This window comes from Histophilus somni, assembly GCF_014202395.1.
GTDB lineage: Bacteria > Pseudomonadota > Gammaproteobacteria > Enterobacterales > Pasteurellaceae > Histophilus > Histophilus somni.
The window spans coordinates 57,672-115,342 of record NZ_JACHGQ010000004.1 but is presented as its reverse complement, the minus strand read 5'-3'; the positions used below and the strand labels follow the sequence as shown (position 1 = coordinate 115,342).

Annotated in this window: 41 protein-coding genes and 2 pseudogenes (2 of these 43 cut by a window edge); 18 read left to right on the top strand and 25 right to left on the bottom strand. The window is 38.2% G+C overall.

Going from position 1 to position 57,671, the window contains the following annotated elements; translation table 11 throughout:
* Window positions 1-876, top strand: partial view of a glutamate-5-semialdehyde dehydrogenase gene (proA, locus tag HNR69_RS03625; RefSeq protein ID WP_011608564.1) — the 3' portion only. The gene continues 381 nt to the left of window position 1, outside the view; the window shows 876 of its 1,257 coding nt (coding positions 382-1,257); its start codon lies beyond the left edge, outside the window; its stop codon occupies window positions 874-876.
* Between the two features lie 61 nt (window positions 877-937).
* Window positions 938-1,012: pseudogene (locus HNR69_RS03620) on the top strand (ACT domain-containing protein); the annotation flags it as partial.
* Window positions 1,013-1,031: 19 nt separating this feature from the next.
* On the opposite strand, the gene HNR69_RS03615 reads toward HNR69_RS03620, so the two are convergent.
* The 15 genes from HNR69_RS03615 to ccmA all read right to left on the bottom strand — a co-directional run bounded on the left by HNR69_RS03615 (window position 1,032) and on the right by ccmA (window position 15,161).
* Complete coding sequence (locus HNR69_RS03615; RefSeq protein WP_041604039.1) at window positions 1,032-2,477, bottom strand: NAD-dependent succinate-semialdehyde dehydrogenase; 1,446 nt, start codon at window positions 2,475-2,477, stop codon at window positions 1,032-1,034.
* Window positions 2,478-2,534: 57 nt separating this feature from the next.
* Window positions 2,535-3,146, bottom strand: a complete 612-nt coding sequence (locus HNR69_RS03610) for a YfgM family protein (RefSeq protein WP_011608562.1) — start codon at window positions 3,144-3,146, stop codon at window positions 2,535-2,537.
* Between the two features lie 10 nt (window positions 3,147-3,156).
* Window positions 3,157-4,434 (bottom strand): histidine--tRNA ligase, encoded by a 1,278-nt coding sequence (hisS, locus tag HNR69_RS03605; RefSeq protein ID WP_011608561.1) that lies wholly within the window; start codon window positions 4,432-4,434, stop codon window positions 3,157-3,159.
* A 12-nt stretch (window positions 4,435-4,446) separates the two neighbouring features.
* Window positions 4,447-5,553 carry a flavodoxin-dependent (E)-4-hydroxy-3-methylbut-2-enyl-diphosphate synthase gene (gene ispG, locus HNR69_RS03600; protein WP_011608560.1) on the bottom strand — a complete coding sequence of 369 codons (1,107 nt, stop codon included), beginning with the start codon at window positions 5,551-5,553 and terminating at the stop codon, window positions 4,447-4,449.
* A 6-nt stretch (window positions 5,554-5,559) separates the two neighbouring features.
* Complete coding sequence (locus HNR69_RS03595) at window positions 5,560-6,516, bottom strand: RodZ domain-containing protein (protein WP_011608559.1); 957 nt, start codon at window positions 6,514-6,516, stop codon at window positions 5,560-5,562.
* Window positions 6,517-6,602: 86 nt separating this feature from the next.
* Window positions 6,603-8,459, bottom strand: coding sequence for an ATP-binding protein (locus HNR69_RS03590; RefSeq protein ID WP_075294328.1), 1,857 nt, complete (start codon window positions 8,457-8,459; stop codon window positions 6,603-6,605).
* Window positions 8,460-8,471: 12 nt separating this feature from the next.
* Complete coding sequence (gene ccmI, locus HNR69_RS03585; protein ID WP_012341552.1) at window positions 8,472-9,356, bottom strand: c-type cytochrome biogenesis protein CcmI; 885 nt, start codon at window positions 9,354-9,356, stop codon at window positions 8,472-8,474.
* 3 nt (window positions 9,357-9,359) lie between these two features.
* Window positions 9,360-9,827: a cytochrome c-type biogenesis protein gene (locus tag HNR69_RS03580; RefSeq protein WP_183405643.1), complete on the bottom strand. Its 468-nt coding sequence runs from the start codon at window positions 9,825-9,827 to the stop codon at window positions 9,360-9,362.
* A complete protein-coding gene (locus HNR69_RS03575; protein WP_012341550.1) occupies window positions 9,827-10,372 on the bottom strand; it encodes a DsbE family thiol:disulfide interchange protein in 546 nt (181 codons plus the stop codon). The genes HNR69_RS03580 and HNR69_RS03575 overlap by 1 nt, the downstream gene beginning before the upstream one ends.
* A gap of 3 nt (window positions 10,373-10,375) precedes the next feature.
* On the bottom strand, window positions 10,376-12,325 hold the full coding sequence (locus HNR69_RS03570; protein WP_075294330.1) for a heme lyase CcmF/NrfE family subunit: 1,950 nt from the start codon (window positions 12,323-12,325) through the stop codon (window positions 10,376-10,378).
* Window positions 12,322-12,846, bottom strand: coding sequence for a cytochrome c maturation protein CcmE (gene ccmE / locus HNR69_RS03565; RefSeq protein ID WP_011608553.1), 525 nt, complete (start codon window positions 12,844-12,846; stop codon window positions 12,322-12,324). The genes HNR69_RS03570 and ccmE overlap by 4 nt, the downstream gene beginning before the upstream one ends.
* The gene (gene ccmD / locus HNR69_RS03560) at window positions 12,843-13,055 is read right to left on the bottom strand and encodes a heme exporter protein CcmD (protein ID WP_011608552.1); all 213 of its coding nucleotides are present in this window, start codon (window positions 13,053-13,055) and stop codon (window positions 12,843-12,845) included. Before ccmD ends, ccmE begins: the two co-directional genes overlap by 4 nt.
* Before the next feature lie 9 nt (window positions 13,056-13,064).
* On the bottom strand, window positions 13,065-13,796 hold the full coding sequence (locus tag HNR69_RS03555) for a heme ABC transporter permease (protein ID WP_041605032.1): 732 nt from the start codon (window positions 13,794-13,796) through the stop codon (window positions 13,065-13,067).
* Between the two features lie 49 nt (window positions 13,797-13,845).
* On the bottom strand, window positions 13,846-14,511 hold the full coding sequence (gene ccmB, locus HNR69_RS03550; protein ID WP_011608550.1) for a heme exporter protein CcmB: 666 nt from the start codon (window positions 14,509-14,511) through the stop codon (window positions 13,846-13,848).
* Complete coding sequence (ccmA, locus tag HNR69_RS03545; RefSeq protein WP_075294331.1) at window positions 14,508-15,161, bottom strand: cytochrome c biogenesis heme-transporting ATPase CcmA; 654 nt, start codon at window positions 15,159-15,161, stop codon at window positions 14,508-14,510. The genes ccmB and ccmA overlap by 4 nt, the downstream gene beginning before the upstream one ends.
* Window positions 15,162-15,756: 595 nt before the next feature.
* Here ccmA and leuA point away from each other — a divergent pair.
* From leuA to ndk, 6 genes are all read left to right on the top strand, one after another.
* A complete protein-coding gene (gene leuA, locus HNR69_RS03540; protein ID WP_136122250.1) occupies window positions 15,757-17,310 on the top strand; it encodes a 2-isopropylmalate synthase in 1,554 nt (517 codons plus the stop codon).
* Between the two features lie 31 nt (window positions 17,311-17,341).
* On the top strand, window positions 17,342-18,418 hold the full coding sequence (gene leuB, locus HNR69_RS03535; protein WP_075294332.1) for a 3-isopropylmalate dehydrogenase: 1,077 nt from the start codon (window positions 17,342-17,344) through the stop codon (window positions 18,416-18,418).
* Between the two features lie 100 nt (window positions 18,419-18,518).
* Complete coding sequence (gene leuC / locus HNR69_RS03530; protein ID WP_136122249.1) at window positions 18,519-19,928, top strand: 3-isopropylmalate dehydratase large subunit; 1,410 nt, start codon at window positions 18,519-18,521, stop codon at window positions 19,926-19,928.
* 9 nt (window positions 19,929-19,937) lie between these two features.
* The gene (leuD, locus tag HNR69_RS03525; protein ID WP_011608545.1) at window positions 19,938-20,540 is read left to right on the top strand and encodes a 3-isopropylmalate dehydratase small subunit; all 603 of its coding nucleotides are present in this window, start codon (window positions 19,938-19,940) and stop codon (window positions 20,538-20,540) included.
* Between the two features lie 109 nt (window positions 20,541-20,649).
* A complete protein-coding gene (gene pepB, locus HNR69_RS03520; RefSeq protein WP_075294333.1) occupies window positions 20,650-21,948 on the top strand; it encodes an aminopeptidase PepB in 1,299 nt (432 codons plus the stop codon).
* An 11-nt stretch (window positions 21,949-21,959) separates the two neighbouring features.
* On the top strand, window positions 21,960-22,385 hold the full coding sequence (gene ndk / locus HNR69_RS03515; protein WP_012341541.1) for a nucleoside-diphosphate kinase: 426 nt from the start codon (window positions 21,960-21,962) through the stop codon (window positions 22,383-22,385).
* Between the two features lie 86 nt (window positions 22,386-22,471).
* On the opposite strand, the gene lexA is transcribed toward ndk, so the two are convergent.
* The gene (gene lexA / locus HNR69_RS03510) at window positions 22,472-23,104 is read right to left on the bottom strand and encodes a transcriptional repressor LexA (RefSeq protein ID WP_075294334.1); all 633 of its coding nucleotides are present in this window, start codon (window positions 23,102-23,104) and stop codon (window positions 22,472-22,474) included.
* Between the two features lie 161 nt (window positions 23,105-23,265).
* Between lexA and plsB the strand changes: the two genes are divergently transcribed.
* The gene (plsB, locus tag HNR69_RS03505; RefSeq protein ID WP_075294335.1) at window positions 23,266-25,701 is read left to right on the top strand and encodes a glycerol-3-phosphate 1-O-acyltransferase PlsB; all 2,436 of its coding nucleotides are present in this window, start codon (window positions 23,266-23,268) and stop codon (window positions 25,699-25,701) included.
* A gap of 116 nt (window positions 25,702-25,817) precedes the next feature.
* Here plsB and prfC read toward each other — a convergent pair whose 3' ends face one another.
* Complete coding sequence (prfC, locus tag HNR69_RS03500; protein ID WP_075294336.1) at window positions 25,818-27,398, bottom strand: peptide chain release factor 3; 1,581 nt, start codon at window positions 27,396-27,398, stop codon at window positions 25,818-25,820.
* Between the two features lie 528 nt (window positions 27,399-27,926).
* Here prfC and HNR69_RS03495 point away from each other — a divergent pair.
* On the top strand, window positions 27,927-37,532 hold the full coding sequence (locus tag HNR69_RS03495; protein WP_075319823.1) for a YadA-like family protein: 9,606 nt from the start codon (window positions 27,927-27,929) through the stop codon (window positions 37,530-37,532).
* Between the two features lie 232 nt (window positions 37,533-37,764).
* Here the strand turns inward: HNR69_RS03495 and HNR69_RS03490 are convergent, their stop codons facing one another.
* From HNR69_RS03490 to HNR69_RS03475, 4 genes are all read right to left on the bottom strand, one after another.
* Window positions 37,765-39,741: a TRAP transporter permease gene (locus HNR69_RS03490; RefSeq protein ID WP_075294374.1), complete on the bottom strand. Its 1,977-nt coding sequence runs from the start codon at window positions 39,739-39,741 to the stop codon at window positions 37,765-37,767.
* A complete protein-coding gene (locus HNR69_RS03485) occupies window positions 39,734-40,207 on the bottom strand; it encodes a DUF1850 domain-containing protein (RefSeq protein ID WP_012341535.1) in 474 nt (157 codons plus the stop codon). Before HNR69_RS03485 ends, HNR69_RS03490 begins: the two co-directional genes overlap by 8 nt.
* A gap of 21 nt (window positions 40,208-40,228) precedes the next feature.
* Window positions 40,229-41,257, bottom strand: coding sequence for a TAXI family TRAP transporter solute-binding subunit (locus HNR69_RS03480; RefSeq protein WP_011608536.1), 1,029 nt, complete (start codon window positions 41,255-41,257; stop codon window positions 40,229-40,231).
* A gap of 489 nt (window positions 41,258-41,746) precedes the next feature.
* A complete protein-coding gene (locus HNR69_RS03475; RefSeq protein ID WP_075294375.1) occupies window positions 41,747-42,265 on the bottom strand; it encodes a gluconokinase in 519 nt (172 codons plus the stop codon).
* 318 nt (window positions 42,266-42,583) lie between these two features.
* On the opposite strand from HNR69_RS03475, the gene HNR69_RS03470 reads away from it, so the two are divergent.
* Entirely contained in the window at window positions 42,584-43,933 is a 1,350-nt protein-coding gene (locus tag HNR69_RS03470; protein ID WP_075294376.1) for a GntP family permease, read from the top strand.
* A gap of 127 nt (window positions 43,934-44,060) precedes the next feature.
* A complete protein-coding gene (gene ligA, locus HNR69_RS03465) occupies window positions 44,061-46,064 on the top strand; it encodes an NAD-dependent DNA ligase LigA (protein WP_075294377.1) in 2,004 nt (667 codons plus the stop codon).
* 117 nt (window positions 46,065-46,181) lie between these two features.
* On the opposite strand, the gene HNR69_RS03460 is transcribed toward ligA, so the two are convergent.
* Both HNR69_RS03460 and HNR69_RS03455 read right to left on the bottom strand, forming a co-directional pair.
* Window positions 46,182-47,501 carry a TrkH family potassium uptake protein gene (locus HNR69_RS03460; protein ID WP_075294378.1) on the bottom strand — a complete coding sequence of 440 codons (1,320 nt, stop codon included), beginning with the start codon at window positions 47,499-47,501 and terminating at the stop codon, window positions 46,182-46,184.
* The gene (locus HNR69_RS03455; RefSeq protein ID WP_075294379.1) at window positions 47,491-48,153 is read right to left on the bottom strand and encodes a potassium channel family protein; all 663 of its coding nucleotides are present in this window, start codon (window positions 48,151-48,153) and stop codon (window positions 47,491-47,493) included. The genes HNR69_RS03460 and HNR69_RS03455 overlap by 11 nt, the downstream gene beginning before the upstream one ends.
* 236 nt (window positions 48,154-48,389) lie before the next feature.
* Between HNR69_RS03455 and HNR69_RS03450 the strand changes: the two genes are divergently transcribed.
* The 6 genes and pseudogenes from HNR69_RS03450 to HNR69_RS03425 all read left to right on the top strand — a co-directional run bounded on the left by HNR69_RS03450 (window position 48,390) and on the right by HNR69_RS03425 (window position 55,820).
* Window positions 48,390-50,045: an ABC transporter substrate-binding protein gene (locus tag HNR69_RS03450; protein ID WP_075294380.1), complete on the top strand. Its 1,656-nt coding sequence runs from the start codon at window positions 48,390-48,392 to the stop codon at window positions 50,043-50,045.
* Between the two features lie 158 nt (window positions 50,046-50,203).
* Window positions 50,204-51,841, top strand: coding sequence for an ABC transporter substrate-binding protein (locus HNR69_RS03445; RefSeq protein WP_136122244.1), 1,638 nt, complete (start codon window positions 50,204-50,206; stop codon window positions 51,839-51,841).
* Between the two features lie 112 nt (window positions 51,842-51,953).
* The gene (oppB, locus tag HNR69_RS03440) at window positions 51,954-52,877 is read left to right on the top strand and encodes an oligopeptide ABC transporter permease OppB (RefSeq protein ID WP_012341524.1); all 924 of its coding nucleotides are present in this window, start codon (window positions 51,954-51,956) and stop codon (window positions 52,875-52,877) included.
* A 54-nt stretch (window positions 52,878-52,931) separates the two neighbouring features.
* A pseudogene (oppC, locus tag HNR69_RS03435) lies at window positions 52,932-53,807 on the top strand (oligopeptide ABC transporter permease OppC).
* Window positions 53,808-53,818: 11 nt separating this feature from the next.
* The gene (locus tag HNR69_RS03430) at window positions 53,819-55,417 is read left to right on the top strand and encodes an ABC transporter ATP-binding protein (RefSeq protein WP_075294383.1); all 1,599 of its coding nucleotides are present in this window, start codon (window positions 53,819-53,821) and stop codon (window positions 55,415-55,417) included.
* A 259-nt stretch (window positions 55,418-55,676) separates the two neighbouring features.
* Complete coding sequence (locus HNR69_RS03425; RefSeq protein WP_157665524.1) at window positions 55,677-55,820, top strand: hypothetical protein; 144 nt, start codon at window positions 55,677-55,679, stop codon at window positions 55,818-55,820.
* A 5-nt stretch (window positions 55,821-55,825) separates the two neighbouring features.
* On the opposite strand, the gene HNR69_RS03420 is transcribed toward HNR69_RS03425, so the two are convergent.
* Complete coding sequence (locus HNR69_RS03420; RefSeq protein ID WP_075294384.1) at window positions 55,826-56,368, bottom strand: hypothetical protein; 543 nt, start codon at window positions 56,366-56,368, stop codon at window positions 55,826-55,828.
* Window positions 56,369-56,391: 23 nt separating this feature from the next.
* A protein-coding gene (gene ettA / locus HNR69_RS03415; protein ID WP_011608528.1) for an energy-dependent translational throttle protein EttA crosses the window boundary here: on the bottom strand, window positions 56,392-57,671 show its 3' portion. It continues 391 nt past the right edge of the window; 1,280 of the gene's 1,671 nt are visible here — the last part of the coding sequence; its start codon lies beyond the right edge, outside the window; the stop codon is at window positions 56,392-56,394.

Genomic DNA, 57,671 nt, shown 5'->3' with positions numbered 1-57,671 from the left:
GTCGATGTTGCAACGCTTTGTTTAAAAACAGGTAATGCTGTTATCTTACGAGGCGGAAAAGAAACCAGTTATTCCAATAAAATTTTGGTAACAGTAATTCAAGATGCGTTGGAGCAAACCGGATTACCTAAAAATGCGGTACAAGCTATTACCGATCCGGATCGAAACTTCGTATTAGAATTACTTAAATTGGATAAATATGTGGATATGATTATTCCTCGTGGCGGTGCGGGTTTACATGAGTTTTGCAAACAAAACTCTACAATCCCGGTCATTATTGGCGGTGTTGGGGTTTGCCATGTATTTGTGGAGGAAAGTGCGGAGCAAGATAAAGCCTTGGCTGTAATCGACAATGCTAAAACTCAACGTCCGAGTACATGCAACACCTTAGAAACTCTGCTAGTGCAAGAAAGTATCGCCACAGAATTTTTACCTAAGCTTGTCGCTCATTTGAAACACAAAAATGTAAAATATCACGCAGATCCGACCGCACTTTCAATATTGGAAAAACAAAATGCAGAAGTATCTATTGTACAAGAACAACAGCTACGTCAAGAATGGGGTTCATTGGATTTAAATGTTGTTATTGTCAAAGATATTCAACAAGCCATTGCACATATTACCGAATACGGCACACAACATTCAGAAGCAATTTTAACGTCATCACCAAGACTTGCTCACCAATTTGTTTCCCTTGTGGATGCTGCCGCAGTTTATGTTAATGCTAGCACAAGATTTACTGATGGTGGACAATTCGGTTTAGGGGCAGAAGTGGCGGTTAGTACACAAAAATTACACGCTCGAGGCCCAATGGGATTGGAAGCACTTACCACCTACAAATGGGTTTGTTCAGGCGACTATACTGTGCGTCAATAATTATCATAAGGGGCAATAGCCCCTTTCCTTAACTAAAAGGAATTTACCGATGTCTAATCTCGCAGTTTCAAAACTTGTAATTGCCGATCCTAATACACGTGTTGTCGTACTTTCCGCCTCAGCAGGGATAATCAATTGACTTGTTGCATTGCAAACTAAACTTTCATACACAAATACTTCATTTCTAAAAACTCATCCAGTCCGTGACGAGAACCTTCTCTACCCAAGCCCGATTGCTTAACTCCACCAAACGGAGAGACTTCATTGGAAATAATGCCTTCATTAACTCCAACTAATCCACATTCCAATTCTTCCGAAAGTCGCCAAATACGACTGAAATCTTGTGTATACACATACGCAGCTAAACCGAACTCGCTATCATTTGCCATGCTAATTGCTTGTTCTTCCGTATCGAAAGGAATCAACGCTGCCAGAGGGGAAAAAGTTTCTTCATGGCAAACTAACATATCTTGCGACACATTTTCTAAAATAGTTGGTTCAAAAAAAGTTCCCCCTAGAGAATGGCGTTGCCCACCTAAAGTTAAAATTGCACCTTTGCTTAACGCATCCTCAATGTGTCGTTCAATTTTTCGTACCGCACTTTCATTAATTAACGGTCCAATATTTACCGCTTCTTGCTGAAAATCTCCTACGATAAATGATCGCACTTTTTGTTTTAATTTATCAGCAAACGCACGATAAATCTCCGACTGCACATAAATTCGATTAGTACAAATACAGGTTTGCCCTGAGTTGCGGAATTTTGAGGCTATAACAGAATCGACGGTTCTATCTAAATCTGCGTCATTAAAAATCAAAGATGGTGCATTTCCCCCTAATTCAAGACTTATTTTTTTCACCGTATCAGCACATTGCTGCATTAAAATTTTGCCAATTTTAGTCGAACCGGTAAACGTTAATTTACGTACATCAGTACTTCGAGTTAAAACACTTCCGACTTCTTCTGCATATACTGTCGGTAAAACGTTAAATATACCTTTCGGTATACCCGCTTGCTCGGCTAATGCTGCCAATGCTAAAGCGGATAAAGGCGTTTCCGGTGCAGGTTTAATAATAATGGCACACCCTGCAGCCAGTGCCGGAGCGGCTTTTCGTGTGATCATTGCATTTGGAAAATTCCAAGGTGTTATTGCAGCAACTACCCCTACCGGCTGTTTAATCACAAGCAATCGATGATCTTCTCTCACCTGTGGGATAATCTCACCATAAGCACGTTTAGCTTCCTCAGCAAACCATTCGACGAAACTTGCACCATAAGCAATTTCAGCTCGACTTTCACTAAGCGGTTTTCCTTGTTCTAAACTTAGTAAATATGCAAGACTTTCTTGATGTTGCATAATCAATTCAAACCATTTCTTTAAAATTTTTGACCGCTCTTTTGCGGTATATTTTTTCCAATGTACTTGTGCTTGTTTAGCACTTTTAATCGCTAATTCTGTTTCCTCTTTACCACAACAGGCAATTTCACAAATAACCTGTTGATTAGCAGGGTTTATCACGGGAAAAGTGCGGTGATTTTTGGCAGAAATAAATTCTCCATTAATATAGGCTTGTGTTTTCAATAAGTGTTGAATATTCATGATAAATAACTTCCTATAAAAAAGCCTTGAGGTATCAAGGCTTCAATAATTAGACAATTACAGACTATTTAATCTGACTTGGATGAATGATTTTTCCCAAGATGTGGCTTTTGTTAGTGCTTGTTCAAAATTGTCCTTTGCTATCTCTTTATTGCCTTTTGCCAACTGTATATCACCGGACAATAACAACTTGCTAACATCCCAAGATTGACCTTTAACTTGATTAAGACTTGCTAAAGCCTCATCAAACTTTTGTAACTGATATTGAACTGTGGCTAGCCGAATTGCGGTAATTGACATTAAAATATCATCACTCGTATTCACAATAGCCTGCTTTAATGTTTCCTCTGCTTGCACAAAATTTTGTTGACTGACTTCAAGTTTAGCTTTATCTAACAAGGCAAACACAGCATAAGTTGTTTCTCCATTTTCTTGCACAAACCGATCCAGCTGAGCATTGTAGATGCTTTGATTTTCGGCACTGCTGATCAGTTGATCATATTGTGCAGAAAGTGTTTGTTTTTTCGTTGTTTGGTAATCTTGCCAATAACGCCAACCAAATACGCCTGAAAAGGCAAGAACCACAATTACAATAATAGATTTGTAATTTTCTTTCCACCAAGTCTTTAATTCATTCAGTTCTTGTTCTTCTTCGATTGTATAAGCCATTTTAGTATCCTTATTGAGTAATTGCTTGTTTTAAGTAAATAACTACATCTGTTAATGCCAAGCTCAATTGCTCGGCACCACCCAGTAAATCTTTTACGACAACCTGCTGTGTTTTCACCTCGGTTTCGCCAATCACTAGAGCAAATTTTGCACCAACTTTATCCGCACGTTTAAATTGTTTCTTAAAGTTACCGCCACCACAATGTGTCATTGTGCGTAAATGCGGTAATTCCGTACGAATTTTTTCAGCTAACTGGAATGCAGGTAAAGTCGTTTTTTCACCAAAATAAACCACATAAATATCTACCGCACTTGGTAAAACGATTTGCTTATTCACTTCTTGCACCAGTAAAACCAAGCGTTCCAATCCCATAGCAAAACCCACACTACAAGTTGCATGACCGCCAAGTTGTTCGACTAAACCGTCATAACGACCGCCGCCACAAACTGTACCCTGTGCCCCCAAAGCGGAAGTTACCCATTCAAACACCGTTTTATTGTAGTAATCTAAACCTCGAACCAATTTAGGATTGATTTCATATTGAATACCGACGGCATCTAATAAATCGCATAGTTGACTAAAATGTTCTCGACTCTCTTGATCTAAATAATCCAATAATTTCGGTGCATCATTTAATACTTCTTGTAGCACCTGATTCTTCGTATCTAAAATACGTAGTGGATTTTTCACTAAACGTTCTTTTTCTTCCTCACTTAATAGATCCGTATGTTGCTGTAAAAATTCCACTAATGCAGAACGGTAATTTTGTCGAGACTCAAGAGAACCAATAGAATTAAGTTGTAACGTTACATGATCAAAAATACCCAGTTGTTTCCATAAACGAGCAGTTAATAAAATCAATTCAGCATCAATTTCTGGATTCGCTATACCAAACACTTCTACACCGGCTTGATGGAATTGACGATAACGTCCTTTTTGCGGACGCTCATGACGAAACATAGGTCCCATATACCAAAGACGTTGTTCATTATTGTAAATCCAGCCATGCTCAATTGCCGCACGCACGCATCCGGCAGTACCTTCTGGTCGTAAAGTTAATTGTTCATCGTTATCCCAAAATGTGTACATTTCCTTTGATACAACATCTGTTACTTCACCAATAGCACGAGCAAATAAAGGGGTACTTTCTACGATAGGCATTCGAACTTCAGAATAACCATAAGTTTGTAAAACCGACCGCACTTTTTCTTCTACCCACTGCCACAAGAGACTTTCAGTAGGTGAACAATCGTTCATACCTCGAATTGCTTGAATTGTTTTTGCCACAATATTCTTCCTTTAGATAATTCTGTTTTTTGGATCTTGCTGTGCGACTTTCGCACGAATTTTTGCCTCTAACTGATTAATTAAATCCTCATTATCAAAGCGTTCTTTTTGACGTTTTCCATCTAAATAATAACCGCTCTTTTTATTACCGCCTGTTACTCCAAGATCTGAAATTAACGCTTCGCCTGGTCCGTTCACCACACAACCGATAATGGATACATCCATTGGTGTAACAATATCTTCCAAACGTTGCTCAAGTGCATTGACGGTGCCAATCACATCAAACTCCTGACGAGAGCAAGTCGGACAGGCAATAAAATTAATGCCGTGAGAACGAATACGTAGAGATTTTAAAATATCAAAACCGACTTTGATTTCTTCGACAGGATCGGCTGCTAAAGAAACGCGTAATGTATCGCCAATGCCTTCCGCTAAAAGCATCCCCAAACCGACCGCACTTTTTACCGCACCGGCACGTGCTCCACCGGCTTCGGTAATTCCTAAATGCAGTGGTTGTTTAATTGCTTTTGCCAATAAGCGATAGCTTTCTACCGCAAGAAAGACATCCGAGGCTTTCACACTAACCTTAAACTGATCGAAGTTCAAACGATCTAAAATTTCCACATGACGTAACGCACTTTCCAGCAAAGCCTCCGGTGTAGGTTCGCCATATTTTTCCTGTAGATCTTTTTCTAAAGATCCTGCATTAACACCTATACGAATAGGGATATTTTTGTCCTTCGCACAATCAACAACGGCACGGATACGATCTTCACGCCCAATATTACCGGGATTAATTCGCAAACAATCTACCCCATATTCCGCCACCTTAAGAGCAATACGATAATCAAAGTGGATGTCTGCAACTAACGGAATATTAACCTGCTGTTTAATTGATTTGAACGCCTCTGCCGCATCCATAGTAGGCACAGAAATACGCACAATATCAGCACCGACACGCTCCAATGCTTTAATTTGTGCCACTGTTGCTTCTATGTCAGTCGTTCTTGTATTGGTCATAGATTGTACGGCAATAGGTGCATCACCACCTATCGGTACATTTCCCACATAAATTTTTGTCGATTGACGACGATTAATAGTTGGTTTAAACGATGACATAATAATTTACTGTAATTTGAATTTAGCAACACGTCCGTCAACTTTTAATGGATAATGTTCACCTTTGTAAGTAATTTTAACATTGCTTGGGGCACCGATAATTAAAGAATAAGGTGATCCATCAGTAAAGACCAAAACTTCGCCTTGTTTATATTCTTTTTGTGCTAATACTTTATGTTTAGCGTCTTTAACACTAATCCAGCAACTGGCCCCGATAATTTCTATTTGCAAATCACCGCCGACAAAGGTTTCTGTATTTTTAACCGTTTTTTCAGTTTCTGATGTTTTGTTGCTCACTATTTCTTGTGGATTTTGTACCGCACTTTGCTCTTGCGTAGAAACTGAGGTCAACTTATTTTCTGCCATACTGTCTTTATTTACGACAGTAGTTTCATTAACAGAAACAACCTGTGGCTTTTCCACAGGGATCGTTAAATTTTTTTCAAGCACTTGATCCGCTTGAATTTCAATCCGCTCCGATGGTACATTTTCTACATAATGTTGTACAAAAGTGTCACGTTCTTGATTTGATTTTTGGTAATTTCCCCACCACCATAACGCCGTCATACCGGATACAATCAACAACACCAATACCGTTACATAACCAATCCAACGCCCATGAGAAGAATGCCCATTTACCGCTTTCATCAAGCAAGTATTTTTACCTAAATTATGGCGTGTATTTTCCTCCACGGAGGAAATTGCTTTTGTCCATATTTCTTCCGGTATGCGTAGAAACTTCGCATAATTACGCACATAACCCTTCATGAAAGTTGTAGGAATGCTCTTATGTGTAAACTCATTATTTTCAAGAAGCTGTAAAATAGCGGGTCTTAAATTAATTTGTTTAGATACATCATCTAAAGACAACTGTAATTTTTCACGAGCCATGCGAAAACGCTCACCTAATAAAAGCTCATTATTGCTGGCAGTTTCTTCCAGTTTTTCAGTTAAATTTGTCATAATTATTCGAGTGTTAACTATATCAATGGCAAAGGCTCAAGTTTAAAGTTGTACTCCCCTTTTTGCAACTATTATTCCTTAATAAATTACAGATCATTCAACCAATCCTCTAATGTCGCCGTATCAACCAACCAATCATTTGCCAAGGTATTGATCCACTCATCGATATGCGTTTCCCAATTTTCGTGGTTAGCATCTTGAGCCAAAGAGGCAACTTGCTGTAAACGAAGTAACCCGACGGATGCCGCCGCTCCCTTGATTTTATGTACATTAGAAAGTAAATCTTTTTTTACTGCACTATCCTGTTTATATTGTTCATAACTGTCTAATAATTCATTTACATAGCTTGGCATAGTTTGCTTAAATAATAATAGGTTTTTACCAATAAATTCTTTACCTAAAATATCATTCAGCTCAACCAACAGTTCCATATTAAGAACATCGGATAAAGCAGAAAACTCTACGAAAGAGGATTTTTTAATAATCTTTGTATTTAACTCATCACCGAAATAATCCGATAAACAATTTACTAACGCCTCTAAAGATAAAGGTTTACGTAAAACATCATCCATGCCTTGTTTTTGATATTCGGTTTTACTTTGCATAATATTAGCGGTCAATGCAATTAAAGGAGGGAGAAAATCATAAACACCTTGTTCATATTTTTCACGTAAATATTGTGCAATAGTAAATCCTGACATATCAGGCAATTGAATATCCAACAACACCAAATCATAATAATTTTGCTCAAATTTTTGAATAGCCTCTTTACCGGTCATGGCAACGTCCACACAGTAACCTAATTTCTCCAATACGGATTTAGCTACAATAATATTTACCTCAATATCTTCAACTAATAGGATCGTCAATGTATTAGGCACATTAGATTCGCTTTCTGCCGGTTTTTCTACAGCTTTAGCCTGTAAAGTGAGCGTAAAGGTTGCCCCTTGATGCAATTGGCTTTCAACGGTTAAATCACCGCCCATTAAACCTGCTATTGCTTTAGACACAGCCAGACCGATACCACTACCGATAGGTTTATGATCGGTTTCTTGTACTTGATAATACATAGTAAAAATTTTATCCAACTCCCCTTTTGCTATCCCAACACCGGTATCAGATAACGCAAAAGAAAAAGTATCATCCGTCAAGCGAGAAACCTTCAGTTTTATTTTTCCGGCAGGTGTAAATTTCACTGCATTATTAATTAAATTCCATAATATCTGGCTTAATCTTGCACTATCCAACATCAGCCAATCAGGTAAATCTTTATCGCACGCCAATTCAAACTTTAATTTACGCTGTGCCGCCATTAATGTAGCAAAATTGGTAATATCATTTAAAAAGCTGCACAAATTAGTCGGTTGATAATGTAATTCTATACGATTGGCATCAATTTTTTCGAGATCAATAATATCACTAAAAATATGCGTCAAAGAAATAGCACTCACGTTAATCGTTTTAAGATAATTACGTTGTTGCTCTGTTAATTTGTCATCAAGCAAAATCTGGCTTAAGCCAATAATGCCATTCAAAGGGGTACGCAATTCATGACTGATTGTTGTCATAAGTGCGGTCTTATCTTGACTGGTTTTTTCAATCTCACTCAACGCAACCGATAACTTTCTTTCAGCAAGAATACGCTCTGATACCTCATTGCGTAAATTATCCACTAACTTCGCTAAATCAAGGCGTGATTTTTCCAATTTCTCTACCAATAACGTAAAAAAATATAAAACAAAAGGAGCTGAAAACAAACCAAAGATAATAGAACGAGCTACATCTTGCCAATAGATAGTTCCTATAAAAATTAAACTCACCACTATTTGTGTAAGCAAAGCAACTACTGCCAAAATACAAACACCTAATAGGGAAAATCTAATTCTTCCCAAGCGAATAACCCAATCCACATATTTTTGTGCAAAATACTTTAAATTTTTCATATATAACCGGTTTTATTTGCTATCTTCTTTGATAGCATCACGTGCTGTACGAATACTTTTTTCAATTAAAGGAACTCTTGGATCATTTTTCGGCATGAACCGAAGCATCATTGTCCAAGTTACAGCGGCTCTTTGATAATCTTCCGACTCAAAATACTGGAAAGCAAGCAAACTTAAGGCTTGCATATTAGTATGATCAATACGCAACACTTCTTTTAATAAATTCATCCCTCTTTGACGATCAATTTGATCTTGTGAAAACATCAAAATTCGAGCAAGTGATAGCTTATATTCAATATTCTGCGGTGCTAATTTATTGGCTTGAGAAAAACTATCAAAAGCAAGTTGTGCTTTTTCCAGATTCATTGCCACTTGTCCTAGCGTCCACCAATCAGCCGCATTATTGGGTTCTTTTTGTAATTTTAACCGCAGTGCAACAGCAAATTGTTGTAGCTCATTTTCATTTAGCGGTTTGTTTGCTTCCTCTTTTACTCTTGCATAAAAGTGCGGTAATTTTTCGTAAGTTTTTTCTAACATTATCTCAGATTGCCAAGAACCTACACTCATATAAGTTAAAGGAGCAATAATCGCTAAAGTCAAAAAACCGGAAATAAACCAAATTTGTCCGTATTGCTTATTGCTCTTCTCAACAGCCATTTTTTCAGGAATATCTTCCAACAACGTTTGTTGTAATTCTGTTTTAAACTCTTGACTATTTTCTAATAAACCGTATTGTTCGTCTTCCTCAATTTCTTTCAACCTATTGAAATAAAAGGCCTTATTTAATTCATCTCGTTTTAAATTGGTTGATTTTTCTGTCTTGTTTCTAAGCAGAGGATAAAAACAAATAAATGCAATAGCTAATGTTAATAAAAGGCAAATTACCCAAAAAATCATTTTTTATTCCCGTTCTTTTAATAATTCTTCTAAACGCTTTTGTTGTTCTTGAGTTAAATTTGGCTGAGCTTCTACCGCACTTTTGCTGGATGAACCGGATTTACGGCGTAGCACAATAACAACACCAAGAATCATCAAAGCCAAAGGAGCAACCCATAAAATGATTGTTGAACCTGTTACCGGCGGATTATAAGTCACAAAATTTCCATATCGTTCAACCATATAATCGATAATTTGTTGCTTATTTTGACCTTTTTGTAAAAGTTCATACACTTTTGCCCGCATATCTACAGCAATCGAAGCATTGGAATCAGCAATGTTGTTATTTTGACATTGAGGACAACGCAGTTCTTGAGTCAAGCTGTGATAATCTTTTTCTTGTTGCATAGAGGTAAAATTAAGTGCATCAATCGCAGCTTGTGCTGAAAAACTGAGAAAAAGTGCGGTCAGAAAATAACGTAATTTTGTCATCATTTTTTCTCACTTACTTGTTGATAAATTGGCTGTATTTTTTCTTTCCAGATACGTTCATTTATATCACCGGTATGGCGGTAATGAATAATCCCGTTTCCATCCACGATAAACGTTTCCGGAGTACCATAAACACCGAGATCCAGCCCAAAAGATCCTTTTTCATCTTTTACAATTACTTGATAAGGGTTGCCTAACTTTTTGATCCATTTTATGGCTTTATCCGTTTTATCTTTATAATTAATGCCAATAATGTTAATACCTTGTTTATGAAGTTCATTGAGAAATTGATGTTCCGCATAACAAGTTGGACACCAAGTTGCCCAAACGTTGACGAGCAAAGGTTTACCCTGTTTGAATAGACGATTGTCATATTGCTTATCTGTCAGTAAATCAGTTAGCAGTTTATTTGGCACCGACTTACCTATTAAGGCACTTTCCAATGCTTTTGGATTATCGCTTTGTGCATTACGTTGCAGTTGCACAAAAAAAGCAAAGGCTAGTCCGAGGAATAAAATTAATGGTATATAAAGTTTTTTATTCATAACTTATCCTTGTTTTAGAAGTTTTCCAAAACGATAACGTCGGTCAAATATACAGAGTAATCCGCCGAATGCCATAAATATACCTCCCAGCCAAATCCAACGAATAAAAGGTTTATAATACAAGCGTAAAGCCCATGAACCATCATTTAAACTTTCGCCCAGTGCAACATATAGATCTCGAGATAACCCCCAATCAATAGCCGCTTCAGTCATTGTCATTTTACTCACTGTATAGAAACGTTTTTCAGCAAACAACGTGGTTTCAAACTTACCGTTTCGACTGATGTCAATTTGTGCCTTTCCGCCTAAGTAATTGACACCATTGACATCGGATATACCTTGGAAAGTAAATTCATAATCTGCAATTTTTACTGTATCCCCCACATTCATTCGAACGTCTCTTTCAATACTGTAATTTTGGCTAAAAGCAATTCCCCATATCGTCATCGCAACCCCTAAATGTGCTAAAACCATTCCCCAATGAGAACGAGACAATTTTGTTATGCCAATCCAAAAGCTATGCTTATGCGTTGCTCTTTGCTGCAATTCATAGAGTGCTAGAAGAAGAATAAACATTGCCATCATGACACCAAGAACGGCACTCACTGCAATACGATCTTGTAAAAAATAAGGTAAAACAAATCCGGTAATAAGCATAATAATTGAACTGATGATAACCGGAAGACGAATAGCACAGAATTGGTCTCGACGCCACTTTACTAAAGGTCCGACACCCAATAAAAGTGATAAAGGAATCATGATCAATAAAAACATTTGATCAAAAAATGGAGAGCCGATAGAAATAGTTCCCAACCCTAATTGTTTGTGTACTAAAGGCAGGAGAGTACCCAAGAACACCACACTAAGTGCGGTCATTAATAAAATATTATTGATTAACAACATAGTTTCTCGAGAATAACGTTCAGCATTGTTTCTTGTGCGAATAAGATTGCCTTTATAAGCGTATAACGCTAGCGAACCGCCAATAACTACAATTAAATAAGCTAAAATATATAAACCTCTAGTTGGGTCAGAGGCAAAAGCATGCACCGAAACCAAAATACCGGAACGAACCAAAAAAGTACCTAATAAACACAGTGAAAAAGCCAAAATTGCCAGCAATACTGTCCATGCTTTAAATGAACCACGTTTTTCCGTTACCGCAAGAGAATGAAGCAATGCAGTACCGGCAAGCCAAGGCATTAAAGAGGCGTTTTCTACAGGATCCCAGAACCACCAACCGCCCCAGCCAAGTTCGTAATATGCCCACCACGATCCCAGCACAATCCCCAATGTTAGAAATACCCAAGCAGCCATTGTCCAAGGTCGGGACCATCTTGCCCATGCGGTATCCAGTTTTCCCGTCATCAATGATGCAATAGCAAAAGCAAAAGCAACGGAAAAACCCACATAGCCCATGTAAAGTAAAGGCGGATGAAAAATCAGACCAATATCTTGTAATAATGGATTTAATTCTCTTCCCTCAACAGGAAAATCAGGGAAAGTGCGGTCAAAAGGGTTAGAAGTAAACATCACAAATAGTAAGAAACCAATCGTAATAATACCCATAATTGCCAAGACACGAGCCACAGCTTCTTGGGGTAATTGTTTACTCAAAAAAGCCACAGCCGCACTCCAAAGAGTCAATAGCCAAATCCAAAGTAATAAAGAACCTTCGTGGGAGCCCCAAACAGCGGATAGACGATATTGCAAAGGTAAGTTGGTATTTGAATTGTTCACCACATATTGTACTGAAAAATCATTTGTCAGAAATAAATAGAAAAGTGCAACAAAAGAAACAGTTAAGCTAACAAATAAACCATAGGTCATTGGGCGAGCTAAAGCCATCATCTGCACATTGCCTTTTTCCGCTCCCCATAATGGAAAAATAGATAATAAAACAGAAATAGCTAAACTTAAAGCCAGAGCATAATTGCCTAATTCAGCGATCATTGGTTACCTTCTTTAAATTGTTTTTCTTGACGATCACGATCACTTTCATTCTTGAGATCCGATATGCCCATAGGCTTATGAATTTTCTGCATTTGTGCTTCTAATTCCGGCGGAACATAATTTTCATCATGCTTTGCCAAAACTTCCGTTGCATTCAGTACAGTTGGCTCAATAAGTACACCTTGAGCAACAATGCCCTGTCCTTCACGAAATAAATCAGGCAAAATACCTTCATAAATAACCGTTACTGAAGGTCCAATATCATTTAAGTCAAATCTGACTTTTAAACTTTTAGGATCACGTTCTACCGTTCCTTCCACAACCATTCCGCCAATTCTAATACGTTGCCCAATACTAGGCTTGGTATGGCTTTCGTTATTTTTTCCATTCACAACTTCTGTTGGGGTATAAAACAAATCAATATTTTGACGCAACGCATACAACACTAAAGCAGAGGCAACGGATATGCCCAGGAAAATAAACAGTACTACCGATAATCTTGATTTACGTCTTGGGTTCATAGGTTTTCTCCATTGTTTTCAGCTTGCGTATTTTTTTGACGCACTGAACGCAATTGTTCACGTTGAATTTCTTTAAATAGGGCTTTGCGAAGATAAATATTTTGCAAGCCTAATCCTATAATAGCAAGGAAAGAAATCCCATAAGATAGCCAGACATAAAGCCCATGACCGCCCATATAAAAAAAATCACTCCAACTTTGAAAAAACATAATAAACTCCTATTTTACTAATGCTTTAACCCAAGGGCGTTTGCTCTCATCTTTTAACAGTTGAGTTCGATAATTCATTAAAGTAAACCACATTGTTAATGCCATAAAACCGAAAATACAGAGAATAAGCGGAATTAACATAGGTGTTGCAATGGAAGGTTTTTCAAATTTTGTAATGCTTGCCCCTTGATGTAAGGTATTCCACCACTGAACAGAAAAATGAATAACCGGAATATTGACTACCCCCACAATAGAAAGAATTGCTGCTGCTTTCATACCGATTAAACGATCTTGAAAAGCAGAGTAAAGTGCGATAACGCCTAAATATAAAAAGAATAAAATCAAGGAAGAAGTTAAACGAGCATCCCACACCCACCAAGTTCCCCAAGTCGGTTTACCCCAAATTGCTCCAGTGACCAATGTCAAAAAAGTAAACACAATACCGATGGGTGCCATAGCGAGAATACTCAAATACGCTTGGCGAATTTGCCAAACTAAACCAATCACTCCGGCAATTGCCATAGACACATAAATTCCCATAGAAAAAATTGCCGCCGGAACATGGATATAAATAATACGGAAACTGTTACCTTGCTGATAATCAGCCGGTGCAAAAGCAAGCCCCCAAATTACGCCGGTTATTAATAAAAGTATAGATACTGTTGCAAACAAAGGAACAAACTTACCACATAAGTGATATTGTGTTTCCGATTTTGCATAAGGATGTAACCATTTCCACATCATGTTGTCCTTACTATGTTATTTAAAAAACAAATCTTCACTAAGTTAATTACTGGTCTAAGCTCACTCTTAACGCAATTGAAATGGCGAAAGGTGAAAGTGTTGCCACTGAAACAAAAATAGCTCCCAGAATTGCGAGTTGCCCGTTATAAGATAAATTTAATGTTGCAGCATCTAAAACAGCGGCAGAAAAAATTAATACTGGTATAAATAGAGGTAAGACTAATAAACTCAGCAAAACGCCCCCCTTACGCAACCCTACCGTAAGTGCCACACCAATGGCTCCCAAACAACTCAAGGTTGGCGTTCCTAACAACAATGTTAAAACTAATGCCCACCAAATATGCAACTCCAATGAAAGTAATAGTCCGGCAATGGGCGAAAGTAAAATTAACGGTAAACCGGTTAAAAGCCAATGTGCAATGACTTTTGCCAAGGCGGTCATCGCTAAAGGTTGTGCTGTCAACATCAATTGCTCAAGAGAACCGTCCACAAAATCATCACGAAATAAACGCTCAAATGAAAGTAATGCCGATAGCAAAGCGGCAACCCAAGCTATTCCGGGGGCTATTTTAGCTAATAGCTTAGGATCCGGACCAATAACCAAAGGAAACAAGGTTAAAATAATCAAAAAAAACCATAAAGGATTTAAGATCTCAGCTTGCTTTCGACAAGCAATTTTTAACTCTCTTTTGATAATTTGTACAAAAATCATGCCATATTCCCTTGATCAAAAAACTTGTATTGATCTAACCGCACTTTTTGCAACTTATTGCTCGGAATCTCTTGATGACTGGTTAAAATCACAATACCGCCATTTTCCACATGTTGTTCAAACAACTGAGTTAAAACGTTGACACCTTGTTTATCAATAGCTGTAAAAGGCTCATCTAAAATCCACAATGCCGCATTTGATAACCACAATCTTGCTAATGCAATACGTTTTTGTTGTCCTGCAGAAAGTTGACCTGCCGGTAAATCTTCTCGACCCAATAACCCCACTTTCTGTAGAATATCCCAAAGTAACTCCTCGCTTTGTCGACAATGACCAATTTTTTGATAGAACTGTAAATTTTCCCAAGCACTTAATTCAGGCTTAATTCCAGCAAGATGCCCCAAATAGAGTAAATTGTGCTGGTATTCTTCACGATTTTTATTAATTTCGATCTTATTCCATCGCACTTTACCTTTAGCAGGGAAACTAAGTCCCACAATAATTCGTAAAAGACTGGTTTTTCCTATGCCATTGTGTCCTTCAATTTGCACAAAATCTCCCGACTTAGCATCTAAATTTAAGTCAGTAAACAAAATCTTATCGCCACGCTGACAGGCAAGTTGTTCCAGTTGTAGATGATTATTTTGCATAAGAAGTTATTTAAACATTTTCGGAGATGCATTCTATCATAAGCTATACTCATGGTGTAAAAAATGAAACGTTAAAAGCATAACTCTTTAGTTGTATATGATAGGATTATTTGATTTAAAACAAAATCAACTCAAAGAACGCCGATAAGTTATTTTTTAGCCCCCAAAAAAAACACAAATTTACTTTCATTACTATGAAAGAGCTAAAGTGCGGTAGAAAAAATTAAAATTTTTTAATGACGTGGATTTTAACACTATTAAATTATTAAAAGTTAGTTTTATGTATCAAAATTATGTTTTGAATAACCTTTTATTTGGTATAAAACACTAAAAAATCATTTGACACATCATTTTAAACTCGTAATATAAACCCATCTTGGTTTATTTTTAGGATATTTTATGTTTAACATTCTTTCTCTGTTACTCAATTTACGACTATCACATTTCTTGTGCGGATAAATTGTGGAACAAAGAAGTATAGTTAAACATGTCAGTTGACCCGCACAAGTAGAATGCGGGTTTTTTGTTTCTCAAAATCAATAAAACATCACCGCACTTTGCAGATGGCAACATACAAAATAAGAAGGAAAGAGTTATGCAAAACAACATTATTATTTTTGATACAACATTGCGTGATGGTGAACAGGCATTAAAAGCCAGTTTAACAGTAAAAGAAAAATTACAAATTGCATTGGCGTTGGAACGTTTAGGTGTTGATGTAATGGAAGTGGGGTTTCCAGTATCGTCAGCAGGGGATTTTGAATCCGTTCAAACCATTGCTCGTCATATAAAAAACAGCCGTGTTTGTGCTTTGTCTCGTGCAGTGGATAAAGACATTGATATTGCGGCTGACGCATTAAAAGTAGCTGAAGCGTTCCGTATTCATACGTTTATTGCCACTTCCGCTTTGCATGTCGAAGCTAAATTACGCCGCACTTTTGATGATGTCGTGGAAATGGCAATACAAGCAGTAAAACGTGCCAGACGTTATACCGATGATGTGGAATTTTCCTGCGAAGATGCCGGTCGAACAGGTGTTGACAACATTTGTCGCATCGTTGAGGCAGCAATTAAAGCGGGTGCAACAACAGTCAATATTCCGGATACGGTAGGTTTTTGTTTACCAACCGAATACGGTAATATCATCGATCAAGTGATGAACAGAGTACCGAATATCGATAAAGCAGTAATTTCGGTGCATTGCCATAATGATTTAGGCATGGCGACTGCAAATTCGTTGACCGCAGTACAAAACGGTGCAAGACAAATTGAATGTACCATTAATGGCATTGGGGAGCGTGCAGGAAATACTGTATTGGAAGAAGTAGTCATGGCAATTAAAACACGTCAAGATATATTTAAGGGCTTAGATACACGAATTAATACACAAGAAATTCATCGTGTCAGTCAGATGGTTAGCCAGTTGTGTAATATGCCAATTCAGCCGAATAAAGCTATTGTCGGATCAAATGCTTTTGCACATTCTTCAGGTATTCATCAAGACGGTATGGTTAAAAATAAAAATACTTACGAAATTATGTCGCCGGAAACCATCGGATTGAAAAAAGAAAAATTGAATTTAACCGCTCGTTCAGGACGTGCAGCAGTAAAAAGCCATATGGACGCAATGGGTTATCAACAAAACGATTATGATTTGGATAAATTATACGCCGCATTTTTAAAATTAGCCGATAAAAAAGGGCAAGTATTTGATTATGATTTGGAAGCATTGGCATTTATTGATATGCAACAGGGTGATGAAGATCGGCTAAGTTTGGATGTTATTACTTCTCAAACAATCAGTAATTTACCGGCTTCTGCCTTTGTGCAAGTTGAGCTGGACGGTAAAAAAATTAGCCAAGTTTCAAATGGGGGAAATGGTCCCGTTGATGCCGTTTATAACGCTATTTTAGCAATTACAGATATGGATATAACTATGTTGCATTATAACCTGACTGCAAAAGGTGAGGGAGCAGAAGCCTTAGGACAAGTGGATATTGTTGTCGAACATAAAGGGCGACGTTTTCATGGTGTCGGATTGGCAACGGATATTGTAGAATCCTCGGCTCGTGCCTTAATTCATGCAATCAATGCCATTTATCGTGCCAATAAAGTGGCAGATTTAAAATCGCATAAAATTTCACAGTAAAGTTGATGTAAAGATGTAAAGAGGAAAAATCATGAAAAGTTATACTATTGCAGTATTAAGTGGGGATGGTATCGGTCCTGAAATTATGGCGGAAGCTATAAAAGTATTGGATGCAGTGCAAAAAAAATATAATTTCAAATTAAATTACCGCACTTTTGATGTGGGAGGAATAGCCATCGATAATCATGGTACGCCTTTACCCGCTTCTACATTAAATGGCTGTGAAGAAAGTGATGCAATTTTATTCGGCTCGGTAGGCGGACCAAAATGGGAACATTTACCCCCTAATCAGCAGCCTGAACGAGGTGCACTACTACCATTGCGTAAACATTTCAAATTGTTTTGTAATTTACGTCCTGCCACACTTTACCAAGGTTTAGAAAAATTTTGTCCATTGCGAGCGGATATTGCTGCCAAAGGATTTGATATGATGACTGTTCGTGAATTAACCGGCGGCATTTATTTCGGTCAACCTAAAGGACGAGATGGAGAGGAAATGCAAACTCGTGCCTTTGATACAGAAGTTTATTACAAATATGAAATTGAACGTATAGCTAAAGTTGCTTTTGAAACAGCGATGAAACGGCGTAAACATGTAACATCTGTTGATAAAGCCAATGTATTAATCAGCTCGGTATTATGGCGTGAAACGGTCAATGAGGTTGCCAAGAACTATCCTGACGTAACATTGGATCATATTTATATTGATAATGCGACAATGCAATTGATCAAACGACCTGAATTTTTCGATGTCTTACTTTGCTCTAATATTTTTGGCGATATTATTTCTGATGAGGCGGCAATGATTACCGGCTCAATGGGTATGCTACCCTCTGCCAGTCTAAATGAACATGGTTTTGGGCTTTACGAACCGGCAGGTGGTTCTGCTCCGGATATTGCAGGCAAAGGCATTGCCAACCCAATCGCTCAAATTCTATCTGCTGCCATGATGCTACGTTATAGCTTTAACTTAAATGAAGCGGCGGATTCAATAGAAAACGCAGTGAAACAGGTTCTTTCTCAAGGTTATCGAACCGCAGATTTAGCAGATGAACATCCGCCAATTTCCACAGCTGAAATGGGAGACTTAATTGTAAACGCAATTTAAGCAATAGAGAATGAAAAATAAAGTGCGGTAAATTTAGCCAAAATTTCTCGTTTTCTACCGCACTTACCTAATTAGTGAAAAAAAACTTAACGGAATAAATATGAAAAAAACACTCTACCAAAAATTATTTGATTCTCATATTGTACATGAAGCACCGGGAGAAGTACCGATTTTGTACATTAATCGTCATTTAATTCATGAAGTAACGTCACCGCAAGCCTTTGATGGTTTACGTGTAGCAGGTCGTCAGGTTCGTCAAGTGAATAAAACTTTCGGCACAATGGATCATAGTATTTCTACTCAAGTGCGTGATGTAAACAAATTAACAGGGCAAGCGAAAATTCAGGTTTTAGAGCTAGATAAAAATTGTAAAGCAACAGGAATTTCTTTGTTTGATATGAACAGTAAACAGCAAGGAATTGTACATGTTATGGGGCCGGAACAAGGATTAACCTTACCGGGCATGACGATTGTTTGCGGTGATTCCCATACGGCAACTCATGGGGCTTTCGGTGCATTAGCTTTTGGTATCGGTACATCGGAAGTGGAACATGTTCTTGCAACGCAAACACTAAAACAAGCCAGAGCCAAAAGTATGAAAATTGAAGTACGTGGCGAAGTCGCAAAAGGCATTACTGCCAAAGATATTATTCTTGCCATTATCGGTAAAACCACAATGGCAGGGGGAACCGGTCATGTTGTTGAATTTTGTGGTGAAGCTATTCGTGCATTGTCAATGGAAGGACGAATGACAGTTTGCAATATGGCAATTGAAATGGGAGCGAAAGCCGGACTGATTGCACCTGATGAAACCACATTCGCTTATTTGAAAGATCGTCCTTATGCACCAAAAGGAAAAGACTGGGAAAGTGCGGTAGAATATTGGAAAACCTTAAAAACCGATGAAGGTGCAGAGTTTGATACTGTGGTGATATTAGACGCAAAAGACATTGCTCCACAAGTAACATGGGGAACCAATCCAGGTCAGGTTATCGGTATTGATCAGAAAGTACCTAATCCGGCAGAAATGCAAGATCCCGTCACCAAAGTCTCCGCAGAAAAAGCCTTAGCTTATATTGGCTTATCTCCGGAAACTGATTTAAAAGATATTTCCGTTGATCAAGTATTTATCGGATCTTGCACAAATTCCCGCATTGAAGATTTGCGTGCGGCAGCTACAGTAATGAAAGGTCGAAAAAAAGCGGATAACGTAAAACGAGTACTTGTTGTTCCCGGCTCAGGATTGGTCAAAGAACAAGCAGAAAAAGAAGGGCTAGATAAAATTTTTATTGCGGCTGGTGCTGAATGGCGTAATCCCGGTTGTTCTATGTGTTTGGGTATGAATGATGATCGACTTGGTGAATGGGAGCGTTGTGCTTCGACCAGTAATCGTAATTTTGAAGGGCGACAAGGCCGTAACGGACGAACCCATCTTGTAAGTCCGGCAATGGCAGCGGCAGCGGCTGTCTTCGGTAAATTTGTTGATATTCGTTATATGGAATTAAATTAAGGAAGATTTATGGCTGGTATTAAACAACATTCAGGTTTAGTGGTTCCTCTTGATGCCGCAAATGTGGATACTGATGCGATTATCCCAAAACAGTTTTTACAAGCTATTACCAGAGTGGGTTTTGGAAAACACTTATTCCACGAATGGCGTTATCTTGATGAGGAAGGTACAGTACCTAATCCTAAATTTGTGCTGAACTTTCCCGAGTATCAAGGTGCAACGATTTTACTTGCACGCAAAAATTTAGGGTGCGGGTCATCTAGAGAACATGCACCTTGGGCGTTGGCGGATTATGGATTTAAGGTCATGATCGCACCTAGTTTTGCTGATATTTTCTATAATAATAGCCTGAATAATCATATGTTGCCCATTCGTTTGAATGAAGAAGAAGTGGAAGAAATTTTTCAATGGGTATGGAAAAATAAAGGTTGTGAAATTCATGTAAATTTAGAAAATTTAACCGTCACAACGGGAAATAAAATTTATCATTTTGAATTAGATGAATTTCGTCGTCATTGCTTATTAAATGGATTGGACAATATAGGATTGACTTTGCAACATGAAGATAAAATCGCAGAGTATGAAAAAAACATTCCTGCTTTTTTACGCTAATTAGACTTTATTTCTGATCATTCTCCCTATTCATTCTTGTTACCTCAATAAAAACTGGTATAGTGCCATCTATATCAGTTTTTTTATCAAGTAAATTTAAGGATAAAGTATGCAAATTAAAATAGAAATTTCACCAGCAAAAGAACAATGGGGGAAAAAAGCTTTAATCAGTTTTACTCACGATCAAGCCATCATTCATCATCCGACACGTAACCAAGACATTTCTTTAATTCAAAAAGCCGCTCGAAAATTACGCAACCAAGGAATAAAAGAAGTTGAACTTATTGGATCAGAATGGGATTTAGAAAATTGTTGGGCATTCTATCAAGGCTTTTATACCGCTAAACAAGATTATACTATTGAATTTCCTCATTTAGAGGACGAGCCACAAGCTGAATTGCTGGCAAGAATTCAATGCAGCGATTTTGTGCGTGAAATTATTAATCTCCCCTCTTCAATTATCACCCCTATTGAACTTGCAAAGCGTGCGGCACAATTTATCACCGAACAAGCAAGTCTTTATGCTGACGAAAGTGCGGTATCTTTTCAAATTATTTCCGGACAAGAACTTGCTGAAAAAAACTATCAAGGGATTTGGCAAGTGGGTAAAGGCTCAGAAAATTTACCAGCTATGTTACAGCTGGATTTTAATCCTACCGGAAATGAAAATGCACCGGTACTGGCTTGTTTAGTCGGTAAAGGAATTACTTTTGACAGTGGTGGTTACAGCATTAAACCAAGTGATAGCATGAGTACAATGCGAACAGATATGGGCGGTGCCGCACTATTAACGGGTGCATTAGGTATGGCAATAGCCGGAGGGCTTAACAAACGAGTTAAACTATTTTTATGTTGTGCTGAAAATATGGTGAGCCACAACGCTTTAAAATTAGGTGATATTATTCACTACCGCAATGGTATCAGTGCGGAAATTCTTAATACTGATGCCGAAGGGCGTTTGGTACTTGCCGATGGCTTAATTGATGCGGATTTAGCGAAGCCTAAATTTATTCTTGATTGTGCAACCTTAACCGGTGCAGCAAAAGTAGCGGTTGGTAATGATTATCATGCGATACTTTCAATGGATAACGAACTCACTCAACAGTTTTTCGATTGTGCAAAGAGTACAAAAGAACCGTTTTGGCGATTGCCTTTTGACGAATTACATCGTCACCAAATTAATTCATCCTTTGCAGATATTGCCAATATTGGGACTGTTCCAATGGGTGCCGGTGCAAGTACGGCAATGGCGTTCTTATCTTATTTTGTAGAAAATTATCAAGAAAATTGGTTACATATTGATTGTTCGGCAACTTATCGTAAATCAGCAAGTGACTTATGGGCAACAGGTGCAACGGGAATCGGTGTACAAACTTTGGCGAATTTTTTATTAAATAAAGCTGAATAATGGAGAGACCTATGACATTAGAACAAACTTTAGCGATTATAAAGCCCGATGCAGTTGAACGAAATTTAATAGGTAACATCATTTCTCGTTTAGAGGACAAAGGATTTCAAATCATTGCTATGAAGATGTTGCATTTAAATCAAGAACAGGCGGAAGGTTTTTATGCAGAACATCGCAATAAAGCGTTTTTTACTGAATTGGTTAAATACATGACATCTGCCCCTATAGTTGTTTTGGTGTTACAAAAAGAAAATGCGGTAAAAGACTACCGCACTTTTATGGGAACAACTAATCCGGAAATAGCAGAAAATGGCACATTACGTTATGAATTTGCTATTAATCAAACCCAAAATTCCGTTCATGGCTCGGATAGTTTAGAGAATGCACAACGTGAAATTGCCTATTTTTTTGCCGAAGCTGAGATTTATGCTAGATAGTTAAAAATAAGCCAACAAATAGTTGTTGGCTTATTTTTGTTCCGCTACTCGTTTTTAAATAACAAATTTACTGCATGATGTCATGTTTACATCCAAGCATTATTGCGAATAATGCCAACGGCAATACCTTCAATTTCAAAGTAAGGTTGCTGAGTTAGATCTACTACAATTGGCTCAAATTCCTCATTTTCCGCATGTAAATAAACAATCGAACCTTTACGCTCAAAGCGTTTTACTGTTACTTCATCTTCAATTCGAGCAACAACGATTTGTCCATTTCTAATGTCTTTTGTACTATGAACAGCCAACAAATCACCATCTAAAATACCAATATCTTTCATAGACTGACCATAAACCTTCAATAAAAAGTCAGCTTGCGGTTTAAACATATTAGCATCGACTTGATAAGTTGCTTCAATATGTTGTTCCGCCAAAATTGGTTCACCGGCGGCAACTCGCCCAATCAGCGGAAGTCCTTCATTTTCCGGTTCTTCTATATCCGTTAATAGCCTGATACCACGAGATACACCAGATACAATTTCAATTACACCTTTACGAGCCAAGGCCTTTAAATGTTCTTCAGCCGCATTCGGAGAGCGAAATCCCAATTCTTTAGATATTTCCACTCGAGTTGGAGGCATTCCTGTACTTTCGATATGACGTTTTATTAGATCGAAAACTTCCTGTTGTCGTGTCGTTAATGATTTTATTGAACTCATACTAACCCCTGTTTTTATATACAGAATATATGACATTATATACAGAAATAAAATTACATCAATCTTTAGTTTCAATAAATTAATTTATTAATAAAAAAATATTTTTTTTGTTAGAATAGTATTCATTAGCCAATCAACCTAATAAGTTAATGGAAATTGTTATGTCAAGTATTCTTAATTTTTATCGTAATCTTTTGTCCGTCCCTCTCTCTTTTTTAGTTAAAAATAACCCTATACCGCAACAACCTATCGAAGAATTATCATTAGATATTAGCCAACCGATCATTTATTTATTACCTTACACTTCACAAACAGATTTAATTATTATCCGTAGAAATTGCTTAAGCGTAGGATTGCCTGATCCCTTAGAAGAGAATGAATTGGGGGGGCAATGTTTACCTCGTTATGTATTTTTAGACGAAGGTAGACGTTTTTTTAAATCGAAAGGTGCTAAGTCAGCGACTATTCAGATAGTTGAAAAATACCTTGAATTACACCGCTCTTTACCTGATTTAAATGTACAGTTAGTGCCTGTTTCCGTACTTTGGGGACGTTCTCCGGGTCATGAAAAGCAGGTTGGCTTACCAAAACTTCGTTTATTAAATAGTATCCAAAAAACAGCTGTGGCTATTTGGTTTGGGCGTGATACTTTTGTGCGTTTTTCACAAGCGGTTTCTTTACGCTATATGGCTGATGAATATGGAACAGATGCAAGTATTGCTTTAAAACTCGCTCGAGTGGCAAAAATCCATTTTGCCAAACAAAGAATGTCCGCTACAGGTCCTCGCTTACCTAATCGCCAAGCAATGTTTAATAAATTATTACAATCACCGGCAATTCTCAATGCCATCGCAGATGAAGCGAAAAGTAAGAGAATCAGCAAAGAAAAAGCACGTAAAGAAGCATATAAGATATTGGATGAGATTGCCGCCAATGTGAACTACGAGGGATTGCGTGTTGCAGATCGTTTTTTAGGCTGGTTATGGAATAAATTATATCAAGGAATTGATGTCCAAAATGCAGAACGTGTACGTAAATTAGCGTTAGAAGGACATGAAATTGTATATATTCCTTGTCATCGCAGTCATATTGATTATTTGTTATTGTCCTATGTGCTATATCATCAAGGGTTGGTGCCTCCACATATTGCCGCAGGTATTAACCTCAATTTTTGGCCGGTGGGAATGATGTTCCGTCGAGGAGGTGCATTCTTTATTCGCCGAACCTTTAAAGGAAATCGATTATATTCAACCATTTTCCGTGAATATTTAGCAGAATTATTTCACCGTGGCTACTCTGTGGAATTCTTTATTGAAGGCGGTCGCTCAAGAACCGGACGTTTACTTGCCCCGAAAACAGGTATGATGTCTATGACTGTACAAGCCTTACAACAAAACCAAATCCGACCAATTTCCGTTGTGCCGGTTTATGTAGGCTATGAGCATGTATTAGAGGTAGATACTTACGCAAAAGAATTGCGGGGGGCGGCAAAAGAGAAAGAAAACGCCGGTTTGGTCTTGCGTGTTATCCGCAAATTACGCAATTTAGGGCAAGGTTATGTAAATTTTGCCGAACCTATCACATTAAGTAATTACTTAAATCAACATTTTCCTGAATGGAAAGATAGCCAGCCGGAAGATCATTCTCAATGGTTTAACCCTGCAGTTAATGCCATTTCAAATCAAGTCATGATCAATATCAACAAAGCAGCGGCAATTAATGCAATGAACTTAACGGGCACCGCACTTTTGTCTTCTCGCCAACGTGCTTTATCTCGTGAACAACTGTTGGAACAACTGAAAAGTTATCAACGCTTTTTACAACACGCCCCTTATTCCAACGATATTATTGTACCGACTGATACACCGGAAGAAATGCTCACTCATGTATTAAACTTAGAACGAGTCGGACTTATCGTAGAAAAAGATAATTTTGGTGAAATGTTGCGTTTAGAACGTTCAGCAGCAGTATTGATGACCTATTATCGTAATAATATCCAACATGTTTTTGTTTTACCTTCTTTAATTGCAAGTATCATTTTTCATCATGGTGCAATACAAAAAGAGTTGGTATCAAATGCAGCTCGAAAAATTTACCCTTTCTTAAAAGAGGAATTATTTTTACACTTTTCACAAGATGAATTAGATGAATATGTTGAAAAAATTATTGAGGAATTTACACGTCAAAAATTAATTCTGTGTGCAGAAAATCTTCTTTCAATCAATAAAGAACGTGTAAGAGTTTTACAGTTATGGATGGCGGGAGTTCGAGAAATTTTACAACGTTATTATATTACCGTCAGTATCTTGCAAGATACCCCGAATATTGCCAAAGCGACCTTAGAGAAAGAAAGCCAATCTATTGCACAGCGGTTATCTGTATTACATGGCATTAATGCACCGGAATTTTTCGATAAAGCCGTCTTTTCCGCTTTTATCGGTAGCTTAAGATCCAACGGATATTTTGATAAAAATGGCGTCGCTATAACGGAGAAATTAAATGACATTAGCGATATTCTCGATAGAATTATTTCTACTGAAGTGCAATTAACTATCAAAAGTGCGGTAGGAAAACACGAAGAAGTTCAAGAGTATTAATGTGAGTTGAAAATAGGCACAACGCTTTAAACCGCATTTAAACCGAGCAAACTTTCCTATTTGAACAACAAAAAAGAGCGGAAATATCTCCGCTCTTTTGTCTATCATATCAAAGACTAATGTTCCCTTGTTTTAAAAAACTGAATATCGGGATAGCGTTCCTGAGTAAGATTAAGATTTACCATCGTTGGAGCAATATAAGTAAGACTATCTCCCCCGTCTAACGCTAAATTCTGTTCATTTTTACGTTTAAACTCTTCAAGTTTTTTCGCCTCTGAACATTCTACCCAGCGAGCTGTTGCCACATTAACGGTTTCATACACCGCCTCAACGTTATACTCAGATTTTAAACGAGAAACGACAACATCAAACTGGAGTACACCAACCGCCCCCACAATTAAATCATTATTGGTTAACGGACGGAAAACCTGAACCGCACCTTCTTCTGAAAGTTGCACCAAGCCTTTGAGCAGCTGTTTCTGTTTCAACGGATCTTTCAAACGAATACGGCGAAATAACTCCGGTGCAAAATTAGGGATACCGGTAAATTTCAGATCTTCACCTTGCGTAAAGGTATCACCAATTTGAATAGTGCCATGATTATGTAAGCCGATAATATCGCCGGCATAGGCTTCTTCCGCATGAGAACGATCACCCGCCATAAAAGTCAGTGCATCGGAAAGCACAACCTCTTTCCCCAAACGCACCTGTTTCAGTTTCATACCTTTTTCATATTTACCCGAAACAATTCGCATAAAAGCGACCCGATCACGATGTTTCGGATCCATATTAGCTTGAATTTTAAACACAAACCCTGTTAATTTTTCTTCCGCACTCTCGACTAAACGACAATCCGCCTGACGAGCTTGCGGAGCGGGTGCCCATTGTGTCAAGCCATCAAGAAAATGATCCACACCGAAATTGCCTAAAGCCGTCCCGAAAAAAACAGGCGTTAATTCCCCACGAATAAATAAATCATGATCAAATTCATTCGACGCCCCCTTGACCAATTCCAATTCATCACGTAATTGCCGAGCAAGATCTTCGCCCACTGCCCTATCCAAGTCAGCATTATTTAACCCTTTAACAATACGCACATCCTGAATAGTATGTCCTTGACCGCTTTGATATAAATAAGTTTCGTCTTTATACAAATGATAAACACCTTTGAACAATTTACCGCAACCAATAGGCCAAGTAATAGGGGCACAACGGATTTTCAGCACACTTTCCACTTCATCAAGCAATTCCATCGGATCTCGAATATCACGATCCAACTTATTCATAAACGTTAAAATCGGCGTATCCCGCAAACGAGTGACTTCCATTAATTTAATCGTACGTTCTTCAACCCCTTTTGCACTATCAATCACCATCAAGCAACTATCAACTGCAGTTAAAGTGCGGTAAGTATCTTCCGAAAAATCCTCATGCCCCGGTGTATCAAGCAAGTTGACCAAGCAGTCATGATAAGGAAATTGCATCACCGACGTAGTAATAGAAATTCCCCGCTGTTTTTCCATTTCCATCCAGTCGGATTTAGCATGTGCCTGAGAACCTTTGCCTTTTACCGAACCGGCTTTCTGAATAGCGTTTCCATAGAGTAAAACTTTTTCCGTAATCGTTGTTTTCCCCGCATCGGGGTGAGAAATAATCGCAAAAGTGCGACGTTTATTTACTTGTTGAGAATATGACATGATCGTTTGTTATACTGACTAAAAGCCGATATTTTCTCCGAATTTTATTTGAGGTGCAAGTCAAAACCCAAACAGAAAACAAAACACATTAAAGAGCGGATATAATCCGCCCCGACATTAAAATAATGAATTTACGCTTTTCTTACAAATAAATACAAGATAAAATACGACAAATTTTACTTTTACTTAACAAATAAAATAGAACGGAAAATGACAGCCTACAGCCTACAGCCTACAGCCTAGTATATTGCCTAAAATCAACCTTTCAAGTTAATTTTGAGAGGTTGGACATGTTCAAACAATATCTTAAAAATCACCTATTTCAACCTCAACCTTTCGGCGAAAGTATTATTCGCCTTTTTCTGCTTTGTCTTAAAAAGCAAGGCATCGCCTATTATTTAGGTTTATAACCTATCTCTCTAAAGTTTAATAAATAATCAGTAAGAGATAATAAATAAACAATAATAGATTCGATCAATAACCACTTAATAAGTAATTAACAGATAATTTTTAAAGCGAGTAAAGAATATGAACAAAATCTTCAAAACCAAATACGATGTAACAACGGGTCAAACGAAAGTTGTGTCTGAATTAGCGAATAACCGTCAGGTGGCGAGCCGTGTTGAGGGAGCGTCGGGGCGTCAGCCGAAGTGCGGTGTGTTTTTAGGCATGTTTAAGATTCTGCCATTGGCATTATTGATGAGTGAGTTGTTATCGAGTGTGGCATATGGGGTGAATGTGTGGATTGACGTTAATCCTAATAGAGAACCAGGTGGTGATAATAAGCCTTCGTCTGTTTGGTATGAAAGAAGTAACGTTAATAACACGAATGAAGTTGTTTTATTAGCCGATGGTGCAAACAAAACAGGGGCAAATACTCGATTAACCAATAAAGATTTCAAAAAAACGGTAGTTATAGGATCTCGTGCAGTTGGTGGTGGAAATGATGCTACTGCTATAGGTTACCGTGCTATTGTAGGGAAAAACCTTGATTCAACTAATATAACTGACAGCCACCAAGGAACGGCAGTGGGATATAGAGCCTTTTCGTATGGTAATGAATCTGTGTCGTTAGGGAATGATACTGTTGCTCGGGGTTCTAACAGTATAGCTATAGGGTCGGATAATATTTCCGGTGAGAATGCTAAACCACTTCCTAAAGAAATATTTACTATATTTCTAGATAATGCGGCTAATTTTAACTATACAGGTGAATATGCAGCAGTTGATTATAATAAATTATTTGAAGGTACTGATGTTATTGAGAAAAATACTAATAAAAATAAATATGTTAATGGTGATGGGAATTTAGTTAGTGATGATGGATTTACTATTGGTTGGAACGGGAGATATTATATAAGAAAAACCAAAAGTAATCACAAGGATTATTACGTTTTAATTGGCGATCAATATTATGAAAAATTAAGTAATGGAAACTTAAATCCAATTGAAAAGCCGAAAAACATTGAACAGATGGACGATTATAAAAGGATGGAAAAATATAATGGATATCTAGAAAAAGCATATGAAAAATATTTAGCCGACACTGATAGAAACAAAAAAACCCATACATGGGCTAGGGGTAATAACTCAATAGCAATAGGGGGAAGAAGTGTTGCATATGGAAATTATTCGACCGCACTTGGAACGTACGCGATTGCGTATAAAGACTATTCAGCCGCGATAGGAACAAATACGATAGCTTTTGGTAGAAATTCATTAGTTTTCGGGAATGATTCTTATGTCTATGCTGATAGATCTGTAGGGGTAGGTACGAATGTACAGGCAGTAAATGCGGGTTCTATGGTGTACGGATCGGACTCATACTCAGGGGGTAGCGGTTCATTGGCGATGGGTAACTATGCATTGGCAAATATCGCGATGGACGAAAATTTTACCGGCAAAGGATTGAAAAGTAGTAAATTATTATTTACTGATAATGCAAACAAAGACGAGTATAAAGATGATAAATATTTTTTCGATAAATTTTATGAATTAGGAAACACAAAAGATATCCAACACAACAGAACTTCAATCAAACCTAAAACGACAAAACAAAGAGGAACGGGAGAAGAAAAAGCTGAGCAATCAAAAGACAATAAAGGTAAACATAACCAAGGAGCAATCGCAATAGGGTCGTATACTGTTGCTCTTGGAGACAACGCATTATCAATCGGAAGATATGCTTACGCCAAAGAAGACAGTACCGTTGCAATCGGAAGATTTGCCTTTGCAAAAGAGGCTAATGCATTTGCGTTAGGAAGTTTTACGAGAGCTCTTGAAAAATCTTCAATAGCATTAGGGAATGAAGCAACCGCTACTTTAGAAAATTCAGTGGCACTGGGTTATAAATCAAAAACGGATTATGAACATTCAAAGTCCGATCCATATACACCCGAGGGAGCAATTATTATCCCAACTTCAGCGAATGTAGGGGTTATTTCTGTCGGATATAACGGATACGAGAGAAGAATGGTAAATGTCGCTGCCGGTTCACAAGATACGGACGCCGTGAACGTTGCACAATTAAAAGCCTTAGAAACCAGAATAGACTTAAATAATAAACAAAATAATTTAACGCCTTATTTTGGTGTGGAGCAAAAAAGTGGCGATAGTGCAAAAATAGCACAAGGTCAAGAAGCAAAACAAAATTATGAACGTTATGTTAAATTGGCGGGTGAATATGCAAAATTATTAAATAGAAAAGTAAATGGCAAGGAAACGTTTAAACAGGAAGCATTAGATAAAGTTAAGAAGGAATTAGATGCATTAGAAAAAAGTAATCCCCAAATAGCAACAAAAGCAAGTACTATTAAAAAAATTGTTGAGGACTTAGGAAAAGAAACAGTTAGTGATAGTAATAAATTATTAACAAAATTAAAGGAAATTACACAAGCTGTTGAGACAGATATGGCAAAAAAAGATCAGGTCGCTAATTTATCAGAGCAAGAAATAGAAGAATCTAACTACAAAGGAAGCCTGGCAAAAGGAAAAGACTCAATTGCGATAGGATATAAAGCGTCAGTTGCAGAAGTAGCAGAAGATTCGGTAGCAATAGGAAAAGGATCTAAGGTAACAGCTAAACAGGAGGCTAAAAACAAAGCCGAAATAAATGGTGTTGAATTTACTTTCAAAGGCGGAGTAAGTCCTGATAATAAAGAAGAAAGTAAAAAAACCATTTTCAGCGTAGGAGATACAAACCAAGAACGTATTATTAAAAATGTAGCAGCGGGAGATGTGAGTGAGAATTCAACAGACGCTATTAACGGAAGTCAATTATATGCTGTAACAAAGGTGTTTTCTGATTTGGCGAAGGATGTGATAGGGGTAGAAGTTGATAATAAGCAGTTTAAGAAATCATCATTTACGGCTGTAGAATATATCTCAACTCCGACAAGTAAAAAAGGTGTTCCTGATAATTTTAAAGACGCATTAGATGAAACAATTAAGGCTATAAATCAAGGGTATAAGTTTAGTGATGGAACAACTAATAACAATGGTACTAGTAAATACTATTTAGGGTCGACATTGGAGATAAAAGCTGGAGATATTGGAAATACTCATAAGGATCAAAACTTAAAGGTACAACTTGATAAGTCAAGTAATGAGAAAGCAATATTTAAGATTGGAATGACGGATAGTCCAAGCTTTAAAAAAGTAACTATTACAAATGCTCCTAAAACAGATAATGAGGCTGTTAATAAAAAATATGTGGATGATAAATTTAAAAATGTAGCCACTAGTTTTAAGGTAACTGCTGATAGTGGAGAATATGCTGTAAAAGATGCATTAAATATTAAGGGTAAAGAAGAAAATTCACACAAAAACATTACCACAACTGCTAAAAATGGTACGAAAAAAGAGTTGGAAATCTCACTAAATAGTACGTTGAAAGGTATAACTTCTATTGGTAAAGATGAAAATAATCAAATCACATTCAATGGTGGCACAAAAATTAAAGCTGGCGGGGCTGTGTTAAGTTTAAGTAAAACTAGTGACGATAAGGTTAAAATTTCAGGCGTTGCTGATGGAGTAGCTGAAAATGACGTTGTAAACTTTAAGCAATTAGAAGCGTCAAAATTACATTTCTTATCAGTACAAGGGACGGATAAAAGAGCAGACAACTATAACAACAATGGGGCAAAAGGCACTAATTCTGTTGCAATAGGTGTTGGTGCTAGTACTAAAAGTGGTGCTAGTGGTAGTATAGCGATAGGACATGATGCAAAATCTAGTGCAGAAAATGCAGTTGTAATAGGTAATAATGTAAGTGTAGATGTACATAGTTCGTTTGTACTAGGGTCTAATAATAAAGTGCAACAATCATTTAAAAAAATAAATGGTGCTGTGGTTGTAATAGGTAGTGGAACAGAATTAATAGAATCTAAAAGTTCTATAGCAATAGGTGCTGTTAAGGTTGGAGTAGATGGAACAAAGATAGAAAATGCAGCGTGGACAGCTTCTATAGGGAATAAAAATAAAATCAAAAACGGTACGGATATTGTTGCTTTAGGTAATAATATTAAAGCATTGGATAATACGAATGAAGTAGATAAAAGCGGTACAAAAATTGCTAATAATCATTTAATTCTGATTGGTAATGGTGCGACAGCTGAAACCGCACAAAACAGTGTGCTTGTTGGGGCAAGATCAAAAGCTGAAACGGGTGCAAAAAGTGCGGTGATTATTGGTCATAGTGCAAAAGCTGAGACAAACGCCGTCGGTGCAGTAGCGATAGGGCAAGGTGCAACAGTAAAAACTGCCGCTGGCGATTCCATTGCCTTGGGGCAAGGGTCAGAAGCGACTGAGAAAAAAGAAGCATTTGAATCAACAGAACTTACTGTAGGTCAAAATTCGTTAAAAATTAGTTGGAATAATGCGGGAACTGGGAAAAATAAATCTGTAGTAAGCGTTGGAAAAGTTGGAGCTGAAAGACTAATAACAAATGTAGCAGCTGGTAAAGTTGATAGAAATTCAACAGATGCTATCAATGGTGGACAGTTATTTAGTGTTATTGAAACATTTGGGAAACTTGGTGTAGAGGTGCTAGGTGCAGAAGTTGATAATGGAACTAAAGAATTTAAGAAATCAAGTTTTGATAAAGTAAATTATCATGGACAAGCAAAAAAAACGACAGATACATTTAGAGATGCAATTAATGAGAGTATTACTGCTATTAATAAAGGATTTAAGTTTGGAGATGGAACAAACCAAGAACAACTTTACCTAGGGTCAACAATAATAATTCAAGAAGGAGATGTTGAAACAGATTATAAGGGAACGAACTTAAAAACAAAGTATGAAAAAGATGCAGATGGCAAAGTTACACTTAAAATAGGAATGACAGAGAGCCCAACGTTTAAGAAAGTTACAATTACTGATGAGCCGACAGGAGATGATGATGCTGTTAATAAAAAATATCTTGATGGGAAAATTCAGACAGTAAATGCAACTGTTGATAAAGGCTTAAGTTTCCAAGGGAATGATGGTCAGAGTGTAACGAAAAAATTTGGTGATACTTTAAAAATAGTAGGAGAGCCAAATGGTACGAATACTGGAATTTTAACAACAGCTCCTGGAAATATTACGGTTAAGAAAAAAACAAATAGTGACGACACTCTAGAAATAGGGTTGTCAAAAGACTTAACTGGAATAGAAAGTATAAGTAATGGTAATACGCAAATAACATTAAAAGACAATAAAATAGAGTTGACGCCTGATACTGGGGCTAAATTAACATTAGAAAAATCAGGAACTGATAAAGTCAAAATCTCAGGACTGGGAGATGGAAAAATTGCTCAGGATTCAAATGATGCAATAACTGGTAAACAGTTGGAGGATTTGGCTGGTAAATTAGGAGTTGCCGTAAATAATGAAAAAACAGGGTTTACTCAACCAGAATTTACAAAAATTAAAGCTGGAGCAGACCCTAATAAAAAACAAACAACATTCAAAGGTGCGATTGATGACTTAATCACGGCTGTTAATAAAGGTATTAGCTTTAAAGGTAATGACAATGCTAGTGGAACAGCAACAATGCAATTAGGTGGAACGTTGGCGTTTGATAGTTCTGGAAGTGCTAACAAAAAAGATATTACAGCAAAAGTAACTGATGAAGGTAATGGTAATGGTAACGCTAAAATAACATTAGAATTAAATAAGGCAAATACAGTAGATGAAAACGACGAAAGAGTAGTTACTTCTAAGGCTGTGGCTGATAAATTAAAAAATTATACTACAACAACGGCTTTACAATCAGGATTCTTAAAAGTTGATGGTACAAATATAGGTGATGCTGAAGGTAAAAAAACATTTGGTAAAAATGTAGGAATTAGTGAAATCAAATTAGGTGCAAACGATAAGCGCGACACTGAATTGGTACAAGCTAAAGCTTTAATCAGCTATCTAAAAGGTACAGGTGATAAATCCGTTAAAGTATCCGATAATCCGGAAACTAAGGCTGATGGAGAGGGTTCTATTGCGATTGGCGATAAAGCAGTAGCAGAAAATGAAGGGGCAATTGCTATTGGTTATGACACGAGTGCTAAAAATAGACGTTCAGTTGCCATAGGTCGAGAAGCTCAGGTATTGGGCGAGCATGCTACGGCTATCGGCTACAAAAATAATGTATCGGGTAACGATTCCGGTGCATTCGGTAAAGATAATGAGATTATCGGAAAGCATTCCTATGCTGTGGGTGCTTATAACAAAATTGAGGGCGACCATGTTTATGCCTTGGGTTCAAATATTACGATAACTAAAGATATAACAAATGCTGTCATTTTAGGCAATAAATCAACAGGTGTATCCAATGCGGTATCTGTAGGTGGTGCTGGCAAAGATGAACAAAGAAGAATTGTTTATGTTGCCACACCAACTGATAAATACGATGCCGTTAATAAGAAATATGTGGACGACTTGACGTTATCGTATAAAACGAATAGTGATGACAAAACGAAGCAATCTATCAACCTCAAAACAGGGGCTTTGGACTTTAAGAAGTCAGAAAATATTTCTGTTTCTGTAGAAGCTGATGGAAAAATTACGCATACGCTTAATAATAATCTTCAAGAAATCACCAGTATCAAAGGTGGTAAAGATGAAAGCGGTGCGAAAATCACGTTAGAAACAGCTAAAAAAGAAATCAGCTTTAATGATTCAAAACTCACAAACCTTGCAGACGGTGAAATCGGTGATAGTTCAAAAGAAGCCGTAACAGGTAAACAACTGGCGGATTTAGCGAAACAGTTAGGTATTGCGGTTGATACTTCAGATAAAACGAAATTTACCGCACCAACATTTGATAATTTCAAATTAAAAGACATTAATGGAACAGATGGAACTGCACCAAAAAATATCGTTGAGGGCTTGAAAAATGCTGTTTCTAAACTCAACGAAGGCTTGAAGTTCAGTGCGGATATGCCAAGTGCGGTAGCAAATGGCACTCAAAACACACCGCACTATCTTGGTTCGACCCTTAGCATTGTGCGTTTAGATATGAATCAGGCTGGTTCGTCTGCTACACCAGCTCCGGCGGGGACTTCATCACAACCAAATATTGCTGAGTTTAAAGGTGATAATTTAATCACTCAATACACGAGAGAAGCTAACGGCAACGCCAAAATCGAAATCGGCTTTAAAAATGCACCGACATTTAGCAAAGTAATGCTTGCTGAAGAACAAACATATAATGGCGTAAATGGAAATAGCGGAAGTACAGATTGGAAAAAAGAACTCATCACTAAAGGCTACCTTGAACAAGCATTAGATAAGTTTAAGTTCAAGGTTGAAAATGGTAGCGGTAAGCCTATCGAAATCGGTCGCAACGATACGTTGAAGTTTACGAGTGGTCAGAATATTAAAGTAGATTTAGCTAAAAACGGTACAACACCATCAAGTACGGGATCTACCAGTCCGAGTGCTTCTGCTTCCGCACCGGCTCCAACACCAGCTGCTCCAGCACCAGCATCATCAGCAGCTCCAAGCAGTTCATCAGGTGGTGCAGGTTCAAACGGCGGTGGTTCAAATAGTATGGCTTCGTCAGGTGGTTCAAATGGTGCAGGCATGGCTACGACAAAGCCAACAAGTACACCAACTACCACGCCAACCACCACTACCCCAACAACGGCAGTGGTAACCATTGGCACGACTGAGGAACTGAAAAACATCACTTCGATTTCCTCTAAACCTAAAGCTGGAAGTGCGGGCGGAAGCGGTACAGGTTCAAGTGCGGTTGGAAATCAAGATGAAGTCACTAAACTGACTTTAGATGCAGAAAAAGGTGCCACATTCCAAGTTGGCAATCAAGGTACTGAAGTAAATATCAATAAAGATGGTATTTCACTTACACCACAAAGCAAAGATGGCAAAGCAACCTTAAACAAAGACGGCTTAACCGTGGGCGATAAAGAGGCAGCTAACGGCGACAAAACCCATACCGTTTATGGTAAAAACGGCTTGACTGTAAAAGGCAAAGACGGTTCAAAAGAAGTCGTGAGCTTGAAAGTGGCTGACGGTGAAAACAGTCAAGGCAATAATGGTGGTAACGGTCAATCCGCTACCCTTGCGTTTGCAAAAATCGGAAATGGAAGCGGAGCTGGAACAGGTGCTGATGCAAAAGGCACAGGCACCGGCAAAATCACCGGTCTTGCGGACATTAAGCCAGATGAAACAGATGGAAGCCTTGCAGCGAATAAAAATTATGTGGATAAAAAAGTGTCCGACTTAAACAATAACCGTCCATTTGATTTTTATCTAGGCAATGACAAAGTCGTGAAAGATAAAGATGGTAATTTCAAAAAATTAAAAGACGGTAAACCTGATCAAGCCCTTACTGAGGAAGAGAAGAAACAGGTCGTGATTAAAGCCGAACCGACCACCGCACCTATTGGGATTAGCAATGTGGCAAGTGGTTTGGGTATTACAACACCAACAGACGAACAAAAAGAAAAACTTAATCAGCTTGCTGAGAAAGTGAGTGAAAAAGTGACGGCATTAGGCAAAAAAACAAAAGATTTTTCTGAAAAAGCAGAAAAATTTGCTGACTTAGAGTTAATGGTAGACAGTTTAAAACAAACAGTGGATACCATGCCTGATGGAAAAGCTAAAGAAAAAATGCGTGAGGATTTGAAAAAATATCAAGAGCAATTGTCTGCTGCCCAAGAGGCTAAAAAGAATGCTAAAGAAGCCGTAGAATCGGCACGCAACGAGTTAATTGAAGCAAATGGGGACTATAACGCCTTTTCCGAGGCGATAGCAAAAGTCGAAGAACTGGTTGAACCGGATAGCCAAGCCGAGTTAAGCAACGTAGCCACCATTGCTGACGTGCAAGCGGTAGCGAAATCGGGCTTGAAGTTCAAGGGCAATGACGGTGTTGAAGTGCGGAAACAACTCAGCGAAACCTTAGAAATTAAAGGTGAAGGGGAGTTTAACAGTGCGACCACGGCGGCAGGCAATATTAAAGTGGACGCCTCCGAGACGGGACTGGATGTCAAACTGTCCGATCAGTTGAAGAACATGACTTCGTTTGAAACTCGTGAAGTGAACGGTAGAAAATCTACACTAAACAGCAACGGTTTGAAAGTGGTTGACCAAGACAGCGAAGCGGTAGTGACGGCACAGGGTACCCGTATTATGGGCAAAGGAAATCATGCCGGTCAATCAGCAAGTTACACCCTCGATGGCATTAAGCTACAAGGCAAAGCCGCTGAACCGTCATTGATGGCAACCCATGCAGGGTTGATGGTATCAGGCAATAACGGTAATATCGTCATCAATGGTAACCGTGGGGAAATTTTAATTCCGGATGTCAAACCTGATGCAAGTGGATTTGTTGCAGTCAATAAAAACTACGTGGATGGTCAAAATAATGCGTTACGTACACAAATACATCATGCCGATCGCCGATTGCGTGCCGGTATTGCCGGAGCGAATGCGGCGGCGGCATTGGCATCAGTCTCTATGCCGGGCAAGTCCATGGTTGCGATTGCGGCGGCAGGACATGATGGCGAAAGTGCGTTGGCGATTGGTTATTCTCGCATCAGCGATAACGGTAAGGTTATGCTGAAACTGCAAGGTAATAGCAATTCCCAAGGCAAAGTATCCGGTGCCGTGTCGATAGGTTATCAGTGGTAATTTGTCAAACTTGCTGAAACACAACAAAAAACCCCACTGTACTTGCAAAGTGCGGTGGGGTTTGAGTATTTTGGGTGTTAAGGGAAATAACCTTTTTTATTACATTTCTAACACCCAAACCGCCACAACCGGTTGTGAAGCTATGCAAAATCAAGGGGTAATGATTGGTTCAAATCTAAAAAAGTTAATTAGACATTTAGTTATGTCATTTATCGTATGCACAGAACAATTGTTAGTCACATTGGCGAACATTAAGTAGTGCTATGACTACAACAACAGCAATGCCGATAATATCCGTGATCCATTCCGGAATAATCAACATAAGCGAACCGATTGCTAAAATAATACGTTGCCATATTGGTATAGTATTTTTCAGATACCCCTCTACCGCAGCAGATAATCCCAAAACGCCAATAACAGAGGATACGATAACATTAATAATTTCGAATGCACTTGGTAGAGGGAAAGTTTTGGCAATAACCGCAGCATTGGTAACATCAATCATCAGCATATTCGGATTATAAACGAATATGAACGGTACAATAAAACCCGCTAGGGCTAGACGCAAGGATTGCCAGCCGGTTTTCATTGGGTCACCTTGTGCAATTCCCGCACCAGCAAAAGCAGCAAGAGCGACCGGTGGTGTGATATTAGCGAAAATACCAAAATAAAAGACGAACATATGTGCCACTAATACCGGGACATCAAAGGTTGCCAATGCCGGAGCTGCCATGGTGGCGGTAATGATATATGCTGGAATAGAAGGTAGTCCCATGCCAAGGATCATGGAGGCAATCATCGTTAAAAATAAGGTTAAAAAGAGCGATCCTGCACCTAATGTGACGATAGAAGAGGTAATTACCGTACCAAAACTGGTAAGGTTCATCACGCCAATCACAATTCCTACCGTCGCACAAGCTGACATAACGGAAATCGACTGTTTTGCCCCGTCAGCCAATGCCTCAATTACATCTTTAATGCCCATACGGGTTTCTTGACGCAATTGACTGACTAAAATGGTAAGCACAATAGTATAAGAGGCAGCATATCCTACTGGTACGGATTGTGCTAAAAAGATGATAAGGGCTAAGATCGGCAATAGCATATGACCACGTGCTTTCATCACTGCTTTTACCCTTGGCAATTGATCTTTAGGGACGCCTTTTAAGTTTTGTTTACCAGCACGAAAGTGGACTTGTGCAATGACGCCGAGATAGTAAAGTAAGGCAGGAAGTAAGGCTGCAAGTGCAATAGTTCCGTAGCTTACGCCTGTCGTTTCCGCCATAATGAATGCACTTGCTCCCATGATCGGCGGGAGAATTTGCCCACCAACGGATGCACTGGCTTCTACCGCACCGGCAAAGTTTTTGTGATAACCGATTTTTTTCATTAATGGAATAGTAAACGCTCCAGTACTCACCACGTTGGCAACCGCTGCCCCATTAATACTGCCCATAAAGCCACTGGAAATTACCGCTACTTTCGCCGGTCCCCCTTGTTTATCACCAGCGATCGCTAAGGCTAAATCATTAAATAATTGCCCCATTCCCGATTTACTTAGGAAAGCCCCAAATAAAATAAATAAGAAAATAAAGGAAACGGAAGCCCCCACAGCAGAGGAATATAACCCCTCCGTTTTTAAATAAAGCTGACCAAAAATATCACCGACGTCATAAGGGCGAGTGAGGAGGCTGTCCGGCATAAAATCCATTGAGCTGATGAATGGATAGATTAAGAAGAGCAAGGAAAAAATCACCAAAATCCAACCGGTAACGCGACGCGTTACCTCAAGCACCACTAGCACAGTGATGATTGCCATCACAATATCTGTGCTATTTGGAATACCACCTCGGACGGTCATAATGTCATTGTATTGGTTGATGAGATACAGCATACCGCTCATACCGGCAATAACCCATAACCAGTCATACCATGCAACAGAACCTTGGCGACGTTTTTTCGATGCCAGATAAATTAATAGGATTAATATCGCTCCAACGCCCACGTGTACTGCACGCTGGATTAACGTCGGTAGGGGGTAAAAGGTGGTGTATAAATGAAAAAGGGAATATAAAACCGAAACCAGCGTAATTAACCCTTTATTAAATTGGCTACTGGATTGACGAGTGACCGATTCACGGTCATATTTTTCCAAAATCTCTTGTTCCTTGGCACCAAGTGCGGTGTCAATTTTTACAGAATCAGTCATAACATGATTTCCTTAACCACAACGTTGCAATTACAGATTTAGCTGGTTTGATTGTTACCGCAGAATAATTAGGAAGTGTTTGATAAACGGGAAATTGTTTATCATCAAGCAAAATAGTCCCTTCCATACGATGCGAAACAATCCAATTTATTTCGGGTAAAACAACATCTTGTTTAAAACCGACATAGCCCACTGGCACATGGGTGACAACTTCACCTTGAGAAGGTGTTCCGGCACCAAATGTTTGTAACCATGTTTGATAAAGGTGGAGGTTATCACCTTGTCGTTGATAATGTTCATACCACAATTGATGCTCGACGGAGTGACGCCAACGTAGTGCAAAATGATCATCACCAATGATGCATTCGCCTTGTTTTGTGGTAACTGATATAAAATGAACAGGATAAAGCCCAATAACAGCGAGTGGCACCAGCACAAACCAACCGTTACGAGGCATTATCTTCATGCTTACCAACTTAATAACGAATTATTTCGCATTAACTTCGTCATAATATTTTTTTGCACCCGGATGTAATGGTGCAACTGCACCTTCCTGTGCTTCTTTCACGTTAATGCCTTTCGCCGCTTGGTGTGCGGTTTGCAATTGTGGCAAACTTTCAAAGAAGGTTTTGGTTAATAAATACCCATCTGCTTCGCTGAGCTCTTTACGGATCACCAAGGCATTTTTAATTGCCGCTGTCGGAATCGGTTCAGGATTGCCATAGGTGTTCGCTGGAATATCCATCGCATTAAAATACGGTTTATCTGCGGCTAATTTTTTAATTCCGTCAGCCGGGATAGAGACCAATTGCAGATCAAAACTTTGTTGCAATTCCATTAAGGCAGAATTTGGCAAGCCACTGGTTAAGAACGCCGCATCAATGGTTCCCGCTTTTAGAGCATCTGCCGCTGCAGCATAACCGAGATAATCAACCTTAATATCCGCATAGGAAATGCCAAAACCGGCAAGTAAGTTACGTGCATTGACTTCGACTCCGGAATTTTGATCGCCGGTCGCTACCCGTTTCCCTTTTAAATCGGTAATGGTTTTAATGCCGGAACGTTTAGAGGTGACAATTTGTACATAGTTAGGATAAAGTGCTGCTATTTGTTCCACATTCTCAATTTTATTTTTGAAACTGCCGGTACCATTTAACGCATCATTTAACGCATCACTCATCACAAACGCCATTTCCACTTTTTTCTGTGCCATCAAGTTTAAATTTTCTACCGATGCACCAGTAGTTTGTGTTTTGGAATTAGTTTTTAGATTTTTACTATAAATACCTGTCAGTGTCGTCGCAATAATATTGTAAGGACCGGAAGCACCGCCAGTAGCAATGGTCACAAATTTGCTTTGCACTGTGGCTGGTACCGCACTTTCAGCACTGCTGCTGTTTGCCGCAACGTTGCTCGCAGTAACATCTTTCGACGCTTTGTTATTATCACCACAAGCGGCAAGCAATGTAGCAAGTAGAACTGTTGCACTGGTCAATACGACTTTCATTTTTTTCATAGAATTGCTCCTGTGTGATGTCATTGATGTTGTATTGTATGCAATGTATGCAATATTTTTATTGCAAACGATTGCTTTTTAGCATGCTCGGTTTGAATTGTAAATTATTTGTTAATATTTTTGTGAGATAGATCGAGTTTTGCTTTAGGAAAAATGCAAATATAGAGAGAATAGATCGTACAAGAATAACACCAAGAGAATTAAATTTTTACTGCAAAGGTGGGAATTTCGCTTGAATTGTTTTGTGCAACGCCTTGTCAATAATACACCACGCAGAATTTTATTTTTAAAACAAAACATAGGAATAACAATGCATACTGGTAAAAATCGACTACGCTTTTTCTATTTATAACCCCACTGTACTTGCAAAGTGCGGTGGGGTTTGAGTATTTTTTCGTAGCATTAGCTCAAAAACTATCTTTTATGGCAAAAATATTGTCTGTAATCTACGTCTTAGATAACACCTCTACGCCCAAGCATTTCTTGTCATCAATCTAAAAGAGGCTTGATAGCTTCAACACAACGCTGCACTACTTCCTCAAAAGTTGCGTCAATATCAATGTGATAAATATCAGTTTCATCAGCTTGGGGAACTTCCAACGTAGCAAACTGACTTCGCAACATTTCAGTTTTCATATAATGCCCTTGCCGTTTTTGCAGACGGGAAAGCACTAATTCAAAACTGCCGGATAGATAAATAAATTTAATGTTTCGGTTTCCATCACGAATTTGATCTCGATATTGTTTTTTCAGTGCTGAACAAATAATAATGCCCTTTTCACTTTTTTGCTCCAAACTAAATGCCGCATCACGAATACGCTCCAACCAAGGCATACGATCTTCATCATTGAGCGGTTGTCCCTGTCTCATTTTGATAATGTTGGCTCTTGGGTGTAAATCATCCCCATCAATTAATTTCAATCCTAGGCGGTACGCTACTTCAGTTCCTACTGATGTTTTACCTGTACCGGATACCCCCATTAAAATAATACTTTTTCCTTTTGACATTTTTTGTTCCTCTAATAAATACGCTATTGAGCTTAGTGTACCTGAAAAAATTTTAAAAAGTTACCAATAACACTTAAATCTATATTTATTGTTTTAAATTTTTATTTTTATAACCGCACTTTTTTAAAAAATCATTAAAAATAAAGAAAAAATGTGACGTAAATCACAAAATCAAACACACAAACTTTACCCAATCTAGAAAAATAAATATGTTACCAGTAACAGAAATATTGGAGGATATTTTATGTTAATGGGCATTTGTTATTCGTTGATGGTGGTATGCTTGCTGCTGTTTAATTTTATTAATAGGGAAATTTTATGTTGATCTTTATTTTGATTGCTTCCATAGCATTACTTCTTCTTCTCATTATTAAATTTAAGGTTCATGCTTTCGTTGCCTTAGTTTTAGTGAGTTTATTAACCGCACTTGCTACCGGTATGTCAGTAGATAAAATCCTGCCGACCTTATTAGGCGGTTTCGGTAATACCCTTGCCTCAGTAGCTTTATTAGTCGGCTTAGGTGCAATGATCGGTCGATTATTGGAAATTACCGGTGGTGCAAAAGTACTTTCCGATACCTTAATCAATAAATTCGGCGAGAAAAAAGCACCTTTCGCTTTAGGTGTCGCCTCATTCCTATTCGGGTTCCCCATTTTCTTTGATGCAGGTTTAGTGGTAATGTTGCCGATTATTTTCAGTGTTGCAAAACAATTCGGTGGTTCATTATTCCGCTATGCGTTCCCTGCTGCCGGTGCATTTGCTGTCACCCACGCATTTCTTCCTCCGCATCCCGGTCCGGTCGCTTCCGGTGATATTTTAGGTGCAAATATCGGTTTGCTCACCATTGTCGGCTTCATTTTAGCTGTACCGACTTGGTATTTTGCTACTTATTTATATGGGCTTTACTTAGGTAAAAAATTCGATTTACCGCTACCGAAAACTTTCTTAAATGCAGCTCCAATTAACGAAACTGCGGTTCAAAATCCCCCAAGTTTCAAAAAAGTATTATTTATTTTGCTGTTGCCGCTTTGTTTAATTATGTTAGACACGGTCCTAAACACTTTAGCAGTAGCAAAAGTAATTGATGGTTCTACATTATGGGTACAAAGTTTACGCTTAATCGGCAAAACACCTATTGCCTTATTAATTAGCCTATTAATGACTATCATTTTACTCAAAGAACAACGCAGTTTTGAACAAATCGAAAAAATCTGCGATAACGCCTTAGGTCCGATTTGTGCAATCGTATTGGTAACCGGTGCAGGCGGTATGTTCGGCGGTGTATTACGTGCAAGTGGTATCGGTGATGTATTAGCAAAAATGTTTTCGGATACGGGTATGCCAATTATCGTTGCGGCATTCTTAATTTCTACCGCACTTCGTATAGCTCAAGGTTCTGCAACTGTTGCTCTGACCACAACTTCTGCTCTCATCGCACCAATGGTGTCATCAGCCACAGGCTTAAGTCAATTTGATTTATGTTTTATCGTGATTGCTATCGCTTCAGGTGCAACCGTACTTTCTCATGTAAATGATAGTGGCTTTTGGTTGGTAAGTCGTTTCTTGGAAATGGATACCAAAACCACGTTAAAAACTTGGACTGTAATGGAAACATTAATCGGTTTAGTCGGTTTTGCTTTGGCATTGATCGGTAGTATTATTTTGTAAAAATAGACCGCACTTTTCTATTGATTTATTGCCTCTGAATTTTCAGGGGCAATTTTTTACGCAGAATAGCGTGCATTGTGTATAATGAGCCACTATTTAAAGTGCGGTCTTGAAGCAAGGAATTTTTATGATCAAGCAACAAATTGAAGAATTACGACAACTATTACGCCATCATGAATATCAGTATCATGTGTTAGACAATCCGCAAATTCCGGACAGTGAATACGATCGCTTATTTCATCAATTAAAAGCGTTGGAACAACAATATCCTGAATATGCCAGTGAAAATTCGCCAACACAGAGAGTAGGGGCGAAACCGTTAAGTAATTTTGCTCAAGTTAAACATGATATTCCAATGCTATCCTTAGATAATGCTTTTTCTGATGAAGATTTCTTTGCTTTTGTCAAACGTATTCAAGATCGTTTGATACATGTTCATCATTCTTTAACATTTTGTTGCGAACCTAAATTAGACGGTTTGGCAGTCAGTATTTTGTATATAAACGGTCAGCTGGTACAGGCTGCAACTCGGGGCGATGGGACGACCGGTGAAGATATTACGGCAAATATTCGTACTATTCGTAATATTCCATTGCAATTATTAACAGATAATCCACCGGCTCGTTTGGAGGTGCGAGGGGAAGTTTTTATGTCGCAAGCAGGTTTTGAAAAACTGAACAAAACAGCTTTAGCGAAAGGAGAAAAAACATTTGCTAATCCACGTAATGCGGCTGCAGGTTCTTTGCGTCAACTTGATCCCAAAATTACCGGTCAACGTCCTTTGATGTTAAACGCTTATGGTATTGGTATTGCAGAAGGAGTGGAATTACCGGATACACATTTTGCTCGTTTACAATGGCTAAAATCTATTGGCATACCGGTAAATAATGAAATTCAATTATGTCATGGGATTGAAAAAGTGTTGGATTTCTACCGCACTATTAAGCAAAAACGCAGTTCCTTAGGTTATGACATTGATGGCACGGTATTAAAAATTAATGATATTGACTTGCAACAACAACTTGGTTTTATTTCTAAAGCACCTCGATGGGCAATTGCTTATAAATTTCCGGCACAAGAAGAGCTGACAATTTTGAATAATGTGGAGTTTCAGGTTGGGCGAACCGGTGCCATTACACCGGTAGCAAAATTAGAACCTGTTTTTGTCGCAGGAGTCACTGTGAGTAATGCTACTTTACATAATGGTGATGAAATAGCACGTTTGGATATTGCGATTGGTGATACCGTGATTGTGCGTCGTGCCGGAGATGTGATTCCGCAAATTATCGGCGTGTTACATGAACGTCGTCCGGAAAATGCAAAATCTATTATTTTTCCAACAAATTGTCCTGTGTGTGATTCCGTTATTAGCAAAATTGAGGGAGAGGCAGTTGCTCGTTGTACGGGAGGCTTAATTTGTGCAGCTCAACGCAAAGAGGCACTTAAACATTTTGTTTCACGCAAAGCGATGGATATTGACGGCATTGGTGCAAAATTAATTGAACAGTTGGTTGAAAGGGAGTTAGTACATACACCGGCTGACTTATTTAAATTAGATCAGGTTACTTTAATGCGTTTAGAACGTATGGGGGCAAAATCGGCAGAAAATGCCTTAGCAAGTTTAGCTAAAGCGAAAAAAACCACATTGGCTCGTTTTATTTTTGCACTTGGCATCCGTGAAGTTGGGGAAACTACTGCATTAAATTTAGCAACTCATTTTAAGACACTAGAGGCTTTTGAAAATGCAACGTTTGAGCAATTGCAAAAGGTACAAGATGTTGGTGAAGTAGTGGCTAAACGTATTCGTTCATTCTGGTCTGAGCCTCATAATGTTGCTGTGGTAAAAGATTTAATTGCACAAGGCATTCATTGGGACGACGTTGAAGTTAAAGAGGTGCGGGACAATCCTTTGAAAGGAAAAACCGTCGTATTAACCGGTACGTTGACGAAAATGGGGCGTTCAGAGGCAAAAGAATATTTGTTGCAATTAGGCTGTAAAGTTAGCGGCAGTGTTTCGAGTAAAACGGATTTTGTTATTGCAGGGGAAAGTGCGGGGTCAAAATTAACTAAAGCCACTGAGCTTGGTATTAACATTCTGAGTGAAAATGAGTTTTTGGCTTTGTTAGCATAAATTTTTTCATTCTTAGAGGAAAATTACTTTGTATATTTGTCGTTAAACTTGAGCAAAGTGCGGTGCAAAACAGATTAAATTTAGGAAAATAAGGGAATAAATTATTCCCTTTATTTTTTAGCCTATTTGTATATATTCTTTTGGATATTTAATTTTACTTGAGTGCGGTTGCATAATGAGATAAATCATAGTGAGCAATCCTACTCGACCGATAAACATTAAGATAATTAAAATTGACTCTCCGAACGGTGAAAGTTCAGCAGTAATTCCTCGTGAAAGTCCGACTGTACCTAAAGCCGAAACAACTTCAAATAAAACATCAAGGAAATGAAATTGCGGTTCAACTGCCAAGAGCAAAAAGCTACTAATACCAATACAACTAAGGCTGGTAAAAAATAAAGCAAAGGATTTTTTGATTAGTTCATCAGGCAAATTATGTTTAAACAAATTGACATGGGATTCTTTGTGTAAATAGGCGAATGTCGCTACCACTATAATACAGAATGTGCCGATTTTTATACCGCTTGCAGTGGATAAGGAACCTCCGCCAATAAACATTAAGAACATAGTCAGCAGACTACTGGCATCAGTTAATCCTGCCGTATCAACAGTATTAAACCCTGCAGTTCTTGGTGTTATCGCTTGAAACCAAGCGGCAAACAACTTACCTGTTTCGCTTAGCGGTCCAAATGTTAACGGGTTTTGTCGTTCTAAAATATAAAATATTAGAAAGGAAACGATATTTAAAATAAGGGTTGCCCAAAGTACTACCTTCGTATTTAGTGAGAATTTTTTATATTGGCGTTGATTTTTGATATCCATGAGTACCACAAATCCCAACCCGCCAATAATAATCAATACGGTGATGACTATATTGACAACAATGTCATCCACATAAGGCATTAAACTTTCTGAACTCAGTGCAAAACCGGCATTGTTAAAAGCGGAAATACTGTAAAACAGGCTTTGATACAGTGCTTGAAAAAAAGAAACATCACCATAAAAATGAACAGTAAGAATAATCATTGCGATAAGTTCAAAAGTCAGTGCAAATTTTAGAACGTTTTTGGCAGTATGTAGAAGTAAATTAAAAGGCACATCACCCAGTGCTTCTTGAGCAATTGCATTGCCGAATAAGCCAATTCTGGCACCCATTCGTCTTGCTATGTAAATAGCAAACGTCATAAATCCCAATCCGCCGATTTGAATTAAGCACATTAAAACAACTTGTCCGAATAGGGTGAAATTTGCTGTATCTTCGACACTTAGCCCCGTTACCGTTACCGCTGATGTTGAAGTAAATAAGGCATGTAGCCATGAAATACTTTTATGGTGAGCAAAGGGTAATTCCAATAATAATGTGCCGATTAAAATGATAAAGAGAAAACCGCCCGCTAATACATAGGGTGGCTTTGTTTTGATATGTTCAAATTTCATTTTGGATTTTATTTAATTCGCCGGTTAAAGTGCGGAGATTATTTAAATAGCCAATGATCAGCAAATGGTCTTGACGATGTATTTCAGTTTCATCATCCGGATTGCTAATAAGTTGTTCTCCTCGTTGAATAGCGGTAATAACAATATCTTTATAGCGTTTTTTCAGCATACCGAGGGTAATAGTAGTTTGAAATTGAACACGGAAATGAATTAAAAAGAGATCCGAGCCTAGCGGAATACAGTGGGTTACACTAGGGCAATTCATAGATTGACCGACTAAAATACCCATATCATTTTCGGGTCTTACTATATGTTGAATCCCTAAACTGGAAAGTATAGCGTGATGTGCCGCATTTTTAGCTTTTGCCCAAATTTGATTTGCTTTGAGATCAATTAAATTAAGTGTGCAGAGTAAATTGCTTTCCAGACTTTCACCGATACTGACCAACACTGCATCAAACTCTTGAATGTTAAGTTCTCGCAAGGCTGTTTTATCCGTGGCATCAAGGATTAAACTTGCACTAAGAAAATGGCTACATTGCTCCACTTTTTTTTCATTAATATCCATGCCCACAACTTGATTACCCAGCTTATACAGCTCTCGTGCAACTGATTTTCCGAATTTACCTAATCCGATAATCGCAAATTGCATATGCTGCTCCTATCAATACGAGGCGATGTATTTACGTCTCAATTGCATAAATACCGCCTATGATGAATTATTGAAGATGTCGGAATTCTACTCCTACATTTTTGAAAATGCAAAAATAGTAATTAGGTTGCTAATTAAAAATTACAAAAAATTTGTAAAAATACTTTACTTCATCGCATAAATATTTTACTAATGAAAATCTTATTATTTTAATCTTACTTAAAAGGATAAAATTTATGCAACACAATATATGGACAAAGTTAAAATATAAAAACTATAGAACCGCACTTTTAGGCTTATTTCTACTTGTCGGTTCTTCAGTCGCATTTTCGGCACAAGTTCCTCAAGGTACAAAATTGGCGGATAAACAGGAAATCAGTATTCAAATTACTGCTGAAGTTGCTACCCTTGATCCACAAAAAATAGAAGGATCGGGGGAAGGTTTAATAGCTGAACAATTATTTGAAGGATTGGTGAAAACCGATGAACTCGGTAATATTATTCCCGGTGCCGCTTATCGCTGGGATACCTCGTCTGACGGTAAAACCGTTACTTTTTATCTACGCCCAAATATTAAGTGGTCTAATGGTGATTCTCTTACCGCACATGATTTTGTCTATGCTTGGCGTCGTCTTGTTGATCCGAAAACCGCATCACCTTATGCAAGTTACCTTGGCTTCATGAAAATGAAAAATGTAGATGATATTATTGCTGGAAAGAAATCACCGGAATTTTTGGGAGTTACCGCATTAGATGATAATACACTACAACTCACCCTTGATGCACCCGTACCTTATGCTGTCCTTCTTACGCAGCATACTTCTCTTTATCCAGTAAATCGTGCTGTTGTTGAAAAATACGGTGATGATTGGACAAAACCGGAAAATTTTGTAGTAAACGGTGCTTATAAAATTTCACAACGGGTGTTAAATGAAAAAATCACTTTGGAACGTAATCCAGCCTATTGGGATAACGCCCATTCTGTTATTAATAAAGCTACTTTTTATATTTTAACGGAAAGTGCAGGGGGAGCTCGTTATCGTTCCGGCGAATTGGATATAGCTTATATTCCTCAATCACTTTATCATGATCCTAAATTTCGTGCTCAATACGATTCGCAAATCTATAGCTCTCGTAAATTAGGTACGTTTATGTATGAAATGAATATGACAAAACCGCCTTTTGATAATATTAAAGTACGTAAAGCATTAGATTTAGCCGTCGATCGCAACATTATTACAGAAAAAGTATTAGGCTTTGGACAAACACCTACTTTCCGTTTCACACCGTTCTATATTCATGCAGGAGAAAAAATCACCCAACCAGAATATGCTAATTGGACGCAAGCACAACGAAACGAAGAAGCTAAAAAGCTGTTACGTGAAGCCGGTTACAGTAAAGCAAATCCGTTGAAAAGCGAATTACTGTATAACACTAACGAAGGACTAAAAAATATTGCTATTGCGGTTACTTCTATGTGGAAGAAAAATTTAGACGGTCTGGTTGATATTTCGCTGAAAAATATGGAGTGGAAAACATTTTTAGATACAAAAAATCAGAAAAATTACCACTTGGCATTTGCAGCATGGTCTGCGGATTACAACGAAGCAAGCACGTTTTTGACATATTTTCTTTCCAATAGTTCGCAAAATAAAATCGGCTTTAAAAGCGAAAAGTTTGATCAATTAATTGAAGCATCTTACAACGAAAGTGATGAAAACAAACGAGCGGAAATTTATGCACAAGCTGAAGAAGAATTAGGCAAACATCATCCCTTTATCGCGATTTATCATTACGCCGGATTATTTATTAAAAATCCGAAATTAAAAGGTTATGAAGGGAAAAGACCGCAAGGTGGCTATTTACTCAGCGATCTTTACTTAGAGAAATGACCGCACTTTATTATGGTAAGAATTTAATTCATGTAACATTGCCCTCTAGAATAATTCACTCTAATTAGCTTACTATCTAACTAGTATGAATTATTTACAAAAGCAATCTTTTCATGTATTAATAGCAGAGCAAACAACAATCACAATGGAGAATAACAATGCACACAATATTAACCCGCACTCTTGTTGCCACAACCGTGGCATTAGGTTTTTCAATATCTGCTTTTGCAGCCAATGTTCCGGCTGGTACCGTGTTGGCTAAAAAGCAAGAAATTGTCATCAATAATGGAGCTGAACCTCAAAGTTTCGACCCTCATAAATCAGAAGGAATACCTGAAGCAGAGGTTGTTTTACAGGTTTTAGAAGGACTTATTACGGTGGATTCTGACGGTAATCCTCAGCCTGGTGTTGCCACTTCGTGGGAAAGTACGCCGGACTTTAAGCAATGGACATTTAAATTACGTCATGATTCAAAATGGTCTGACGGCACGCCTGTTACAGCCCATGATTTTGTCTTTGCATGGCAACGTCTTGTTGATCCGAAAACGGCTTCTCCTTATTCTTCTTATTTGACGTACATGCAAATTGAAAATGCACAAGATGTTATTGAAGGGAAGAAAAAAGTAGATTCTCTCGGTGTAAAAGCCGTTGACGATTATACTTTTGTGGTAACGTTAAGCAATTCAGTGCCTTATTTACCTGGTATGACCACACATCACTCTGTCTTACCTTTGCCTAAACATGTTGTAGAGAAATTCGGTGATGCTTGGGTCAAAGTAGAAAATTACGTAGGTAACGGTGCTTATAAATTGACGAAACACGTTATCAACGAAAAAATTGAATTTGTCCGCAATCCGCTTTATTGGAATGATAAAGAAACCGTGATTGATAAAGCGACATTCTTAGCGATTCAAAATCCAAGTACGGATGTGCAACGTTATCGTGCGGGAGAAGTGGAGATAACAGATCATGCCTTGCCACCGGAGCAGTTCCCAAAATTAAAAGCTGAAATGCCGGATCAAGTGTTTACTTCACGTACATTGGGTACTTATTTCTATGAGATCAATAATACGAAAGCACCATTTAATGATTTACGGGTACGTAAAGCACTGAATTTAGCGTTGGATCGTAATATCATTACAGATAAGGTATTAGGACAGGGGCAAATACCTACATACGTGTTTACACCGACCTATATTGCGGAAGGTGGTGCAATTCAGCAACCTGAATATACTAAATTATCAATGAAAGAGCGTAATCAGCAAGCCGTTCAATTATTGAAAGAAGCCGGTTTCAGTAAATCGAATCCATTGAAATTTACCATTTTATATAACACCAATGAAAACCATAAAAAAGTTGCTATTGCCGCGGCATCAATTTGGAAAAATAATACGGGTGGTTTAGTTGATGTTAAACTGGAAAATCAAGAATGGAAAACGTATATTGAAAGTCGTCACAACAAACAATTTGATATTGCACGTGCCGGTTGGTCGGCTGACTACAATCAGGCTACAACGTTTATCAATTATTTTCTCTCCAACTCAAGTAACAATTTAGCGTTTTACAAAAGCTCGGCCTACGACCAAGCGGTGAATGAGTCTTATCAATTCTCCGAGGCGACAGATCGTATGAAAGCTTATGCTAAAGCCGAAGCGATTTTGGCAGCGGATGCTCCTATCATACCGATATATAACTATGTTAACCCGCGTTTGGTGAAACCTTATGTTAAGGGCTATGAAGGTAAAGATCCTCAAGATATTATTTTATTGAGAAATCTTTATATTATTAAACATTAAACTTATTTATCCCGTCAAATTTCCCTAATTGATAACATTAGGTTAGGGGAATTTGACGATTTATTTTTAAATAACATTTACTTTTTCTCATTTAATCTGTTTGGAGTTCTTGATGTTGAAATTTATTGTAAAACGAATAATGGAAGCACTTCCAACATTGTTTATTTTAATTACATTTTCATTCTTTCTGATGCGATTGGCTCCGGGTAGTCCTTTTACTTCCGAACGGACTTATCCTCCAGAAGTCATGGCGAATATCGAAGCGAAATATCACTTAAATGAACCGCTCTTTAAACAATATTTGCTTTACTTGAAAAATCTCTCGCAAGGTGATTTCGGACCTTCTTTCAAATACAAAGATCAAAGCGTAAATAATTTAATCGCTTCTGCGTTTCCCGTGTCACTGAAATTGGGTATTGTCGCATTTATTTTCTCAGTCATTATCGGCTTAGTTGCAGGCACATTTGCCGCTCTCAAACAAAACAGTCGCTGGGATTATATTGTGATGGGGTTTGCGATGACGGGGGTGATCATGCCCAGCTTTGTTTTTGCACCGCTTTTAGTGTTATTTTTTGCCATTTGGTTAAAGTGGTTACCTGCCGGCGGTTGGAACGACGGTCAACTTTATTATATGGTTTTACCCGTTCTTTCTCTTACTATCGGTTACGTTGCCGGTATCGCGCGGATTACACGAGGTTCCATGATTGAAGTATTGCATTCCAATTTTATTCGTACAGCGAAAGCAAAAGGATTGCCATTGAAAAAAATTATTTTCAAACATGCTTTGCGTCCGGCTCTTCTTCCTGTTATCAGTTACCTAGCACCGGCATTTGTGGGAATTATTACCGGTTCAATGGTCATTGAAAGTGTATTCGGGTTGCCGGGATTGGGGCAGCTGTTTGTCAATGGAGCTTTAAACCGAGATTATTCTCTAGTACTTAGCCTCACCATATTAGTGGGGACGCTTACCATCTTTTTTAATGCATTAGTTGATATTCTATATGCGGTTATCGATCCGAAAATTCGCTATTCATAAGGAGATCTCATGTTGTCTAATCGTCAAAACCGCTCAAAATCGGAAGAAAATATCATGCAAAACGCTTGTGAGAGCGTCATTGAAGGACGCAGTTTATGGCAAAATGCACGCCGTCGTTTCTTTCGTAATAAAGCAGCAGTTGCCAGCTTGATTGTCATTTGTTGCATGTTGCTATTTATTACTTTCATACCAATGTTAATTCCTTTTAGCTATGATGACACTGATTAGAATATGATGAGTATCGCTCCTGATTTTGTTTCCGGGCATTATCTCGGGACAGATGCTTCCGGACGTGATTTATTGGTGCGTATTGCTATAGGTGGGCGAATTTCGCTGATGGTTGGCATTGCTGGTGCTTTTATCGCTGTGATGATCGGAACTATTTACGGTGCTATCTCAGGTTATGTGGGAGGAAAAGTAGATGTTGTCATGATGCGGACATTAGAAATTCTCAGTTCTTTTCCTTTTATGTTTTTCGTTATATTGTTGGTAACATTTTTCGGCCAGAATATTTTCTTAATTTTTGTTGCTATCGGTATGATTGCTTGGTTAAACCTTGCTCGAATTGTACGTGGGCAAACACTCAGTTTAAAAAACAAAGAATTTGTTGAGGCTGCTATTGTTTGTGGTGTTTCCCGTCGTCAAATTATTTGGAAACATATTATTCCGAATGTTTTGGGAATTGTCGTTGTTTATGCCTCGTTGGAAGTACCTTCGCTCATTTTATTTGAATCTTTTCTCAGTTTCTTAGGTTTAGGCACACAAGAACCGATGAGCAGTTGGGGAGCCTTACTGAGCGATGGAGCTGCACAAATGGAAACATCGCCTTGGTTGATTGCATTTCCTGCTTTTTTCCTTTGTCTGACATTATTTTGCTTTAACTTTATTGGTGACGGCTTGCGTGACGCCCTCGATCCAAAAGATAAATAGGAATGAATAGAATGAAATTACTTGATGTAAAAAATTTAAATGTTTATCTAAAAACAGATGAAGAAGTCGTACACGCCGTTCGTAATATTTCTTTTGAGGTAGAAAAAGGACAAACTCTCGCTATTGTAGGCGAATCAGGATCCGGTAAATCTGTAACTTCTATGGCAATTATGCAATTGTTGCCGCAAAAAATCATCAGTTACAGTGAAGACTCAAAAATCTTATTTGAAAACAAAGAAGTATTATCTTTATCAGAAAAAGAGTTGCGATTAATTCGTGGTGATCGTATGGCGATGATTTTTCAAGAACCCATGACTTCACTCAACCCTTATTTGCCGATTGGTGAACAAGTTGCGGAAGCGACTGCTATTCACCATCCGAAAATGAGTAAAGCGGAGGCTTATAAGCACGCATTGGATATGCTGAAAAAAGTGAAAATTCCCGAAGCGGAAAAGAAAATGGCATGTTATCCACACGAATTTTCAGGCGGTCAATTACAACGTATCATGATTGCGATGGCAATTATTAATAAACCGGATTTATTAATAGCGGACGAGCCGACGACCGCACTTGATGTCACAACGCAAGCGGAAATTCTTGATTTAATGCTTGAATTACAACGAGATATAGGAATGGCGATCATTTTGATCTCACACGATCTGCGTTTAGTTCGTCGTTACAGTGATTACGTTTGTGTGATGCAAAACGGTGAAATTGTGGAGCGAGGTAATACAGAACAAGTATTTAACCAACCTCATCATCCCTATACACAAGAATTACTGACGCCTATCCCTACGGATTTAAAACATCCGTTGGCTGAAAATGCACCTGTCCTCATCAATGGACAAAATATTCATATTGATTATGTGCTAAAACGCACATTGTTCGGTAAACCGAAAAATGTTTTCCATGCTGTTAAAGATATTTCTTTTGAGTTAAAAGTCGGTGAAACCCTCGGTATTGTTGGTGAGTCCGGTTCAGGTAAATCAACGTTGGGACGTGCTATTATGCAAATTCTTGATTATCAGGGGATATTACAATTTAACGGAAAAAATATCGCCACTTTATCGAAAGAAAAAGCTCAAGCATTGAAAAAAGACATGCAGATTGTTTTTCAAGATCCTTTCAATTCACTGTCTCCACGTTTAACAATTGGAGAAATTATTGCAGAAGGTCTTACTGTGCATTGCCCGCACATGAGTAAACAAGAGAGGCGACAAAAAGTCATGAATATGTTGGAGGAAGTTAATCTTTCTCCCTCTATGATTAATCGTTACCCTCATGAGTTTTCAGGCGGACAGCGACAACGCATTGCTATTGCCCGTGCGATTATTCTTGAACCGAAATTTGTTCTGCTGGACGAGCCGACTTCTGCACTCGATCGTTCAACACAAATTACCGTCATCGAATTACTCAATAAACTACAACGAAAATATGGCTTGAGCTATATTTTTATTAGTCATGACTTATCTGTAGTAAAAGCACTAAGCGATAATGTTATTGTGATGAGTAAAGGTGAGGTTGTCGAAACAGGTACAACCGAGCAGGTATTTACTCAACCTAAAAATGCTTATACACAACGTCTTATCACTGCTTCTAATTTGAGCTAAATACTTACCGCACTTTAATCCAATAAGTGCGGTTGTTTTCTTCAATATTTTTAGATCCGCAAACAGTTTTACAGAGTTTTATGACTAGGTTAGGTTTCCAATAAAACCAACACTTTTAGCAACAAACAGCACAGTACGACGAGCTGTTTGACTTTCTCAGATAAAAGCTCGGCAAAGTTCTTGTTCAACACATACGGTCGCTAATCTTTTTAGTGCCTTCGGGGCAACTCTTCTGTGCTGATTTCATCTAGAAAGCTTTATGTTGTCATTGTTAATTTTCAATGATTTTTCCGGTAAAAGTGAATATCCTATTGCTGATATTGAGCCTGCCATAATCACGCAACATAAAAGAACCGCACTTAAAGTGCGGTTACTTTATAGACAGTTTATAATGGGCTTCTGATAAAATTATTTGATCTCGTAAACAGTTACACCACATTCTCTATTAGAGCTAATAGGAGCCACTTCATAATCTTTTCCTGCTTCTGCAATAAAAGTAATGACATCACCGTTACACCCTTTAAATGTTGTAGTGGTGGTTATTCTATGTGTTGAGGTATAATATTCTCCCATATTCGTTACGTCATGAATACTGTTAGTAACTTTTACTTCTTTACCTGCCGGTATAACGAATTCTTTAAAGAAGATAGCCGAAAGTAGTTTTGAATGAGCAGAAGGATCTTTGCTAAGTTCAGTTTCAGGCATACCAATGCTTTCATTCCCTTTAACTCCAAGCATTGAACCAAAAGCCTGTCCCAAACCACCTCCAACGGTGATTTTTTCAGTCTTGCCATTAATTTCAATTTCCATTGATGAGGGACGACGATTTTGCCCATATAAACGGATACGTGCATCTTGTAAATTGTTATATGTCTTATTTTGTGTCGATAGCTCTGTTGAAACACAAGCAGATACAGCTAAAACTGATAATACGGTAATGATTTTTTTCATAATATTTCCCTTTATACAAAGAATTATTTTGCAATACGTTTATACTTAATACGATGTGGCTGAGTTGCTTCTGCACCGAAAGTTTTCTTCTTCCATTCTTCATAGTCGGTAAAGTTACCTTCGTAGAAAGTAACTTTACCTTCATCACCATAATCGAGAATGTGGGTAGCAATACGATCTAAGAACCAACGGTCATGGGATATAACCATGGCACAACCCGGAAATTCCAATATCGCATTTTCTAATGCACGTAACGTTTCTACATCTAGGTCATTGGTTGGTTCATCCAATAGTAATACGTTTCCGCCCACTTGTAGAAGTTTGGCTAAATGTAAACGCCCACGCTCACCACCGGATAATTCACCGACACGTTTTTGTTGATCAACGCCTTTGAAGTTGAAACGTCCAACGTAAGCACGGCTTGGGATTTCAAAATTACCGATTTTCATAATATCCAAGCCGCCGGAAACTTCTTCCCAAACCGTTTTTTTGTCATCCATCGCATCACGAAATTGATCAACCGATGCCATTACCACGGTTTCACCTAAAGTAATAGAGCCAGAATCTGCCTGTTCCTGTCCTGAAAGCATACGGAATAAAGTGGATTTCCCAGCACCATTTGCTCCGATAATCCCCACAATCGCCCCTTTTGGAATACTGAAAGAAAGATTATCAATTAAAGTGCGGTCGCCATAAGATTTGGTCAGATTCTGCACTTCAATAACTTTATCACCCAAACGTGGACCGGGTGGAATGAAGAGTTCGTTAGTTTCGTTGCGTTTTTGATATTCGCTTGAGTTAAGCTCTTCAAAGCGTGCCATGCGAGCTTTGCTTTTAGCTTGACGACCTTTAGGATTTTGCCGAACCCATTCCAATTCCTTTTCAATAGATTTTTGACGAGCGGACTCTGTAGCTTGCTCTTGAGCTAAACGTTTCTCTTTCTGTTCTAACCAAGAGGAGTAATTGCCTTCCCAAGGAATACCCTCTCCTCGGTCAAGCTCTAAAATCCAGCCTGCCACATTATCTAAGAAGTATCTATCATGGGTGATTGCCACAACGGTCCCCTCATAATCATGTAAGAAACGTTCTAGCCAAGCCACGGATTCCGCATCTAAGTGGTTAGTGGGTTCATCAAGTAACAACATATCCGGTTTTTCAAGTAATAGACGGCAAAGTGCTACACGACGACGCTCACCGCCTGATAGATGTTCTATCTTGGCATTCCAATCCGGTAAACGTAAGGCGTCTGCCGCACGTTCTAATTGATTTTCTAAATTATGTCCATCATGAGCTTGAATAATCG

Excerpts from the sequence above, each read along its gene's own strand:
- HNR69_RS03615 (WP_041604039.1), bottom strand. The coding sequence starts at position 2,477 with ATGAATATTCAACACTTATTGAAAACACAAGCCTATATTAATGGAGAA.
- HNR69_RS03445 (WP_136122244.1), top strand. The coding sequence starts at position 50,204 with ATGCACACAATATTAACCCGCACTCTTGTTGCCACAACCGTGGCATTA.
- ndk (WP_012341541.1), top strand. The coding sequence starts at position 21,960 with ATGACATTAGAACAAACTTTAGCGATTATAAAGCCCGATGCAGTTGAA.
- ispG (WP_011608560.1), bottom strand. The coding sequence starts at position 5,553 with ATGTCATCGTTTAAACCAACTATTAATCGTCGTCAATCGACAAAAATT.
- HNR69_RS03590 (WP_075294328.1), bottom strand. The coding sequence starts at position 8,459 with ATGAAAAATTTAAAGTATTTTGCACAAAAATATGTGGATTGGGTTATT.
- HNR69_RS03450 (WP_075294380.1), top strand. The coding sequence starts at position 48,390 with ATGCAACACAATATATGGACAAAGTTAAAATATAAAAACTATAGAACC.
- lexA (WP_075294334.1), bottom strand. The coding sequence starts at position 23,104 with ATGAGTTCAATAAAATCATTAACGACACGACAACAGGAAGTTTTCGAT.
- leuC (WP_136122249.1), top strand. The coding sequence starts at position 18,519 with ATGAAAAAAACACTCTACCAAAAATTATTTGATTCTCATATTGTACAT.
- HNR69_RS03570 (WP_075294330.1), bottom strand. The coding sequence starts at position 12,325 with ATGATCGCTGAATTAGGCAATTATGCTCTGGCTTTAAGTTTAGCTATT.
- plsB (WP_075294335.1), top strand. The coding sequence starts at position 23,266 with ATGTCAAGTATTCTTAATTTTTATCGTAATCTTTTGTCCGTCCCTCTC.
- pepB (WP_075294333.1), top strand. The coding sequence starts at position 20,650 with ATGCAAATTAAAATAGAAATTTCACCAGCAAAAGAACAATGGGGGAAA.
- HNR69_RS03460 (WP_075294378.1), bottom strand. The coding sequence starts at position 47,501 with ATGAAATTTGAACATATCAAAACAAAGCCACCCTATGTATTAGCGGGC.
- HNR69_RS03495 (WP_075319823.1), top strand. The coding sequence starts at position 27,927 with ATGAACAAAATCTTCAAAACCAAATACGATGTAACAACGGGTCAAACG.
- HNR69_RS03555 (WP_041605032.1), bottom strand. The coding sequence starts at position 13,796 with ATGTGGAAATGGTTACATCCTTATGCAAAATCGGAAACACAATATCAC.
- ccmA (WP_075294331.1), bottom strand. The coding sequence starts at position 15,161 with ATGCAAAATAATCATCTACAACTGGAACAACTTGCCTGTCAGCGTGGC.
- HNR69_RS03480 (WP_011608536.1), bottom strand. The coding sequence starts at position 41,257 with ATGAAAAAAATGAAAGTCGTATTGACCAGTGCAACAGTTCTACTTGCT.
- HNR69_RS03575 (WP_012341550.1), bottom strand. The coding sequence starts at position 10,372 with ATGAATAAAAAACTTTATATACCATTAATTTTATTCCTCGGACTAGCC.
- HNR69_RS03420 (WP_075294384.1), bottom strand. The coding sequence starts at position 56,368 with ATGAAAAAAATCATTACCGTATTATCAGTTTTAGCTGTATCTGCTTGT.
- HNR69_RS03485 (WP_012341535.1), bottom strand. The coding sequence starts at position 40,207 with ATGAAGATAATGCCTCGTAACGGTTGGTTTGTGCTGGTGCCACTCGCT.
- HNR69_RS03475 (WP_075294375.1), bottom strand. The coding sequence starts at position 42,265 with ATGTCAAAAGGAAAAAGTATTATTTTAATGGGGGTATCCGGTACAGGT.
- ccmI (WP_012341552.1), bottom strand. The coding sequence starts at position 9,356 with ATGATTTTTTGGGTAATTTGCCTTTTATTAACATTAGCTATTGCATTT.
- ccmE (WP_011608553.1), bottom strand. The coding sequence starts at position 12,846 with ATGAACCCAAGACGTAAATCAAGATTATCGGTAGTACTGTTTATTTTC.
- HNR69_RS03490 (WP_075294374.1), bottom strand. The coding sequence starts at position 39,741 with ATGACTGATTCTGTAAAAATTGACACCGCACTTGGTGCCAAGGAACAA.
- leuD (WP_011608545.1), top strand. The coding sequence starts at position 19,938 with ATGGCTGGTATTAAACAACATTCAGGTTTAGTGGTTCCTCTTGATGCC.
- ccmB (WP_011608550.1), bottom strand. The coding sequence starts at position 14,511 with ATGATTTTTGTACAAATTATCAAAAGAGAGTTAAAAATTGCTTGTCGA.
- prfC (WP_075294336.1), bottom strand. The coding sequence starts at position 27,398 with ATGTCATATTCTCAACAAGTAAATAAACGTCGCACTTTTGCGATTATT.
- HNR69_RS03580 (WP_183405643.1), bottom strand. The coding sequence starts at position 9,827 with ATGACAAAATTACGTTATTTTCTGACCGCACTTTTTCTCAGTTTTTCA.
- oppB (WP_012341524.1), top strand. The coding sequence starts at position 51,954 with ATGTTGAAATTTATTGTAAAACGAATAATGGAAGCACTTCCAACATTG.
- HNR69_RS03610 (WP_011608562.1), bottom strand. The coding sequence starts at position 3,146 with ATGGCTTATACAATCGAAGAAGAACAAGAACTGAATGAATTAAAGACT.
- HNR69_RS03595 (WP_011608559.1), bottom strand. The coding sequence starts at position 6,516 with ATGACAAATTTAACTGAAAAACTGGAAGAAACTGCCAGCAATAATGAG.
- leuB (WP_075294332.1), top strand. The coding sequence starts at position 17,342 with ATGAAAAGTTATACTATTGCAGTATTAAGTGGGGATGGTATCGGTCCT.
- ccmD (WP_011608552.1), bottom strand. The coding sequence starts at position 13,055 with ATGTTTTTTCAAAGTTGGAGTGATTTTTTTTATATGGGCGGTCATGGG.
- HNR69_RS03425 (WP_157665524.1), top strand. The coding sequence starts at position 55,677 with ATGTTGTCATTGTTAATTTTCAATGATTTTTCCGGTAAAAGTGAATAT.
- HNR69_RS03455 (WP_075294379.1), bottom strand. The coding sequence starts at position 48,153 with ATGCAATTTGCGATTATCGGATTAGGTAAATTCGGAAAATCAGTTGCA.
- HNR69_RS03430 (WP_075294383.1), top strand. The coding sequence starts at position 53,819 with ATGAAATTACTTGATGTAAAAAATTTAAATGTTTATCTAAAAACAGAT.
- HNR69_RS03470 (WP_075294376.1), top strand. The coding sequence starts at position 42,584 with ATGTTGATCTTTATTTTGATTGCTTCCATAGCATTACTTCTTCTTCTC.
- leuA (WP_136122250.1), top strand. The coding sequence starts at position 15,757 with ATGCAAAACAACATTATTATTTTTGATACAACATTGCGTGATGGTGAA.
- ligA (WP_075294377.1), top strand. The coding sequence starts at position 44,061 with ATGATCAAGCAACAAATTGAAGAATTACGACAACTATTACGCCATCAT.